Here is a 56,451-nt window from a genome sequence, read left to right as displayed (position 1 = left end):
CGGCCATCGTGCAGGATCTGGGCGTGGTGCGGCTCATCCAGCAGGTGTACCCGCAGCTCGAGGTACACGGCTCCACCCAGATGACGGTGCACGACGTGTCCGGTGCGCGGGTCATGCAGCAGCTGGGTGTGGAACGCGTGGTGCTGGCGCGCGAGAACACGCTCGAGGACATTCGCGCCATTCGCGAGCAGGTGCCGGAGCTGAGCCTCGAAACGTTCGTGCATGGCGCGCTGTGCATCTCGTACTCGGGACAGTGCTTCATGTCGGGGATGATCAGCGAACGCTCGGCCAATCGCGGGTCATGCGCGCAGTCGTGCCGCAAGGATTACACGCTCACCGACGAAGCCAGCGGCGCCACGCTCGACCGCGGCTACCTCATTTCCACGAAGGATCTGGCGGCACACGATCACCTCGAGGAGATCGCGCGACTCGGGGTGGGGTGCCTCAAGGTGGAAGGGCGCAAGAAGAAGCCGGAGTACGTGGCCACGGTCACCAAGGCGTACCGTGGCTGGCTCGATGGCATCGCGCGCGGGGAGTCAGGCCGTGCTCCCACGCCGGAGGAGGTGGAGCCGCTTGTGCAGATCTTCAGCCGCGGCAACACGGGCGGCATGTACGGTGGCCGACAGGGGCGCGAGTACATCACCCGCACTCAGCCGGACAACCGCGGGTTGCCCATTGGGGTGGTCACCGGGGCGGACGGCGCGGCGCTGCTCATCGACGTACAGCGGCCTGTGTCCGTTGGTGATGGCCTGGGCTTCGAAGCGCCCGCCGGTGACAGCGGCGCCTCGCTGGGCGGGACCGTGGCCGAAGCGCGTACGCTGTCGGTGCGCGCGGGCGTGCATCGTCAGGCAGTGCTGGTGAAGAGTGGGCCGCGGGTGACGCGCGTCCCCGAGGGGTGGCATGTGGTGCGGACCACCGATGCGCACCTCATGGACACGGCGCGCCAGTCATTCGCGTCGGTCGCGGTTCCCGAGCGGGTCGGCGTGCAGCGGCTCGACGTGCGCTGCTTCGGGCAATCGGGAAGTCCGCTCAAGACGGTGTGGCGCTGCGGCCACATCGAGGTGACGGTGCGGGGTGACGTGTCGTTGGCGCAGGCGAGCAAGCGCTCACTCGACATGACGCAGCTGCGCGAGCAGTTCGGACGGTTGGGGGGCACCCCGTTCAAGCTGGGCGCCGTGGATATCAGCGGTCTGGCCAGTGGGCTCTTTCTCCCGGTGAGTGAGCTCAACCGCCTGCGGCAGGAAGCCACCGAGCAGATCGAGCAGCAGCTGGGGTGGGCGCGCATGAGCGAGGAAGCGGTGCGCAGCGCGCGCATCGCCGAGTGCGTGTCGCGTGTTCCTGAGGCCACCGTGGCCGCGCGGGTGCCAACGCCCGGCCGGTTTGCCTTGCGTGCCGTGGTGTTCGACGTGGAGCAGGCGCGCGAGGCGGCGGCCGGTGGTGCCACGGAGATCGTGCTCGATCCCTTCCTGCGTCATCCGGCGCCGCCACTGGCGCGGGTGACGGCGCTGCGCGATGAGCTGGCCACCGAGGGCGTCGCGCTGCGTTTGCGCACCCCCAGCATTGTGCGTCCCGAGGAACGTGCCCGACTGGCCAAGTGGTTCGGTCTGGGGCTGCCACTGCTCACGGGCCATCTGGGGCTTGCGGCGGAGTTCGGCGCCGCCGGGCACGATGTGGTGGCCGACTACGCCGTGAACGTGTTCAACCAGCACACGGCCGCGCTGCTCTTCGAGCAGGGGGTACCGCGTATGGTGGCGAGCATCGAGCTCACCACCGACGAGCTGGGGCAGCTGGTGGCGCCGTGGGGCGGGCAGGGCTTCGATGTGCTGGTGTACGGCCGTCCGGAGGGGATGACGATCGAGCACTGCGTGCTGAGTGCGGCCTTCGACCGCGAACCCACGACCTGTCGCGACCTGTGTGTGCAGAAGCACACCAACGTGTCGCTCACCGATCCGGCGGGCTACACTTTCGCGGTGGCTACCGACAGCAATTGCCGCAACCGGCTGCTGCACTCGCGCCCCATCGAGGCCAGCGAGTTCTTCCCGGCGCTCTGGGCGCAGGGAATTCGCGGCTTCCACATGGTGTTCAACGTGCCGGGCGATCCGGTTCGGGAGTTGGCGCGTGCCCACCGTTCGGCGCTCGACGCGCTCGACGCGGGTGAACAGCCCGACGTCCACGCATCACGCCGCCTGCTCAACAACGCCTTTACGCGCGGCCATTTTGCCCGCGCCGTCTGAACGCATGAAGAAATCGATGATGCCGCTGGTCGCCCTGCTCATTGGGCTGTTTCACCTGTATGAGGCCGTCATGGCGGCCTTGGCGGGCGAGTACGGGCGCATGGCCTGGAAGGGTGTGCTCGCCGTGGTGCTGGTGGTGGTGGCGTGGCTCATGAACGATACGGGGAAGCGCTTCTCCGATTCCTGAACGCTGCCCCCCGTCGACGGGCTGCGTTGTGAGGATAGCGCGCACGGAGATTGGGTAACGGAGGCGAGCCGCCGGTGTGCTACGGTACGCCATGCTCTCGCACCTCCCCCCGTCGTACGGCTCACTCGCCGACGCCCGCGCCCTGCTGGCGGCGCGTTTCGGCTATTCCGATTTCCGGCCACCACAGATCCGCGCCGTCGAGGCGGTGCTCTCGGGGCGCGACGCGCTCGTGGTGCTCCCTACCGGGGGCGGCAAGTCGCTGTGCTATCAGGTGCCGGCGCTGGTGCGCGGTGGACTCTGTGTCGTCATCAGTCCGCTCATCTCGCTCATGAAGGATCAGGTGGAGGCACTCGAGCGTCGCGCCATCGCGGCGGCCTTCATCAACAGTACGCTGGGAGCGGCCGCGGTGGCCGAACGCATGGCCCGCGCCCGCGACGGCACGCTTTCGCTGCTGTATCTGTCACCGGAGCGACTCGAAGCGGGGAACACCAGTGCGCAACTGCGTGCCATCGGCGTACGCCTGCTGGCCGTCGATGAGGCACATTGCATCAGCGAATGGGGGCACGATTTCCGCCCCAGCTACCGTCGGTTGGGGCAGCTGCGGCAGGCGCTGGGGGCGCCGCAAACCGTGGCCCTCACCGCCACGGCCACACCGGAGGTGCGCCGAGATATCGTGCAGCAGCTCGCGCTCCATGCCCCCACCGTGGTGGTGGCCGGATTCGATCGTCCCAACCTGACCTACCGCGTACGCCGTGTGCAGCGGGCGCCCGAAAAGGACACCGTGGCCGTTGAGCTGCTGCAGCGGGAAACGGCGCCGGCCATCGTCTACACCCCCACGCGCAACGCGGTCGAACGCATCACCGCCATGCTGGTGCGTGCGCGCATTCGCGCCACCGCCTATCACGCAGGACTCGGGCACCAGATTCGACAACGCGCACAGGACGCCTTCATGGAGGAGCGCACGCGTGTCATCGTGGCCACCAGCGCCTTCGGCATGGGGATCGACAAGCCCGATGTGCGGCTGGTGGTGCACCATGCCATGCCGGGCTCCCTGGAGGCATACTATCAGGAGGCCGGTCGCGCCGGCCGCGACGGCCAGGCCAGCCGCTGCGAATTGCTGCATGCCCCCAATGACCGCGATACGCACGAGTACTTCCTGGCCGGCACGCACCCGTCGCGGCGCGACGTCGAGCAGGTCTGGCGCACACTGCTGCAACGGGCCGATGACGCGGGCGTGGTGCCGCTTTCGCCGCCGGCGCTGGCCAGGCAGGTGCCCGGGGTGAGTGAACGGTGCGCCGCGGCCGCCCTGCGCGTACTAATCGCTCATCACCTGTGCCAGGTGGTGCCACCGCGCCCGGGACAGGTGCATGCACGATTGCTGGCGACGCCCGAGCGCATTACCCGTGAGCTCAACGGTCCCCGCGACTTCGACCGCGAACTGCTCCGCGCCCTGTGGCGTGGAGTGGGTCCCGCACTGACGCACGGCGCCACCATCGATCTTGACGGTTTGCCACCCGGATTGGGCGGCGCCGCCACGCTCGTCCCTGTTCTGGAGCGTCTCGCGGCGGAACAGTTTGTTACATGGCATCGCAGCGAGGGCGGCACACGAGTGTCGCCATCACACCGCCGGCGCGCCTCGCCACCTGTGCGCTGGGACCAGCTCGAGCGCCGTAAGCGCACGGATGTGGCGCGCCTCGACGCCATGGAGGAATACACCTTTACCACCCATTGCCGAAGGGCGTACGTCCTGCGCTATTTCGGGGATCGCGAGGCGCGCGAGCAATGTGGCGCCTGTGATCGCTGTCTCGCCCGCTCCAACACGTCGGCTGGTCGACTCCATAATCCAGCCAGACGTGCGCGGTCCCGCCCGCGGTCCTGACCTACCCTCACTCCCCGACCGTTTCTGATGGACGACAGTCTGTATTTCTCCGAGCAGCACCTCGCCGTACGTGACATGGTGCGCGCCTTCGCCCGTGATGAAGTGGCGCCCGTGGCGGCGCAGCACGACGAAGCCTCCACGTTCCCGTGGGAGAACGTCAAGAAGATGGGAGAACTCGGACTTCTCGGTGTGCCGTGGTCCGAAGATGTCGGCGGGGCCGGTTTCGATACGATCAGCTTCATGATCGCCATTGAGGAGCTCGCCAAGGTCTGCGCGTCGCACTCCATCACCATCTCCGCCCACACCACGCTCGGCACGTCCCCCATCGTCAACTTCGGCACGCCGGCGCAGATCGCGCGCTATGTGCCGCTGCTGGCGAGCGGCAAAGTGCTCGGCGGATTCGGACTGACCGAGGAGGCGGCGGGAAGCGATGCCGGTGGAACCCGGACGACCGCGGTCAAGAAGGATGGCTACTACCTGCTGAACGGCAGCAAGCGGTTCATCACGCACGCCGGGGTAGGCGAAGTGTTCGTGGTGACGGCGGTGACCGACCCGTCGAAGGGAACCAAGGGCATCTCGAGCTTCATCCTCACCAAGGAGAGCGTGGATCTCGAGCAGTGCCGCGTGCTGGGCGTCGGCCACGACGATTCGCTGACCCCCATGCCGGGGTTCAAGGCGGGCAAGAAGGAGGACAAGCTCGGGTGGCGCGCCTCTGACACTCGCGAACTGCTCTTCGACAACGTGGAAGTGCCGGCAGAGAATCTGCTGGGTACCGAAGGGCTGGGCTTCATCAACTTCATGAAGACCCTCGATGCGGGGCGCATCGGCATCGCCGCCCTGTCGATCGGGATCGCCCAGGGCGCGCTTGAGGAGTCGCTCAAGTATGCGAGCGTGCGCAAGCAGTTCGGCGCCGCCATCGCCAGCTTTCAGGGCGTGCAGTTCCAGCTCAGCGACATAGCCACGGAAATCGAGGCCGGGCGTCACCTGGTGTATCACGCGGCGTGGTTGTCGCAGAATGGGAAGCCGTTCGGCAAGGAAGCGGCCATGGCCAAGCTGTTCTGCTCGGAGCTGGCCATGCGGGCCACGATCAAGGCCATCCAGATCCACGGCGGGTACGGCTACACCAAGGACTACCCGGTCGAGCGCTTCATGCGCGACGCGAAGATCTGCGAGATCGGTGAAGGGACGAGCGAAATTCAGCGGCTGGTCATCGCCCGGCACCTCTTGAAGGGGCTGGTGGCGTAGGAGCGGCGGCGATAGCTTCCCCCTGTTCCATTCCAGCCGTCGCTTGTGGCGCCGGCGGCCCGTGCGACTCACGGGCCGTTTGCGTTTGTGGGTCGGGTTTTCCGGGGCCAGCGTGCTGCCGGTCAACCCGTCCACACGTTCCACCGCCTGACACGCCTTGGTCGCGTCGATCGCGGGGGCCCGCGTTTCACTCCGAGGCCAGCGCCTCCTGCCGCCGTGACGCCTGTCGCGAGGCCGGGACGGTCCGCGACCCGGGGGCGTGAGGCACTCGATTCGATCTCGTCAGCCGGTGGGGAGCCGTGTGACGTTCGATCGTGCGCTGCCGTTGCCTCCCGTGTCCGGGACGCGACCGACGGGCGCGCTCGATTTCCCTGCAGGTCCACCGTTATGTGCTGTCGTTTCGGGTTAGCCGGAGTCGCCGCCGGCCTGAGGCAGGCAGTGGGTTGCAATGAAGCGAGAACTCCTGGTGAACGCGACGCCGCGCGAGACGCGCGTCGCCATCATCGAGGACGGCCAACTGGTGGAGCTGCTGGTCGATCGGCCCGATGCGCGTCGCATGGTAGGCGACGTCTATCTCGGCAAGGTCGAAGCCGTACTCCCGGGCATTCAGGCCGCCTTCGTGAACATCGGCACCGAGAAGTCGGCCTTCCTCCATGCAGCCGACGTGGTCGTCGAGGATGCGCAGGTCTCGGATGACGACGACGAGGACGAGGACGCCGCCGAGGAACAGGGCGGGGGAGGGGGCGGTCGCCGTGGGCGGCGCGAGGTGCGTCCCATCCAGGACCTGCTCAAGCGCGGGCAGGACATCCTCGTGCAGATCACCAAGGAACCCATCTCCACCAAGGGACCGCGCGTCACCGCCCAGGTGTCACTGGCGGGACGGTTCCTGGTGTACATGCCCTTTGCCTCGAAGGTCGGCGTCAGCCGCAAGATCGACGAGCGGGCCGAGCGGCAGCGATTGCGCAGCATGGTGGGCGAGATGCTCCCCGACGATTCAGGCGGCGTGATCGTGCGCACGGTCTCCGAGGATGCCACCAAGGAGACGTTCGAGCGTGAACTCAACACGCTCATGAACAACTGGAAGCGCATCAAGCGGAAAACGCAGTTCCTGCGCGCCCCTGCCATGGTGCACCGCGAGACCAATGTGACACGCGGTCTGGTTCGCGACCTCTTCAGCGCCAAGGTCGAGCGTGTATTGGTCGACAGCAAGCAGGTGTTCAACGAGATCACCGAATACCTGCAGGGCATCGCGCCGGATCTCGTGGAGCGGGTGAAGCTGTACGAGGAGCCGGTACCGCTCTTCGACAAGGAAGGGATCGAGACGGAGATCCGCGATCTCTTCAAGCGACGCTGCGACCTGCCAAGCGGTGGCTACATCATCATCGAGCAGACGGAAGCGCTGGTTTCCATCGATGTGAACTCGGGGCGCTACACCGGCAAGCGCGATCCAGAGAAGACCATCTTCAAGACCAACACCGAAGCCGCCCGAGAAATAGCGCGGCAGCTGCGGCTGCGCGATGTGGGCGGCATCATCGTGTGCGACTTCATCGACATGGAGACGCAGGGGAACCGCGATAAGGTGCTGCACGAGCTGCGCACGCATCTCGGTCGCGACCGCGCCCGGACCAAGGCGTTTGCCGTATCGGACCTCGGGTTGGTGGAGATGACCCGTCAGCGGGTGCGGCAAAGCCATTACCAGAGCATGACCGAGTCGTGCCCCACCTGCAGTGGTACGGGGCGCGTTTTTACCCCCGAAACCATCGTGCGCCGCACGGAACGCGCGGTCCGTCGCATGTCAGCCGAGGGGCGGAAGGAGCCCGTGGTGCTGCGCCTGCACCCCGAAGTGGCACTCCATGTTCTGGAACAGGAGCACGATTTCGTGAAGCGGCTGGAAAAGCTGGCCGGTTTTCCGCTCGAACTGCGCGACGATCCGCTCCTCAAGCCCGATGAGATCAAGCTGGTGGTGCGGGGCGCGCAGCGTGACGTGACGCAGCAGTACGCCCTAGCCTGACCCGTTCGAGGGGCGGCGCCTCGCCCCGTTGACAGCTAAAGCCAATCTGGATAAGCTTCTAGGCTACGTCTGGAACGCACATAACTGGAACCAACCATGAGCTACGCGATCATCCGCACCGGCGGCAAGCAGTTCCGCGCCGAGCCGGGCAAGACCCTTCGGATCCCTTCGTTGCTGGGTGAAGCCGGCACGGCCGTCGAATTCAACGACGTCCTCCTTGGCTCCGACGGCAAGCAGATCCAGGTGGGTGTGCCCACGCTTTCCGGCGCCAAGGTCACGGCGGAGATCGTGAAGCACGGACTCGACGACAAGATCATCGTCTTCAAGTTCAAGCGCCGGAAGAACTACGCCCGCAAGCAGGGTCACCGGCAGAAGTTCACCGAAGTACGCATCAAGGACATCACCCTCGGCTGAGCGCCGGCGGTGCGCCGCTCTCGGCGCGCTGCCTCACTGGAGTATTCGTCATGGCACATAAGAAGGGCGTCGGCTCCTCACGCAACGGCCGCGATTCCAACCCGAAGTACCGGGGAATCAAGAAGTACGGCGGTGAGTTCGTGACGGCTGGCAACATCATCCTCCGTCAGTGCGGCACCAAGTGGCATCCGGGCGCCAACGTGGGCATGGGCACCGATTACACCATCTACTCGCTCGTGGACGGCGTCGTGCAGTTCGCCCACAAGAGCAAGAAGGCGTACAAGGTGAACGTCGTCCCCGTCGAGTTCGTCGAGGAGACGGTCGAGGCCTGAGTCCGTCGGCCGCGTATCGAGGGGCAGGGCACCACACGGTGCGCTGCCCCTCGTGCGTTTGGGCCAGAGCTGCGTAACCTGGCGGCCAGGTTGCCCGTAGTGTGGCCGAAGGACACTCTCACCGAGGATACCATGGCACTCTGGGACAAGGTCAGGCAGGGGATCGACAAGGCCGGAAAGGCCGCACAGGACGTCTTCGACGAAGGCAAGCTGCGCCTCGAGGCGTACCGCGCGCGCGAGCAGGCCGACAAGGCTGCCGAGGCATTGGGCTATGCCCTCTTCCGGGCAATTGAAGCCGGCGGGGAGCTCGACGCCGATGCGCGCTCGCGGCTCCTCGAGGCCGTGAAGGACCGCGATGCCGAGGCGCGCCGCCACGAGAACGCCCTCGCCGAGGCCAAGGCGCGCATGGATGACCCACCGGAGGCCCCACCGCCGCCGCCGCCATCCGGCGCGCCGGACGCGCCGGCGCCAGCGCCCGCTACACCGCCCCCCGCTACGTCGGCGGCGGAGCCGCCACCGTCAGCGCCGTTCTGATCAGGTCGGGTACGTCGGTGCAGAGGGCATCAACGCCCCACACCGCCAGTTGGCGTGCGTGGGGCGCGCTGTTCACGGTCCAGGCAATGAGCCGTACACCCGCATCGTGACACGTCGCCACCAGCGCTTCGTCGATCAGCGGGGCATGTTGCCACCAGGCCGTGGCTCCGCTGTTGGCGAGGGCGGCCGGCAGGTCGAGCGGATAGGACGCGCTCAGCAATCCAATAGGCGTGTCCGCACGACGCGCCCGTACACCAACGGGAATGCGATGGTCGAAGGCGTGCACCTCCGCCGGTACCTCACGATGGGCCGAGAGAAAGTCCGCGACAAGCGACTCGACGTGGGGCGCCTTCACCTCCACGTACAGCGTCGTGCGTCCGTCAACCAGCGCGAACACCTCGGCCAGCGTAGGGACATGGTCGCCCCCAGGCAACCGGAAAGCGCCCACCTCGGCGGCCGTGAGATCGGCGATGGGTACCTCGCCGTCTGGTCGCTTGAGGGTGGGATCGTGATGGACCACCAGCACGCCGTCGCGCGTGCCGTGCACGTCCAGTTCAATACCATCCACCCCGAGATCGAGCGCCCGCTGAAAGGCGGGCAGGGTATTTTCAAGGAATGCGCGGGAGGCGCCGCGGTGGGCAATGAGCGCCGGCTGGCGGCTCGCGGGCGCCTGCGTCGGGATTGGCATACCGCGAAGCTCGCCCCGCGTTCGGCGGCGGTCAACGGGACGGGCGCCGGAGTGCGTCTTAACGCTTCATCCCACGGGCCGTCAAACAGGCCGAACGTATGATTGACGCCACCCCGCAGGAGGATGCCCAGCTCGATGGGCGCCTCATCGAACAGTGGAAGGCAGGCGACCAGCGGGCTGCGACGGCCATCGTCGAGCGGCACGCCGAGGCGCTGGCGCGTTTCGCGGGACGGCTCGGGGTGTCGGACGACGTGGATGAGCTCGTGCAGGATACCTTCATCCGCGCCTTCTCGGCAATCAACACGTTCCGGTCCGAGAGTTCGTTGCGTACGTGGCTGTTCACGATCGAGCGGCGGCTCGTCATCGACCGCCGGCGCGCGCGGGCACGTCGCGGTCACGATATCGACATCGACGATGGGCACGCGGCAAGCGGATTCGATGCACTCGATCTGCTGGTCGCCGACGAAGCGGCGCAGCGGGTTGCTCGTGCCATGGCGCGGCTGACCCGGATGCAGCGTGAGGTGTTCACGCTCCGTGTGCAGGAAGGGCGGAGCTACAAGGAAATCGCCGACATCCTCGGATCTACCGAGGGAGCGGCGCGGGTGCATTATCACAACGCCATGCGCGCGGTGAAGGAGTTTCTCCATGACTGAGTGTCGCAGCCTCGAGCTGCAGGACCTGCTGCCGGACTTTGCGGCTGGTGTTCTCGACGACGTGACGACGGCGCGGGTGTCCGCGCACGTGGCCGAGTGCACGGCGTGCGCGGATGACCTGGCGGTGCTGGAACTCGTTCGCCGTGCACGTCCGCGGGTCACCGTCCCCGATGTGGCACGGATTGTGGTGGCGCTGCCGCCGGCGACTGCGGTGGGGGCTGTCGAGGTGCCTCCGATGGCATCCCCTGGTCCCCGTCTGGTCACTGAATCGCTCCCGGGCGCGGGCGCACCGCGCGCGGTGTCGGCGGCGCGCCCGCGCCCACGCACGGTGGTGTTCGGTCAGTCGATCTGGCGGTTGGCGGCCACGCTCGGTGTCGTCATTGCCGGCGGCGCATCGATGCTGGTTGCGCGGCGCGGCATCACCTCGGTACAGGCTCCGGTGGGCGCCGGTGCGCTCGTGGTGGGCGAAACTGCCGGCACGATGCGTCCGCAGCTGGCCGAAACCGTGGCGGTGAGTTCGCCCGGTGCGACGGCTCACTCGGTGTCGGTCTCGTATGGCGACCTTGGGGACTACAGCGAGGACGAACTGCAGCGCATGCTCGACCGACTCGACGAGTGGGATGGCGCCACGAGCACGGAGCCGTTGCCCGGCGTCCCCATTCTGCCCAACTCCGAAGGGGGTACCCAGTGATCACCTCATTCACGCGTCACCTGCGGTGGACACGAACGGTTACCGTCGCGGCCCTCGCGCTGCATGCCGGAGCGGCCGGCGTGTTGGCCCCGCTGGGGGCGCAGACCGTGCCGCCAATCACTGCCACACGTGGCCAGCGTGATGACCCGCGCCGCGCCGAGTTGGAGCGGCGCTTCCAGCAGCGCGTGGAGGTTACGGTACGCCAGCGGCTGCAGTTGAGTGACGATCAGGCGGCCCGCCTGCGCGAGGTCGCGAGCCGTACCGAGGGCGCACGCCGCGCGCTGCGGCGTGACGAAATGGAAGCCCGCAAGGCCATGCGAACCGAATTGCTGGCCGGCGATAACGCCAACGAAACGCGCGTCTCGGAGCTGCTGGACCAGCTGCCGAAGCTCGAGCGGCGCCGCATCGAGTTGCTCGAGCAGGAGCAGCGGGAGCTGGCGCGATTCCTCACTCCGTTGCAGCGCGCCCGCTACTTCGCCCTGCAGGACGAATTGCGGCGGGGCATGCAGGAGTTGCAGCGGCGCCGGCTTGGCGATGGAGATACGGTGCGAAATGGTCCCCCCGGCGCGGAGCAGCGCATGCGGCGGCGCCCCCCGGGCGGCGGCTGGTAAGCGGCCCGCTCTCAACTTCGCGGTAGCGGCTGCGCGCGGCCGGGTGTACACTGTGGAGGTTCGAGCGGGCGTCCAGGCGGCGCCCGTTCGTGCGCCCAGATGGCGGAATCGGCAGACGCAACGGACTCAAAATCCGTCGCCCGCAAGGGCATGTGGGTTCGACCCCCACTCTGGGCATCCCCTCTTCCCATTTGCCCGGGATTTGGCGAGCGTATCAGTCAGAGCTGGTCACGAGCGGGTGCACAGCAACCGGTTCGGGCGAGCCTGCGGTCCCGATGGGGTGTAGCTCAATGGCAGAGCATCCGACTGTTAATCGGACGGTTGGTGGTTCGAGTCCACCCGCCCCAGTTGCACGAAGCCCGGTCCAATCGGATCGGGCTTCGTCTTTTTGGGTACATTGGTGCACGTGTTGCTGCCCGTTGGGCGCGGTGCGCCTCCACTCCATCACGTCTTCACCGACGTCCCGTCGACGTCCCTCCTTTCGTTCCCATGCCGCTTTCGTTCTCGCTGTCCCATGCTGCTCCCGCGGCCGTCGACACGCCGCTGCTGGTCGTGGTGCTGTCGCCCGCTTCAGCGGTTCCCGATGCGCTGCTCGACCTTGACCGGCAGTTTGGCGGCGCCATGTCGCGCTCCGTATTGCGGCGCGACTTCCGCGGCGGGCGCGACGAAACGCTGTTGCTCGTGGGTGGCGATACTGGTGTGCAGCGTGTCCTGCTGGTCGGTCGTGGAGCCACGCCGCTCACTCGGACCGCGGCGCGTCGGGCGGCCGCCGTGGCGGCACGCCAGGCCAGCAAGCTTGGTGTGGCGGCCATGCACCTCATGCTGGAGGGGGGCAGCGCCGACGCGAATGCCGTGGAAGGGTTGGTGATCGGTGCGGCGGCGGGCAGCTGGAGCTACCTCGACCTGCAGACGCCGCCGCCGGAGAAGGATCGCCGGGCGCGGCTCGAAGCGGTGACCGTGCTGGCCGCGGACAGCGAAGACGTCCGTGCGGCGTTCACCGCGGGCGTGGCGGTGGCAGAGGGGCAGGCCATTGCCAAGCGGCTGGGACAGATGCCGGGCAATTACTGCACCCCCGACACCTTCGTCGAGGTCGGGCGTGACATCGCCGAACGCCACGGCATGACCCTCACCGTACTTGGTCGCGCGGAAATGACCGCGCGTGGCATGGGCAGTTTCCTGTGCGTCGCTCAGGGCACGTCGCAGGAGCCGCGTCTGGTCGCCCTCGAGCACCGCGGCGGTCCCGAGGGACAGCAGCCGGTCGTGCTCATCGGCAAGGGACTGTGCTTCGACACTGGGGGCATTTCCATCAAGCCGGCACCGGAGATGGAGTGGATGAAATTCGACATGTCGGGGGCCGGCGGGGTCTTGGGCGCCATGGAAGCCATTGGCCGACTGCGGTTGCCCATCAACGTCGTCGGGATCATCGGCTCGACCACGAACATGCCGTCGGGTGAGGCGGTGAAGCCGGGCGATGTCGTGCGCGCATCCAACGGCAAGACGATCGAAATCATCAATACTGACGCCGAAGGGCGACTGGTGCTGGCCGACCTGCTGGTGTACGCGAAGCAGTTCAACCCGGCCATTGCCATCGATGCCGCGACACTGACCGGTGCCATCGTCATTGGCCTTGGGCACAATGCCGTGGGTGTCTTCAGCACCGATCAGGGCGCGGCGAACGAAGTGCTGGCCGCGGGGCAGGCAGCTGGTGAGCCCGGCTGGAGCATGCCGATGTGGGAGGACTATCGCGAGCAGATCAAGAGCGATGTGGCCGACATGAAGAATACGGGTGGCCGCGCGGCTGGCTCCATCACCGCGGCGCTCTTCCTGCAGGAGTTCGTGGACGGCTTCCCGTTCGTGCATCTCGACGTGGCGGGGACCGCCTACTCGCAGAGCGACCTCGGGTGGATTCCGAAGGGCCCCACCGGGACGCCCGTGGGGACGTTCGTGGAATTCGTACGGGCGCGCGCGCGGCAGTGACCGGTGTGACCTCCGGGGCGTGGCGCTGGCTGGCGCTGTTGCTGGTGGTCGTCGCGGGCCACGCTCACGCCGTGGGCGCTCAGGTACGCCCAGACAGCACCAAGCGGGCCGACAGCGTCAAGGTGGCGGTGCCGGCGCCCGCGCCGGCTCAGCCCTTGGCTGCGCAGCCACCGGCGCGTCGTGACAGCGTGGTCCGCGACAGCATCGTGCAGGACTCGCTCATGCGCGCGCGCATTCTGGCGCGCTCCGACAGTGTGCGGCGCGCCATCGAAGGCGATACGATCAAGTCACCGCTCGCGCACTTCGATGCTCCGCCTGCTCTCGAGATCACCGATCGGCTGCGCTGGCGTCGCGACTCCATCCTGGCGACCGGCGCGCTTAACCTGGCGGATCTGCTCGATCGCGTGCCGGGGGTAACCACCTATCGCAGCGGCTGGCTTGCCGGCATCCATGCCGCAACGTTCAATGGGGATGGCTCGCGCATACGGGTGTTCCTCGACGGTGTTGAGCTCGACCCGGTCGAGCCACGCAACGGGGGCATGCTCGACCTCACGGACATCCCCCTGTGGAACCTCGATGAACTCCTCATCGAGCGGGCGCCGGGTGAGGTGCGGGTATGGTTGCGCTCCATGACGACCACGAGCACCACGCCGGCGACGCGCGTGGACATCTTCACGGGCGATCTCAATACGAATGCGTTTCGCGGCTTCCTCTCGCGACGCTGGCGCAACGGATTCGCCTTCCAGTTTGGCGGGCAACAGATTGCCACCCAGACCGGGCGGGTATCGGCGTTCGGTGCCGAGGGAGCGCGGCGTCTGCGCAGCGACGGTGAGTCGCAGGCCTTTTACCTCCGCATGGGGTGGGCGCGCGGGAAGCTGAGCGTCGATGCGTTCGCCAACGCCATCAGCCGCGAGCGTGATGCCCACACGCCTCGATCCGGCTTCCTTGCGCTTCCCGCCTTCAAGGGGCAGCGGCGCGATGCGTATGTGCGTGTTGGCTATGGTGACACGAGCAGCGGGCTGTGGTCGCAGGCCATCGTGAGCGCGCTCCGCACGCGCCAGGATGGCACCGACTCCACGACCATCATGGGCCGGGACACGATCACCATCGAAGGCGACACGATTCGCGGGCAGACCCAGCATCTGGTGGCGGTGGGCTACCGGGCCCCGTGGTGGTCGGCCTCGCTCACCAACCGTGTGCGCCCGCGGGAGGGCGTGGCGGAACACGCGCCGGTGGCACGCGCCAATGCGACGTGGAAGTGGCTCGACGCCGGCGGCTGGATCGAACGCAACGGGCGTGACTCCACCGATCGCACCGATCTCTTCGCGCGAGTGCGTCCCTTTTCCTGGCTGTCCATGGTGGCTGGGCGGAGCAGTCGCTCGCCGGCGGACACCACTGGGCGGCCGGCGTCGAGTACCCTGCGCGCCGAGGTGGCGGTACGCTTCAAGGGGCTCTGGGTGGGTGGTGGCATCCTGCGCGATGATGCCAGCTTTCAGGGAACGCTGCCGCTGCTGGGCATGCCGGCAACGGCGTTCGGGACCGCAGCGGCCACTGGCGTGTCGGCGACGGTACACGGCCGGCTGTACAAGGACCTGCGGCTCGACGTGATCGCCGTCAATTGGAACGCCGCGCAGTTCAACCGCCCCAAGACGCAGGTGCGCACCGAGCTTGCCCTCGTCTCGCAGTGGTTGCGCAAGTTTCCCAAGGGGCAGTTCGGCTTCAACGCGCGACTCATTCTCGACAGCCGGTCGGGAGTGCCGTTCTTCTACGGTGCCGACGAGGAACCCACCAAGTGGATCACCGAGCCGGCGATCGTAGCCACCGGGTTGCTCGAGATCCGCATCCAGCGAGGCACGCTCTTTTACCAGTATCGGAATCTCACCGGCGGGCAGTACGAACAGATCCGCGGCATCACCATGCCGCCGGCCGTCCAGATGTATGGCGTGCGCTGGGAGTTCTTCAACTGACCGTACCATCCCGTCGTCGCGCCGCCGACGTTATCATTCGCCGATGATTCGCTCCATGACGGGGTACGGGCAGGCCGAGGGTACGGTCGGCGCACTTCGCGTCGTCGTGGATGTGCGCACGGTCAACCATCGGTTCTTTTCGCCCAGCATCAAGCTGCCCACCGCCTTTGCGCGCTGGGAAACCGAAGTGCGTGAGGCCATGCGACTGAAGGTCGCGCGCGGTCATGTGACGCTGACGGCGCGCAGCGAGCGGCTGGCCGAGACAAGCCTGGCCATAGACGAAGCCCGCTTTGCCGCCGTTGCCGCCCAGTTGCAGGAGCTGACCGCGCGCCATGGCCTGGCCGGCGGCGTGGATCTGGCCAGTGTCCTGCGCATGCCGGATGTTCTGGCGTCGCCTCGCGAGGATGACGCGACGGGCACTGCGGCCGAGTTGGTAGCCATTGTCGACGTCGCCCTCGAGGCGCTGCAGCGCTCACGGGCTGAGGAGGGGGAGCGCCTCGCCGCCGTACTGCGTCAGCGGCTCGAGCTCATTGCCGGAGCGCTCGACCGGATCGGTGCCCGCGCCCCGGAGCGCGTGGTGGCCTATCGGGACCGCCTTCGCGAATCGGTGCGGGAGCTGGCCGACGGGGTGGCCGTTGACGACGCGCGCCTCGCCCAGGAGATCGCCATCCTGGCCGATCGCATGGACGTGGCCGAGGAGCTGGACCGGTTCCGCTCACATCTGGTGGCCTTCCGCGCCACCCTCGATGACGCCGGCGGGGAACCCGTCGGGAAGCGATTGGGCTTTCTCCTGCAGGAGATGCTGCGGGAGGCGAATACCACCGGCAGCAAGGCGGCCGATGCCGCCATCCTTCACGACGTGGTTGGCGTGAAGGAGGAGTTGGAGCGTATCCGGGAGCAGGTCGAGAACCTCGAGTGAGCGCCTTTCCGGTCATCCTGTCCGCCCCGTCGGGGGGTGGAAAAACCACGATTGCCCGTCGGCTGCTGGAGCGGCGGCTCGATCTGGGTTATTCTGTCAGTTGTACCACGCGGCCCCCCCGGGAGGGGGAGGTCGACGGTCGCGACTATCGCTTCCTGACCCGGGAGGCGTTCGAAGCGGCGGTCGCGCGCGGCGAGTTCGCCGAGTGGGCGGAGGTGCACGGCAACCTGTACGGCACGCTGCGTACCGAGGTGGAGCGGGTGCTGACGGCGGGGCGACACGTGCTGATGGACATCGATGTGCAAGGGGCGCGACAGTTTCATCTCGCGTTTCCGGACACGGTGCTCATCTTCGTACTCCCCCCCTCCGGCGAGGTACTCAAGACGCGGCTCTCGGCGCGCAAGAGCGAGGACCAGGCGAAGTTGCTGGTGCGGTTGCGGAATGCACGGGCGGAGTTGGGGGAAGTCGGGCGATACCACTACGTGGTGGTCAACGACCACCTCGAGCGCGCCGTGGATCAGGTCAGTTCAATCATCGATGCCGAGGGGCTGCGGCACGATCGGGTGCACGAACTCGAAGCACAGGTCGAGGGGCTCATCGAGCAACTCGAGCAGGAAATTCACGTTTTCAGCAAGGGCGACTGATGCAGGTATTCACTCCGACGGATGTGGCCAAGCATGCGGCCAACAAGTACCTGAGCGTGCTCATTGCAGCCAAGTTCGCGCGCGTGCTGAACGAATTCCCGCGCGATCGCTCGCTGCACGAGAAGAAGCTCACCACCCGGGCGCTCGAAGAGCTCACGCACGGTGAGATCGACTACAAGGTGGTACCGCGCCGCCGCTCCCCCTGATCGCGCACGGAGCTGCAGGATAAGGCGCCGCGCCGTGACTCCGGTCCCGGCGCGGCGCCCTGTTTGGCCCCTGTCGTACTGCGCGGCCGCTCGGTTGCGCTCCCCATTCTCCCCACCCGCTCGCCTCCAACGTGGACGCCAGGGATCGGCTGCGCCGCTACCTCGAACAACGGCGCGACCTCGGTGAATCCGAGTTCGTGCTCGACGGCCTGTCCGTTGATGAGGTGCTGAAGGTGGTGGGCGCCGCCGGCCCGCGGCGGCGTGGCGGCGCGGGCGAACGCAGTACCGGCGAACGCAGTACCGGCGCCATGTCCCCGCCGCACCCCGAGACCGAGGTGGCGCCACCGGCACCCGAGCTGCCGCCACCACCCATCCCGGCGCGTCGCTTCGCCGCCGGGGCCACCACCGACTGGCGGGAGGCATTGCGTGGTGCCGGTGCCCCGGTGCCTCCCCACGCGCCCGTCGCCGACGGGCCCGTTTCGGGGTCGCCGCCGCCGGCTGCTGCGGGTGCCGACAGCAAGGCCCCGTTGCCGCCATGGCTCGCTGCCCTGGACGTGCCGGCCGGATTGGCCGCCGGACGGGTACGCGTGGCCGACATGGCGCCGGAAGTCGCCGCACTCCCCACGCTCGACGACGTGGCGGCGCACGTGACGCGCTGCACGGCGTGTTCGCTGCACAACAGCGCCCGTCACCCGGTACCGGGGGAAGGGCACCCACGGGCCGAGCTGCTGTGCGTGGGCGAAGCCCCGGGCGCCAACGAGGATGACCAGGGACGCCCATTCGTGGGCGATGCCGGCCAGTTGCTGACGAAGATCCTCGGCGCCATTCAGCTCACGCGCGAGGAGGTGTTCATCTGCAACGTGCTCAAGCACCGTCCCCCGGGGAATCGCGATCCGCTTCCCGATGAGGTCACGGCATGCCAGCCATACCTGCTGCGGCAGATCGAGCTCGTGCAGCCGCGGGTCATCCTGGCGTTGGGGCGCTTTGCGGCGCAATCCCTGTTGCAGACCACGGCCGCCATTGGCGCCTTGCGCGGGAAACTGCATCAGTACCAGGGCGTCCCGCTCATCGTGACCTATCACCCGGCGGCGCTGCTGCGCAACGAGGCGTGGAAGCGTCCGACCTGGGACGACGTCAAACTCGCTCGACGCGTGCTCGATGCCGCGCGGGCTCACCATGCCGTGGAGTAACTGCAGATGACCAGCCTTGCCGTGACGACCGGCAGCAACGGCGGCGTCCAGGCGGCCACCGCGTCGCGCGATCCGTACAAGGAGCGGCGACCGCCCTGGTCGGAAGAGGCCGAGCAGGCCGTCCTGGGGGCCATGCTGCTCGACGCGGACGCGATCCTCCGCGCCGGCGAGCACGTGGACGACACCATGTTCTACCGCGAGGGGCATCGCCGGCTGTTCCGGGCCATGCTGGCAATTACCGAACGCGGCAGTGTCGTCGATCCGCTCACACTGGCTGACGAACTGGAACGGCGCGGGGAGCTGGAACACGCCGGCGGCCGCGAGTATCTGGCCTTCCTGCTCGACGCCGTGCCCACGGTCGCCAACGTGGAGTATCACGCGAAGATCGTGAAGGAAAAGGCGTTGCTGCGCCGGCTCATCGAAGTGAGCACCGAGATTGTGCAGGAGGCGTTCGAAGGGCGCATCACCGCCGGTGATCTGCTCGACAACGCCGAGTCGCGCATCTTCTCTCTTGGCCAGAGCAAGGAAAAGGGGGGCTTCGCCCGCATCAAGGAGCTGCTCTGGCCCGCCATGGAGAAGCTCGAACTGCTCGCACAACGCGATCAGGCGGTCACCGGCGTACCCACGGGGTTCGTGGAACTCGACCACATGACCTCGGGGCTCCAGCCAGCCGATCTCGTGATCGTGGCCGCCCGTCCGTCCATGGGCAAGACGGCCTTCACGCTCAACATTGCGCAGCACGCCGCGATCACCGCCAAGGTCCCGGTGGCGTTCTTTTCGCTCGAAATGAGCAAGGAGTCGCTGGTCCAGCGTATGCTGGCGGCGGAGGCACTCATTGACGCCCAGGCGCTGCGTAAAGGTGGGAGGGCGCTCGACGAATCGATGCCACGTCTGGCTCAGGCTGCGGGTATCCTGAGTCATGCGCCCATCTACATCGACGACACCCCCGGCATTACCCTGCTCGACATGCGCGCCAAGGCGCGCCGGCTCAAGGCCGAGCACGATCTCGGCCTCATCATCGTGGACTACCTGCAGCTCATGACGGGGCCGGCGGGCGTGGAGAACCGGCAGCAGGAAGTGTCGCAGATCTCGCGCGGCCTCAAGGCGCTCGCGAAGGAGCTCAGCGTACCGGTGGTGGCGCTGTCCCAGCTCTCGCGTGCCCCCGAACAGCGCACCGGCGACGACAAGGGACGCCCGCAGCTCTCCGACCTGCGTGAGTCGGGCGCCATCGAACAGGACGCCGACGTGATCATGTTCATCTTCCGGCAGGAAGTGTATGCCGAGCGAGACGAGAATGGTCGCCTCAAGGATCCGAGCATCGAGGGACGCGCGGAGATCATCATCGGCAAGCAGCGCAATGGTCCGATCGGGAGCGCCCGGCTGTTCTACCATAAGCAATACACCCGGTTCGACAACTTCTCACCCCGACAGCCGCCGCCGGAATACGGGGGCGGCGGGTATGGTGGCGGAGGCTTCGGTGGGCCCAAGCTGGTGAAGGGCGGCGACGACGACTTCGGGGGTACGCCGTTCTGATGGCGAAGGCGAAGACCGTGTACGCCTGCACCGAGTGCGGGGCGCAGTTCCCCAAGTGGGCGGGGCGTTGCGACTCGTGCGGGGCATGGAACACGCTGGCCGAGGAAGTCGTGGCCACGGTCCCCACGAGCAAGCGGACACAGGCCCGCCAATCGGCGGGCGTCGCCGGCAGCACGGTGGCGCTCGGTCGGGTCACGACGGCGGACACACCGCGGTATCGTACGGGGCTCGACGAATTCGACTTCGTGCTGGGTGGCGGCATCGTGCCCGGCAGCATGGTGCTCGTGGGCGGGGAACCGGGCATCGGCAAGAGCACGCTGCTGCTGCAGGTGGCGGCCCGGTTGCAGGGCGCGGGGCATCCCACGTTGTACGTCTCCGGAGAAGAGAGCGCGCTGCAGGTGCGGCTCCGCGCCGATCGCCTGGCGGAGGATGCGAGCAGTGTCTCGTTGCTGACGGAAACGTCGTTGGAAACCATCCTGGCGACGGCCGCGCAGCCGGCTGCCGATGGACGCGCGGTGCGCTGCGTGATCGTGGACTCCATTCAGACGGTGCACACCGAACTGCTGGAAGGTGCACCGGGCAACGTGGGGCAGGTGCGCGAATGCGCGGCGCGACTCATGCGGTTCGCCAAGGACACCAACACCACGGTGTTCGTCATCGGGCACGTGACGAAGGGTGGCGGCATTGCCGGGCCGAAAACGCTCGAGCACATCGTGGATACGGTGCTGTACTTCGAGGGCGACGGCACGCTCGATCATCGCGTCCTGCGCGCCACGAAGAACCGCTTCGGCAGTGTCGACGAAATCGGCGTCTTCCGCATGGTGGGCAGCGGGCTCGTGCCGGTGGAGAATCCGTCGGCCCTGTTCCTGGGGGATCGTCGTGACGTGGCCAGCGGCAGTGCCGTCTGCGCCCTCATGGAAGGCACGCGCCCCGTGCTCGTGGAGGTGCAGGCACTGGCCGCGCGCGCCGGCTTCGGCACGCCGCAGCGCGTGGCCAACGGTATCGATTCACGACGCCTCGCGCTGCTGCTGGCGGTGCTCGACAAACGCGGCGGCATCTCCTGCGCACAGCTCGATGTCTTCTGCAACATCGTGGGCGGCATGCGGGTGCAGGAGCCCGGCGTGGACCTGGCCATCGCAGCGGCGCTCGCGTCCAGCGTCGTGGACCGGCCACTGCCCGCGCAGGCCATCTTTCTCGGCGAGCTGGGGCTGGGGGGCGAGGTACGCCCCGTGTCGCAGGCCGAACGCCGCCTCACCGAGGCCGCCAAGCTGGGGATGACCACGGCATACCTGTCGGACCGTGCCGTGCCGCGCCGTGCACCGGGCGACATGCAGCTCATTGGCGTGCGCACGCTCTCCGACGTGCTGCAACGCACGGTGGGCAAGGACGCGGCATGACCCCCACGCGCTTGCGGCCGTACCCGATCCTTCACCGCCTTTCCCTCGGTCCTGCATGAGCGATACCGAACTGCCGCCACCGCGTCGCGTCATTCCGCCGCCGGTCATCGCCTCGCGCGGTGAAGTGACGACCAAGGATAGGGGAGTGGCGCGCGATGTCGGCGTGGTCATTGTCGCGGGCGGATCCGGTTCGCGAACCGGCAGCACCGAACTCAAGCAGTTCCGGTGGGTGTCGGGCAAGCCAGCGCTGCTGCACAGTGTACAGGCATTCATGGCGCGCCCGGACGTGGGCGTGGTGGTGGTCGTCCTCCCGAAAGCGTACGCTGCCGATCCGCCGCCCTGGCTGTTTCAGTGCGATGTGGACCGGCTGCTGGTCTCGGTGGGCGGGCGCGAGCGGCACGAGAGCGTCGTGAACGGTCTCGAGGATCTCCCTGAGGAGATCGCCATTGCGGTCGTGCACGATGCGGCCCGTCCCTTGATCACCGATGCCACGATCGACCGCGTCATTGCCGAGGCGCGGCTCGGGCGCGGGGCCATCGCGGCGCTCCCCGTGGTGGACACGCTCAAGGAAGTGGACGAGCAGGGGCGCATTGTGCGCACCGTCGATCGGGCGCGCCTCTGGCGGGCCCAGACACCGCAGGCCTTTCCCCGGGAGATGCTGGAGCAGGCACATGTCGCCGCGCGGCGTGATGGCATTGGCGCGACCGATGACGCGGCGCTCTGCGAGCGGCTCGGCTTCGAGGTGGTGGTGGTGCGGGGGAGCGAACGGGGCATGAAGATCACGGAAGAGGCCGACTTCGCTCGCGCCGACGCGCTCAGCCTGCTCGCGGACGAACCGTGATGTCGTGGACCGATCGCAGCGAGATGACCGTGCCGTTCTGGTCTCCGGCCGAGATCGACGGCGCGCTGCGTGGCATCGTTGCGCACCTCGCCGAGCAGCGTGTGCTGGCGTATCCCACGGAAACGGTCTACGGGTTCGGGACGGCGGTCGATCAGGGCTCCATCGACGCGCTCGTTCGCATGAAGGGGCGTCCGCCTGGAAAGCCGTTTCTGCTGCTCATTGGCGATCCCCAGCAGGTGAATCGGCTCGACCTCCACCTGCCACCGTATGCGGCGCACCTTGCCGCGCGCTTCTGGCCCGGTCCGCTCACCCTGGTACTCCCTGGTGGCGATGGCAGGGTTCCGCCGCGTCTGCGCGGTCCCGAAGGCGGCGTCGCAGTCCGCTTCACGCCGCATGTCGGTCTGCAGCGTCTGCTGCGTTTCTATGGTGAACCGATCACCAGTACGAGTGCCAACCGACCGGGGGTCCCGCCGGCCATGGCAGCGTCCGAGATCACCGCGCAGTGGCCCGAGGAGATTCGGGCGGGACTGCTGCATGTGCTGGACGGTGGTCGGCTGGTCCCGTCCGCGCCGTCCACGGTCGTGGACTGCACCGGACGGCGGCCACGTGTCATTCGACCCGGTGTCCTGTCGGCACCGGTGCTGCGCGCCATCGTCCCCGATCTGGTGGGAGATACCTGATGCATCTGCTCTTCGTGTGCACCGGCAATACCTGTCGCAGCCCCATGGCCGAAGTCATCGCGCGGCGCCTGTTTGCCGCGCGCAACGTGCCGGACGTGACGATCGGCAGTGCAGGTACGAGCGCCTGGCCCGGTTCGCCGGCATCCGACGGGGCCCTGCTGGTGGCGCTCGAGCATGGTATCACCCTCGGTGAGCACCGGGCGCGCCAGCTGTCGCCGGAGCTGGTGGCATCGGCCGACCTCATCCTGACCATGGGGCCGCACCATCTCGAGCGGGCGGAAGCGCTGGGGGGTACGGGGCGATCGTACCTGCTCACCGGCTATGTGGCCGGCAATGGCCACCCTGTGAGCGACCCCTTCGGTGGCGATCTCGCGGTGTACCGCGCGACCTACGAGGAACTGGAGCGGGAGATCGCGGCCATCGTGGAGAAGGTGGCCGAACAGCGTCCCTCGTGAACCGGCGCGGCTAACGATGCGCGAGGTCGTCGAGCCGCGAGCACGGGAGGCGCCGTCCGCACTGGTCATCGTGGGGCAACCGGTGGCGCAGTCGCTGTCGCCGACGTTGCAGAATGCGGCCTTGCGCCACGCCGGGCGCGCGGTCGTGTATACCCGTTGCGACGTGGCCTCCACGGCGCTGGGGCCAGCGGTGGATGATCTGCGGCGCGCCCGCACGGGCGGCAATGTCACGATGCCGCACAAGGAGGCCATGTTCACGCTCGCCGCGCACACCACGGCGGCCGCGGAGCGCACGCGCGCGGTGAATACCTTCTGGTGGGACGGTGACACGCTGGTGGGACATAACACCGACGTCGATGGGGTCATGGCCACGGTTGCCGCCCTGTGCAGCGGCGGCGTACACGGAGACGTGGTGGTGCTGGGAGCAGGCGGGGCAGCGGCGGCGGTGCTGGTGGCGCTGGCACTGTCGCCATTGACGCGCGACGCGCGGGTGCTCGTCGCGTCGCGTACCCGCTCTCGCGCCGAACGGTTGGTGGCGCTGGCCGGCGGCCGGACCACGGCTTTGGCGCACATGACCGACGTGCCTTGGGCCCAGGCGGGGCTGGTGGTGAATGCCACGCCAGCGGGGATGCGCGACAGCGACGACGTGCCGGTGCCGGTGGAGTCCCTCCCCGCGCACACGGCGGTCTTCGATCTGGTCTACCGCCGTGAGGGGACCGCGTGGGTCCGTGATGCCAAGGCGCGGGGACTGCCCGCCGAAGACGGGCTGCGCATGCTGGTGGAGCAGGGCGCCGCCGCGTTTGCCTGCTGGTTCGGCGAGCCGCCGTCGCGTGACGTGATGTGGCACGCGTTGGGCGTGCCACGCCCGGACGCGCGCGCGCCACGACCGTGAGCCGCCCTCGGGTGTCGAGTGCTGCGGGAAGTCGACCGGTGACCCAGGTCGAGGGAGCGTCCTCGTGGTGGCAGACGCTGGCAACCGGTGCATTCGATCTCCTCCTGCCAGGCGCGTGCGTCTGCTGCCGACGTGCGCACCGCCCCGACGGTAACGGCATCGTGTGCGGCCTCTGCCTGGCTCAGCTGGTGCCGTTGACGCTGCCGCAGTGCGCGCGATGTGGCCATCCGCGCCTTTCCCTCGCGGTGCCAATGCCTCCGGGCCCCATGGCGAGCGCGGCCCCCCCGGCAGCGCTGCCCGCCTGCCGTTGGTGCTCTCGCCTCGCCCCCGCGCTTCGCGCCGTCCGGTCGGTCACCCGCATGGACACGGGCACCGGTGCCGATCTCGTGCATGCGCTCAAGTACGGGGGCTGGACACGGGTGGCCCAGCCCATGGCCGCCCGCATGGCCCGCCTCGATTGGCCGCGTGATGTGGTGGACGAGCGCGCGGCCCTGATTCCCATCCCGCTCGGCCGTGACCGCCTGCGCGAGCGCGGGTACAACCAGGCGGCGTGTCTGGCAATGGCCCTCGCCGCGCATTGGCGCGTGCCCGTCTGGGCGGACACACTCGTGCGTACGCGCGACACGCAGTCGCAAGTGCGGTTGACACCTTCCGACCGCGCGCGCAACGTTTCCGGGGCGTTCGTGGTGCCCGATCACCATCGGGCATCGCTTCACGATCGGCATGTGGTGCTGGTCGACGACGTCATCACGACCGCCGCGACGGTCAACGCCGCCGTGGAAGCGCTGCAAGAAGGCGGCGCCCGCATCATCAGCTGTGTGACCTTCGGACGGGCGCCCGATCCTGGCGACCGTGCCGCTCCCGACTCTGACTTCATCCGGAACTGACACGAATGGTTCTTCGCGTTGGCATCAACGGCTTCGGCCGCATCGGCCGCCAGGTGCTGCGTGCCGCCAAGCAGCAGGGCGTCGCCGACATCGACTTCGTTGCCATCAACGACCTCACCGACACCAAGACCCTCGCGCACCTCTTCAAGTACGACTCGGTGCACGGCAAGTACGACGGGCAGGTGAGCGCCGATGCCGATGGCATCACCATCGACGGCGACAAGGTCAAGATTCTCGCCGAGCGTGATCCGGCGAAGCTCCCCTGGAAGGACCTGGGCGTCGACATCGTGCTCGAGTCCACGGGCCGATTCACCGACGCGAAGGACGCGGTGAAGCACATCGAAGGCGGTGCGAAGAAGGTGATCATTTCGGCGCCGGCAACGAACGAGGACATCACGGTCGTGATGGGGGTGAACAGCGACAAGTACGATCCGTCGGCGCACCACATCATCTCCAACGCTTCGTGCACCACCAACTGCCTCGCGCCCATGGTCAAGGTGATTCGTGAGGCGTTCGGCTTCGTGCACGGCTCGATGGTCACCATTCACAGCTACACCAACGACCAGAGCATCCTCGACCTGCCGCACAAGGATTTGCGTCGCGCGCGCGCGGCGGCCGTGAGCATGATCCCCACCACCACCGGCGCTGCCAAGGCCACCTCGCTCGTGATCCCCGAAGTGAAGGGGAAGATCGACGGTGTGGCCGTGCGGGTGCCCACCCCGGACGTGTCGCTCACGGACCTCACGTGCATCGTGGACCGTGCCGTCACGAAGGACGAGGTGAATGCGGCCTTCAAGGCGGCATCGGAAAGCGGCGCGCTCGAAGGCATTCTTGGCTATAGCACCGAACCGCTCGTCTCGGTCGACTACATCGGCAATCCCTTCTCCTGCACGCTCGACGCGGGCAGCACCATCGTCATCAACGGCACGATGGTGAAGGTGTCGGGCTGGTATGACAACGAGTGGGGCTATTCGTCGCGCTGCGTCGACCTGCTGCGCTACGTCGGTTCGCGACTCTGATTCCAGTATCGCGTCCTCTGCGTCAGCGCTGGCGCGGAGGACGCGGAGTCACGGAGGCCGCAGAGTTTACCCGATGGGCACTCTGCGGCCTCCGTGCCGTTGTCCTCCTTTCGACTTCCGATGAGCACCAAGACCATTCGTGACCTGTCGCCGGCCGAGCTCCACGGGAAGCGCGCGCTCGTGCGCGTGGACTTCAACGTGCCGCTCGACGAGGCCGGCACCGTCGCCGACGACACGCGCATCGTGGCCGCCCTGCCGACGATCACCACGCTGCTCGATGGTGGGGCCCGTGTTGTTCTGATGGCGCACTTCGGCCGCCCCAAGGGGGCGCCCGACCCCCGCTATACGCTGGCGCCAGTGGCCACGCGGCTGGCCGAGCTGCTGCCGCGTCCCGTGCACTTCCTCGACGTGACCGTCGGTGAGCGTGCCGTGAAAGCCACGCAGAATCTGGCGGCCGGCGAAGTGCTGCTGCTCGAGAACACGCGGTTCCTCGTCGGCGAGGAGCAGAACGACGAAGCGTTGTCGTACCAGCTGGCCCAGCTGGGCGATTTCTATGTGAACGACGCCTTTGGCGCGGCACACCGCGCCCATGCGAGCACGGCGGGAGTGGCCAAGTTCTGTCGTCCGGCCGTGGCAGGGCTGCTGATGGAGAAGGAGCTGGCCTATCTGGGGGGGGCGCTGGCGGCGCCACAGCGTCCGTTCGTTGCCATCCTCGGCGGCTCCAAGATCAGCGGAAAGATCGACGTGGTGGAGGCGCTGTTGCCCAAGGTGGACAAGCTGCTCATTGGCGGTGCCATGGCCTGCACCTTCTTCCGGGCCATGGGTTTCGAAACGGGGAACTCGCTGGTGGAACCCGATCGCCTCGAGATGGCCAAGGAGCTGCTGGCGCGCGCCGGCGACAAGCTGGTGCTGCCGGAGGACGCCACGATTGCGCCGTCCATGGACGCGGGCGCGCAGGCCAGCGCCGTAGATCGTGACGCCATCCCCGTCGGTCAGGCCATGTTCGATATCGGCCCGAAGAGCGTGGCCCAGTACTGTGCGCTCGTGGAAGGGGCGCGCACCGTGCTCTGGAACGGCCCCATGGGGGTCTTCGAGAAGCCACCATTCGATGCCGGAACCCGGGCCGTTGCCGAAGCCATGGCCAGGGCCACGGCGCAGGGGGCCACCACGATCATTGGCGGCGGCGATAGCGCGGCGGCGGTGGCGGACGCGGGTTTGGACTCGCAAATGAGCCACGTTTCAACCGGCGGCGGTGCGTCGCTGGAATTCCTCGAAGGCAAGGACCTTCCCGGTGTCAGCGCGCTCGACGCGCGCTGACCGCCGTTCTTTCTCCCGGATTCATTCATGCATCGCAAGCCGGTCCTCGCGGCCAACTGGAAGCTCAATCACACCCCCAACGACGCCCGCGCCTTCCTGCAACGGTTTCTCGCGCAGGTGCCCAAGCTCAACGAGCGAACGCTGGTCTTCTTCCCGTCGGCCTTGACCGTGGGCACCGTCATCGAGGGGCTGAAGGACCGCCCTGAGATCTGGGTCGGGGTGCAGAACGTGCACGGCGAGGCGCAGGGGGCCTTCACCGGAGAGAATTCCGTCCTGATGGCGCGCGACATCGGCGCGCGAGTCGTACTGGTCGGGCATTCCGAACGCCGGCACGTGTTCGGCGAGAGCGATGCGCACACCACCAAGAAGATGGCACTGGTCGCCCAGGCTCGCCTTACCCCGATGCTGTGCGTGGGGGAGACGCTTGAGGAACGCGAGGCGGGGCGCACCGGCGAGGTGGTGGAGCGGCAGTTGGCGGCTGGCCTGGCTGGGTTGGAAGACGGGCAGGTTGCGGGCATCATGCTGGCCTACGAGCCCGTCTGGGCCATCGGCACGGGACGTACTGCGACGCCTGCCGACGCGTCCGAGATTCACGGGGTGCTACGTCGAGCACTCGTCTCTCGTGTCGGCGACAAGGCTGCGGCAGGGATCCCCATTCTCTACGGCGGGTCGGTCAACCGCGGCAATGCCTCCCAGCTGCTCGCGGCCCCCGATGTGGACGGCTTGCTGGTGGGCGGTGCCTCGCTCGACGCTGACAGCTGGGCGAGCATCGTGCGCGCCTGAGGGGGCTCCGGTGCGCATCGCGTGAGCGGCAGGGCAAGCGCTGACGGCGAAAGCACTTGCCCCGGCCGCGCGACTCGGCGATTTTACGAGGCTGCAGCGGATTCCCCGCTGCTCCATCTCTCGGTCATTCGTACCGGAACTCCGGCTCCGCGACATGTACACGTTTCTGCTGATCCTGCTCATCCTCGACGCCGTCGTGCTCGCCGTGGCGGTCCTCCTCCAGTCGGGCAAGGGGGGCGGTCTGGCTGCCAGCTTTGGTGGAGCGAGCTCCTCGTCGGATTCGCTCATCGGGACACGTCAGGCGGGCAACCTGCTCACCAAGGCGTCGTGGTGGTGCGGGGGCATCTTCCTTGGCCTCGCGTTCATCCTGCAGATCATGTCGAGCCGCTCGGCGGCACCCAAGTCGGTGCTCGACAAGCTCGCCGCGCCGGCGGCGGCGCCCGCTGCGCCAGCGGGTGGCAATCGCACCGCCGCACCAGCAGCGCCGCTGACCCAGCAGGCGGCACCGGCCACACCGGCCGCGCCCGCCTCGCCTGACAGCAGCAAGTAAGCCGAGGTGGCTACGCTGTCGCAGAAGGGGTTCCTCCTCCTCGAGGACGGAACCCTTTTTCACGGCCGACTCGTGGGGCCCGCCGAGCCGACGGTTGCGGAGGTCGTCTTCACGACCAACATGACCGGCTATCAGGAGACGTTCTCCGATCCGTCCTTCCGGGGGCAGATCGTCGTCATGACCGCGCCGCAGATTGGGAACTACGGTATCAATACCGAAGACCCCGAGTCGGCGCGTCCGCAGGTTGCCGGCGTGATCTGCCGTGAGTTGTCGCCCACGTACTCCAACTGGCGCGCTACCGGCAGCCTGCCTGAGTGGCTGGGCGCCGCTGCGGTGCCCGTGCTGACCGAAGTCGACACGCGTCGGCTGACCAAGCATCTGCGCAGCGTTGGCGTGATGCGCGGGGTGATCGGCGCCGGGGAGACACCCGGCAAGGACGCACTGGCTGCGCTCGACGCGTGTCCAAGCATGGCCGGACTCGATCTCGCCTCGGTGGTGTCCACGCGCGAGCCGTACGAATGGGGCCAGGCGGACGCGCCGTACCACGTCGTGGCGTACGACTACGGTATCAAGCGCAACATCCTGCGCCTCTTCGATGCGCACGGCATTCGGGTGACCGTCGTGCCCTCGGACATGCCGGCCAACGATGTGCTCGCCATGAACCCCGACGGGGTCTTCCTTTCCAATGGTCCCGGCGACCCGGAGGCGGTGACCTACGCCCCCGCGGCGATCAGGGAGATCGCGGACCAGCGCGTCCCCATGTTCGGCATTTGCCTGGGCCATCAGCTGCTCGGCATCAGCTTTGGCGGGCGTACCGCCAAAATGCCGTTCGGACATCGGGGTGGGAATCAGCCGGTCAAGGATCTGGAAACCGGTCAGGTGCTCATCACCTCCCAGAACCACGGGTTTGCCGTGGTCGGCTCCCCCGACGGGGTCGAAGGGGCTCCGGATCTGGCGGTCACGCATATCAACCTGAATGACGGGACGGTGGAGGGGCTCAAGCATCGGCGCCTTCCCGTGTTCGCCGTCCAGTATCACCCCGAGGCAGCGCCGGGGCCTCACGATGCGGTTCCGCTGTTCGACCAGTTTCTCACGGCGCTGAGAAATCGTCGAGGGTGAGATGGCCCAAACGCTTGACTGATAAGCACTAAGGCCATACGTTCGCTGTCGCAATGCTTCGCGGGCACCGAGCCGTTGCTTGGTGCCCGTGGTGTTTCTGCCCTGAATCTCTCCGCCCGCAACATGACCAAAGCCGATCTGGTCGAGAACGTCACGGCTCGTATCGCCCGAACCGCCGGTCCGACCATCTCCAAGAAGGACTGTGCGCGCGTCGTGGATGCGTTCCTCGATGCCATCAAGGAAGCGCTTCAGGAGCAGAAGAACATCGAGGTTCGCGGCTTCGGGACCTTCAAGATCCGCCAGCGCAAGACCCGCATGGCGCGCAACCCGCGTACGGGGTCTCCCGTCGAAGTGTCGGCGCGCCCCGTGCCGGTGTTCAAGCCCAGCAAGGAGCTGCGCGCCATGGTCGCCGGTATCGAGGCCCATCTGCTCGACGACGACGGCGACGACGACATGCACGACAGCTGAGCCGTGCGTGTCGCGGCCCCAGCGGTTCCGGGTCCCCGATCCTTGATCGGGGGCCCTTTTGCATCGGGGGTGCGCCTCGGCGGGCGTGGCGTGGAACGAAGCGCCCCTCCACGTACTATCTTGCGATTGACATGACCGTCCCCGTCCTGCTCTTCGCATCGTATGCCGACGCGTTCGGCGCCCGGAAGCTGCTCGTGCCCGTAGAGGCACCGTGCGCTGTCGCCGAACTCGTGGCCGCCCTGCGGACCATGCCGGGGGGAGACCGACTGCCGGCATCACCGCTGGTGGCGGTGAACCAGGCGTTCGCCGCCCCCGATCGGATTGTCGGGGCAGCCGACGAGGTCGCGCTGATTCCCCCCGTTGCCGGCGGGTGAGCGGATGCCTTCGCGCATGGACACGGGCGTGCTGCACGCGGCAATCGTCACGGCCCCCATCGACGTGGGGCACCTCGTCGCGAAAGCGCAGGCGGCGGGGGTCGGTGCGCTCTCGGTGTTTCTCGGTACCGTGCGCGACCTCAACGACGGGCGCCCGGTCACCGGCATGGACTACGAAGCCTACGAGTCCATGGCGGCCAGCGAGCTCGCGGCTGTGGCGCGCGAGGTCTGCGAGGCGACGCCTGGGCTCCGGGTCACCATCGAGCATCGTATCGGCCCCCTGAGCGTGGGCGAAGTGAGCGTGGCGATCGTCGCCGCGCACGCGCACCGCGGCCCGGCGCTCGATGGCGCGCGGGCGATCATCGAGTCGCTCAAGCAGCGCGTGCCCATCTGGAAGCGCGAGCATTATGTCGATGGGGAACGCGCATGGGTCGACCCGACTCGTGCCACCGGCCCCCTGGCATCCGGAGGGAGCTGATGCGCGATCAGTTCGGGCGCAGCATCGAGTATCTGCGTATTTCGGTCACCGACCGCTGCAACTTCCGCTGCCAGTACTGCATGCCGGTCGAGGGGCTGCCGTGGCTTCCCAAGCAGGAGATACTGCGCTACGAAGAGATCGTGGAGGTCGTGCGGCAGCTGGCGCCGCTCGGTTTGCGCCGACTGCGCATTACGGGCGGGGAACCCACCATCCGCCCGGATCTCGTCACACTGGTGGCGCAGCTCAAGGCCATTGCTGGGGTCGAGGACATCGCCCTCTCCACCAACGGCGTGAAGTTGCCGGTCATGGCCCGGGATCTGGCCCGTGCGGGGCTCGACCGTGTGAACATCAGCGCTGACTCGCTGCGCCCGGAGCGGGTGGTCGAGATTGCGCGCCGCGACCTGGGCTTCGACCTGGTCACGGCGGCCCTCGCGGCGCAGGAGGCCGGGCTCGCGCCCATCAAGATCAACATGGTGGTCATGCGCGGCATCAACGACGATGAGGTCGTGGAGTTCGCCGCGCTTACACGGCAGCACCCGTGGCATGTACGCTTCATCGAGCTGATGCCCGTGGGTGAGCTCCGGGAGCTGACCTGGGATCACGTGGTGCCGAGCGCCGAGATCCTGGCGCGCATTCGGTCCCTGGGGGCATTGCACGAGGATGCCGGTCCGCCGCGCGGGAATGGGCCGGCCGTCTACCATCGTTTTGACGGGGCGCCGGGCACCGTGGGGGTAATCACCCCCATGACCCACACGTATTGCTCCACCTGCAACCGTGTGCGCCTGACCGCCGACGGCCGGCTCCGTACCTGTCTGTTCGGCGACCATGAGGTGCCGCTGCGCGACGCGTTGCGGCGCGGCGAACCGCTGCGTCCTCTCTTTGAAAAGGCGCTCGCGGAGAAGCCCAAGGAGCACGCCCTGCTGCAAATGCAGGTGGGTGGCCTGCGTGCGTTGAGCCAGGTCGGCGGTTGATTCCCGAGGCGGATTGGACCGTTTCGTCCGCATTGCTCGGCCGTGTGCACCGCTCTATGTTGCGAAAACGACACTCCCTGAACGCCGCGCACGCAGTAACCAGCTAACCTGGTTTTCACTGGCGCTCGGCGATTCCCATCTCACAACGCAGCAGTTTTTCGCTTCGCAAGCCGTTCGGAGATCCGGCACAACATGGTCAACAAGATCACGGTCGTTGGTGCGGGCAACGTTGGCGCCACCACGGCGCAGCGCATTGCCGAGAAGTCGCTCGGGCGCACGGTGGTGATGGTCGACGTGGTCGAAGGCATTCCGCAAGGGAAGGGCCTCGACCAGTGGGAATCGGCCCCGGTCGAGGGCTTCGACACGCGCGTCATCGGCACGAACGGATACGAGGAGACGGCCGGCTCGGATATCGTCGTCATCACGGCCGGCATTGCGCGCAAGCCGGGGATGACGCGCGACGACCTGCTCAACACCAACGCCGGCATCGTCAAGTCGGTGGCGGAGCAGATCAAGGCGACCTCCCCCAATGCCATCATCATCGTCGTGTCGAATCCGCTCGACGTGATGTGCTACGTGGCCAAGCAGGTCACGGGATTCCCGCGTGAGCGCGTGATCGGCATGGCCGGCGTACTTGACACCGCGCGGTATCGCTCCTTCATCGCCGAAGCGCTCGACGTGTCGGTGCGCGACATCCAGGCGATGGTGCTCGGTGGACACGGCGACACCATGGTCCCACTCGTGTCGTACACGACCATCAGCGGCATTCCCATCCGCCAGCTCATGGGCGAGGAGCAGCTGCAGGGCATCGTGCAGCGCGCACGCGATGGCGGTGCCGAGATCGTGAAGTACCTCAAGACCGGGTCTGCCTACTACGCGCCGTCGTCGGGCGCCGTGGAGATGGTGGACGCCATCGTGCACGATCGCAAGCGCATCCTTCCGTGTGCGGCGTGGCTCGAGGGGGAGTACGGCATGTCCGGGCTTTTCCTGGGCGTGCCCTGCAAGCTTGGCAAGAACGGCCTCGAAAAGGTGCTCGAGATCGAGCTGACGGCCGACGAGCGCACCGCGCTCGAGAAGTCGGCGCAAGCCGTGCGCGAACCGATGTCGGTACTCTCCCTCTGATCCGGCGAAACCGGTGCACCCTGCGGTGCGCCGGTTTCTTCTTCCACCCCGCTTATGTACGCTCTCTCGCGATTCTGGCAGAGCACGATCGGCAAGAAGATCGTCATGGCGGTGACGGGGATCATCGGGATCCTGTTCGTCATCGGCCACATGTCCGGCAACTTCCTGATGTTCAAGGGGCAGGGCGCCATGCACGACTACGCGCTCCTGCTTCGGACGAGCATGCCCCTGTTGTGGGCCATTCGGCTCGGACTCCTGGCCGCCGTGGTGTTGCATGCCGTGGCCGCCTATCAGCTCACGATGATGTCCCGGGCCGCGCGTCCCGACGCGTATGCCGTGCGGCGCCCGCAGGTAACCACCCTGGCGGCGAAGACGATTCGCTGGGGGGGCGTGCTGCTGCTGGTGTTCATTGTCTTTCACATCCTGCACATGACGATCGGGTCGGTGCATCCGCAGTTCACCCATCTCGACCCGTACAACAACGTGCGGATCGGGCTGTCGAATCCCGCGGTCGCGGCGTTCTACATCCTCGCGATGGGCGCCCTCGGTCTACACCTCTATCACGGTGGCTGGGCCGTGGTGCGCACCCTCGGGGTGGCACGCCCATCGGCGCAACCGCTCAAGCGCACCCTGTCGCTGGTGATTGCGATCATCGTGGCGGGCGGCTTCATCGCCATTCCGGTGGCCTCGATGGCGGGGCTGTTCCCCGAAGCGCCGGCGCTGCAGGAACGCGCCGCGGAATCCACCACGGCCGCGGCGGAGACGCACTGACATGCTCGACCTGAATTCCAAGACACCAAGCGGTCCCCTCGAGCAGAAGTGGGACAAGCACCGCTTCGAAATGAAGCTGGTGAACCCCGCCAACAAGCGGAAGCACCACGTGATCGTGGTGGGGGCCGGTCTCGCCGGCGCCTCGGCGGCCGCCACCATGGCGGAGCTGGGCTACAACGTCTCCTGCTTCGTGTTCCACGACTCGCCGCGGCGTGCGCATTCCATCGCGGCGCAGGGGGGCATCAACGCCGCCAAGAATTACCAGAACGACGGTGACTCGGTCAAGCGCCTCTTCTACGACACGATCAAGGGCGGTGACTTCCGCGCCCGCGAGGCGAACGTCTATCGCCTGGCGCAGGTGTCGGTCAACATTATCGATCAGTGTGTGGCGCAGGGCGTGCCCTTCGCGCGTGAGTATGGCGGCCTGCTGGCCAACCGGTCGTTCGGCGGTGCACAGGTGTCGCGCACCTTCTACGCCCGCGGCCAGACCGGGCAGCAACTGCTGCTTGGCGCGTACCAGGCGCTGGAGCGGCAGACCGCGCTCAAGAAGGTGCAAATGCACACCTTCGAGGAGATGCTCGAGCTCGTGGTGGTGAACGGGTATGCGCGCGGCATCGTGACGCGCAACCTGCTCACCGGCAAGATCACGTCGCATGCGGCCGACGCGGTGGTGCTCGCCACGGGCGGCTACGGCAACGTGTTCTATCTGAGCACGAACGCCATGTACTCGAATGTCACCGCCACCTGGCGCGCCCACAAGAAGGGCGCGGCGTTCGCCAACCCGTGCTACACGCAGATCCACCCCACCTGCATTCCGGTGAGCGGGGATCATCAGTCGAAGCTCACGCTCATGTCGGAGTCGCTCCGCAACGACGGGCGCATCTGGGTGCCGCTCAAGCGCGGCGACCAGCGGGCGCCGTCGCAGATTCCCGATGCGGAGCGCGACTACTTCCTGGAGCGCAAGTACCCGAGCTTCGGCAACCTCGCCCCGCGAGACATTGCCTCGCGAGCCGCCAAGGAGGCGTGCGACGACGGGCGCGGCGTGGGTCCGGGCGGCCTCGGGGTGTACCTCGACTTTGCCGACAGCATCAAGCGGCTGGGCAAGCCCACCATCGCCGAGCGCTACGGCAACCTGTTCGACATGTACCAGCGCATCACGGATGAGAATCCGTACGAACAGCCCATGCGCATCTACCCGGCCGTGCACTACACCATGGGCGGCCTCTGGGTGGACTACAACCTCATGAGTACGATTCCCGGGCTGCACGTGGCCGGCGAGGCGAACTTCTCCGACCATGGCGCCAATCGCCTCGGCGCCTCGGCGCTCATGCAGGGGCTGGCCGACGGCTACTTCGTGTTGCCGTACACGATTGGCGACTATCTGGCGAGCACCAAGCTGGAGAGGGTGGACACGTCGCACGCCGAGTTCCGCGCGGCGGAGCAGGCGGTACGCGACCGCCAGGGCACGTTCCTGAGCATCAAGGGCAAGCGCACCGTCGACTCCTTCCACAAGGAGCTCGGCAAGATCATGTGGGACTACTGCGGCATGGCGCGCGACCGTGAGGGGCTCACGAAGGCCATCGGGCTCATCCAGACGCTCAAGCAGGAGTACTGGCAGAACGTGAACGTGCCGGGCAGCGGCGACTCACTCAATCAGTCGCTGGAGAAGGCGGGGCGCGTGGCAGATTTCATCGAGCTGGGCGAGCTCATGTGCCGCGATGCGCTGAACCGCGAAGAGTCGTGCGGCGGGCACTTCCGCACGGAGTACCAGGAAGAGGGCGAGGCCAAGCGCAACGACGATGAGTACGCCTACGTTGCCGCCTGGGAGTACGCCGGCGAGGGGAAGGACCCGATCCTCAACAAGGAACCGCTGGAGTACGAGAACGTGAAGCTTTCCACGCGGAGCTACAAGTAATGAAGATCACGCTCAACGTGTGGCGCCAGCCGGCGTCGCAGGCTCCGGGCAAGCTGGAGACGTACGATCTCGACGGCGTGAGTGCCGACATGTCGTTCCTCGAGATGTTCGACATGCTCAACGAGAAGCTCACCCTCGAAGGAAAGGAACCCGTGGCCTTCGCGCACGACTGCCGCGAGGGGATCTGCGGCTCGTGCGCCATGATGATCAACGGGCAGGCGCATGGTCCCTGGAAGGGCACGGCCACCTGCCAGTTGCACATGCGGGCGTTCAAGGACGGGGACATTATCACCGTCGAGCCGTGGCGTGCGTCGCCGTTTCCCATCGTGAAGGATCTCGTGGTGAACCGAGGGGCGTTCGATCGCATCATCCAGGCGGGCGGCTACGTGTCGGTGAACACCGGCGGCGCCCGGGATGCCAATGAGATTCTCATTGGCAAGGACGTGCTGGAAGAGTCGATGGATGCGGCCGCGTGCATCGGCTGCGGCGCCTGCGTCGCCGCCTGTCCCAATGCGTCGGCCTCGCTGTTCACCGGCGCGAAGATCACGCACCTCGGGCTCTTGCCGCAGGGACAGCCGGAGCGTGACAAGCGCGCGCTGGCCATGGTGGAGCAGATGGATCTCGAGGGCTTCGGTCATTGCACCCTGGCCGGCGAGTGTCAGGAGGCGTGTCCCAAGGAGATCAGCATCGACGTGATCAAGCGCATGAACCGCGACTACCTGCTGGCCACCGCCAAGCGTCAGGAACCGCGGGCGACGGTCGGGTCGGGCTGACGGATCAGGCGCCGGCCTCTGCCATCACGACGGGCGGGACTCCTTCGAGTTCCGCCCGTCGTGCGTCCGGGGCCCCTGCGGCGTGGCGCGTTGTACCGCATATTGGCGACATGCGACGATTCCTCCGGTGGGTATGGTTGGCCGTGATTTGCCCGGTGGCGCTTGGCGCGCAGCCACGCTCCGGCGATCCGGTGCGTGGACTGGCGCTGCTCTCGGCGTTTCGCGACTCGCTCCCGGCCTACAGCGGAAATGGGCTGCGCTGCGTGAGCTGCCATCTGGAGAACGGCACGCGCGGGCGGGCGATGCCGTGGACGGCGACGCTGTCGCGCTACCCGCGCTATCGCAGCCGTCCCGGATATGAGGAAACGATCGAGCGGCGCATCAACGAGTGCATTGCGCGCAGCCTCGCCGGAAAGATGCTGCACGAGGACTCCCGCGAGATGCGCGACATGGTGGCGTACATCGCCACGCTCAACGGGCGGCCTCGCCACGACCGGGTGGACACCGTGAAGCTTGCCGGCAGCGTGACACGTGGCCGGCAAGGGTACGCCGCCAGCTGCGCCCGGTGCCACGGGGGCGAAGGGCAGGGGATGCCCGCTCTCAATGCACCGGCCGTATGGGGGCGCGGCAGCTACTCCATTGGCGCCGGTATGGCGCGCCAGTTCACGCTGGCCACCTTTCTCAAGCACAACATGCCGTTCGACGGCGTCGACACGTTGAGTGCGCAGCGAGCGGCGGACATTGCGGCCTTCGTGCTCAGCAAGGCCCGTCAGGATCACCCCGGCAAAGAGCGCGACTGGCCGCGTGGCGATCCTCCCGCCGATGTCGCCTATGCCACCACTGCCGCCCGTCGCGCCGGCAAGCCCCTGCCTCCTCCGCGCCCGTTGCTCACGCGGCGCGTTTCCCCAGACTCGCTCCCCCGATGATGGCCAACACTCCCCGCCGTGATTTCCTCGGCCGTCTGGCCGCTTTCGGAGCGACGATTGGTGTGCTCCCCAGCCAGGCGCTCAACGCCGCGCCGGCACCCGCCGCTGACGAGGCGAGCGCGGCCACCGTGGAAGATCCGTGGATGAAGCGGGTGGCGGGCACCCAGCGGGTCGTATTTCACTCGCACATGCCCACCGATGGGCTCGCGCTGCGCTGGGCACAGACATTTCTCGACACGCAGAAGACCGTGTACGGGATCCGCGAGCAGGATTGCACCGTCATGGTCGGGCTCAACGGTCGCTCCATTGGCTGGTTCTTCAACGATGCGATGTGGGCCAAGTATCCGAGCGTCGGCGAGGTCATGGGTATGCCCGGGACCCGGAACCCGATGACCGAATCCGTCGCCATTCTTGCCCGCCGCAACGTCCTCCTGCTGGCGTGCGGCAACTCCATTCGCGCGTCGGGGGGGCGGTTTCTCCCCCCCGAGCAGCGCACCGATCGGGAACGCACGACCATGTTCGCCGAAGAGGCGCGGAAGAGCCTGCTCCCCGGCGTGGAAGTGGTGCCGGCGATGATCGTGACGCTGCAGCAGGCGCAAGACCGCGGTCTGCGCTACGTCTACGCCGGCGGCTGAGGGCGGCGGAGCCTAAATGCGGGGCAGGGTCACGCCGTGCTGGCCCTGGTACTTCCCCCGCTTGTCGCCATAGCTGACCTCCGGCTCTTCGTCCCCGGTGAAGAACACCACCTGTGCGATTCCCTCGTTCGAGTAGATCTTCGCGGGCAGCGGCGTGGTGTTGGAGATCTCGAGCGTCACGTAGCCTTCCCACTCGGGTTCGAAGGGCGTGACGTTGGTGATGATGCCGCACCGCGCATAGGTGCTCTTGCCCACGGTGAGCGTGAGCACGTTGCGCGGAATGCGGAAGTACTCCACGCTTCGCGCCAGCGCGAAGGAGTTGGGTGGCACGATGCAGACATCGCCTTCGAACTCGACGAAGCTCTTCGGGTCGAACTGCTTGGGATCGACGATCGAGCTGAGCACATTCGTGAAGATCCGGTATTCCGACGCCACACGCATGTCGTAGCCATACGAGCTGACGCCGTACGACACGACCCCCTGGCGAACCTGGCGGTCTTCAAACGGTTCGATCATGCCGTGCTCGCGCGCCATGCGCGTGATCCAGCGGTCTGAGCAGAGCCCCATGTGATGAGCAAGCGGAAGGTGGACTCGCATTAGGACCAGGTGGTCCATATGCCCTCGCGCGCGACGCGTCGAGAATATGCGGAAGGTACTCGCACCCGGCTGACCCTGCCAAACGGCCTTCGCCGGTTACTTGCAGCAAAAAGCATTACGCACGCTGTTGAGGGATTCTGGTCCCCTTGGTACTGTTCTCGCACATGGTTTGTGAATTCTTTCACGAAGTCCACTCCCCCTTCGTGATCTGTCGGATCCTTGCTGCACCGCGATGCTACGCACCTATCTGCCGGTCCTGCTGCTTCTTGGCTTCGTGATCCTCAACGCGGTGCTGATCCTTGGCATCGCACACCTCACGACGAAGGCCCAGCCCACCGCGGTCAAGTCCCAGCCGTACGAGTCCGGCATCAATCCGCTGGGCGATGCCCGCGATCGATTCTCAGTGAAGTTCTACCTGGTCGCGATGCTGTTCATCGTCTTCGACATCGAGACGGTGTTCATGATCCCGTGGGGCGTGCACTACCGCCAGCTGTCGTGCTCGGTGCCCCTCGTGGCGAAGAGCTGCCCCGCCGGTCAGCTGTCGTTCTTCGGCCTGGGTGAGATGCTGGTGTTCGTGCTCATTCTTGTGGTCGGCTTCATCTACGTCTGGAAGAAGGGAGCGCTCACGTGGGACTGACCCCCGCCACCGACTCGCGCCTCGTACAGGTTGATCCCGGCTCGCAGGACGGCTGGGTGACCACGCGCCTCGATTTTCTGGTGAACTGGGCGCGTGCCGGTTCGCTGTGGCCCATGCCCTTCGGCACCGCCTGCTGCGCCATCGAATTCATGTCCACGGCGGCCAGTCGCTTCGATCTGGCGCGCTTCGGGATGGAGCGGCTGAGCTACTCTCCGCGACAGGCCGACGTGCTGCTCTGTGCCGGCCGCGTGCCGCTCAAGCTGGCGCCGGTGTTGCGCCGCATCTACCAACAGATGCCGCAGCCCAAGTGGGTCATCTCCATGGGCGCATGCGCCTCAACGGGCGGCATGTTCGACAATTACGCCGTGGTGCAGGGGATCGACACCATCATCCCGGTCGATGTGTACGTCCCCGGATGCCCACCGCGTCCGGAGGCGCTCATGCACGGTATCATCATGCTGCAGAAGAAGGTCATGCGCGAGCGCCTCAACGATGCCGGGCGTCACGTCGAGATCGAGCCCGACCCGACCAGCCAGCTGTACATCCCGCCCTCGCGCATCGACGAATTGTCGGAGCCGTTCGGCAACTCAGTGCACCAGACCCGCTCGGCGCCATGACCACACCGGTCCCAGTCCCGCAGTCGCCATCGGTGGTGCCGCAGGTCATGGCCGCCGTGGCGGCCGACGAAAACGGCGCGCCCATCACGCCCGTCAACGTGCCGCGTACCGGGGCGCCGGCCAACCCCACGGCCGCCGTGCTCGCGGCGCGTTTCGGTGCCGACGTGCTGCGCGCCGAGGTCATTTGGGGAGAAACGACCGTGTTCGTCACGCGTGATCGCGTGCACGACATCGTGCGCTTCCTGCACGACGAGCCGTCTGAGCGCTACGACTATCTCGTGGACGTCACGGCGGTGGAGTATCGCGATGGCGGGCGCCCGCTCGAGGTGGTGTGGCACCTGCGCGCACTCGGACACCGTCGCTTCCTGCGACTCAAGGTGGAGTTGCCCAAGCGCGGCCCGCTCTGGGTGCCGAGTGTCATCGACATCTACAGTGGGGCGGATTGGCTCGAGCGGGAGTGCTTTGACATGTTCGGCATTCGCTTCGAGGGGCATCCCGACCTGCGGCGTCTGCTCATGTGGGAGCAGTACAAGGAAGGCCATCCGCTGCGGAAAGATTTCCCGTTGCGCGGTCGATTCTCGCGTGCCGAACAGCTCAAGCAGGCGCTCGCCGCCGACCCGGAGGCGCGCTATTCCATGGAGGAGTTGAGCATTGCCGACGCCTTCGAATCGTTGCCGGCCGATATGAAGCAACGGATCGCCGAGCGGGCTGCGCTGGGTGACCCCGAGGAATCGGCATGAGCGCGCGTCGCACCATCGAGGTGGCGTTGGGCACAAGTGGGCTCGACGCTCAGGGACAGCCCCTGCGGGCACCGCTGGTAAACCGGGGCGGCAGTGCTGTGGCCCTTGAGCGGTTGCCGGGCCGTGAGGAGCCTGAGCTCGAGGCCGATCACATGCTGATCAACATTGGTCCGCAGCACCCGGCAACACACGGGGTGCTGCGCCTCGTGCTGGAGCTCGATGGCGAAACCGTGGTGCGGTGCATCCCGCACATCGGCTATCTGCACTGCGGCTTCGAGAAGATCGGGGAGTACCGCCAGTACAACCAGATCATTCCGTGGACCGACCGCGAGGATTATCTCAACTCCCCCGGCAACAACGTGGCGTTCGCGCTCGGCGCCGAGCGCCTGTTCGGCGTGGGCATGACCGAGCGCACCAAGGTGCTGCGCGTCATCCTCATGGAGCTCTCGCGCATCATTTCGCATCTGGTGTGGCTTGGCACCACGTCGGTGGATATCGGGGCATTCACGCCGTTCCTGTGGCTGTATCAGGAGCGCGAGAACGTGTACAACCTGCTCGAAGGGTGGGTCGGAGCACGTCTCACGGTCACCACCACGCGTGTCGGGGGCATGGCCGCCGACCTCCCTGATGGATGGCTGGATGGCCTGCGCGCCTTCCTCAAGGGGTTTCCAAAGACCCTCGAGGAATCGGTGCGCATGCTGGAGACGAACGCCATCTGGGCCGGGCGCACGGTGGGGCTGGGGGCCATGAACGCGCAGGAAGCGGTGAACGCCGGGCTGTCGGGCCCCATGCTGCGGGCGTCCGGCGTGGCGTACGACGTGCGCAAGGACTTCCCGTACCTTGACTACGAGACCTACGACTTCGACGTGCCGGTGGGCACGGCGGGCGATGTGTACGATCGCTTCCTGGTGCGTGTCGAGGAGATGCGCCAGAGTGTGCGCATTCTCGAGCAGGCGATTCGACGGCTGCCCGACGGTCCGGTCAACATCGACGACCCGCGTCTCATTCTGCCGCCAAAGCACAAGGCCACCAGCGAGATGGAAAGCATGATCCATCACTTCAAGCTGGTCATGGAGGGCCCCCGTCCGCCGGCCGGCGAATGCTATGTGCCGGTCGAAAGTCCCAAGGGGGAGAAGGGGTACTACTTCGTGAGCGACGGCAGTTCCAAGCCGGTACGGTGGCGCATCCGCCCCCCCTCGTTCGTGAACCTGTCGGCGATTCCGAAGATGGTGGAGGGGCATCTGCTCTCCGACGTGATCGCCATCAACGCCAGCATCGACATCGTGATGGGAGAGATCGACCGGTGAGTCACGGCCCTTCTGCCAGCGGCGGCGCGCTCGTGGCCGCCCCACCGCATGGCCACCATCATGATGAACCGCACGAACCCGTGTTCGTGGGGGCGGCGCGAACCGAGCTCGACACCATTCTCTCCCGTTATCCCACCAAGCAGGCGGCGCTGCTTCCGGCGCTGTGGATGTTGCAGGATGCTCGCGGCTGGGTGAGCGAAAAGGGGATCGAGGAGGTGGCGCAGGTCCTCTCACTCACGCCGGCCTACATCAAGGGCGTGGTGAGCTTTTACACCATGTACCACCAGCACCCGGTAGGGCGCCACTTCGTGCAAGTGTGCACCACCACCCCCTGCAACGTGTGCGGTGCCGAAGATGTGGTGCGCAGCTTTCTCGAACACACCGGCTGCGGTGAGCTGGGCCTTACCAGTGCCGACGGCCGGTTCACCGTGATCGAAGTCGAGTGCCTCGGCGCCTGTGGCTTCGCCACGCCGGTGATGATCAATAACGCGTTCATCGAGTCGGTGACACCGGAGTCGGTGCCGCGGATTCTGTCGGAGCTGACGTAATGGGGTACCCGCATCCTTCGCACCCGCGCGAAACACCGGTGCTTTCGAAGTACTTTGGCGACGCCGAGGCGCGCACGCTGGCGGGATGGCGCGCTCGCGGAGGCTACGAGGCGCTGCAGAAGGCCGTCACTATGGAGCCGCAGGAGATCCAGGGTATCGTGAAGGACTCGGGGCTGCGTGGCCGCGGTGGCGCGGGCTTTCCCACGGGCATGAAGTGGTCGTTCATGAAGCCCGACGGGAAGACCCACTATCTCTGCTGCAACGCCGACGAGTCGGAGCCTGGCACGTTCAAGGATCGCGAGATCATGCGCTGGACACCGCATGGTCTCGTGGAGGGCGTCGCGCTCGGCGCGTACACCATTTACGCCGAGACCGCCTACATCTACATCCGTGGCGAGTTCACCGAGCCGTACGCGCGGGTGACGCAGGCGGTGGCCGAGGCGTACGCGGCGGGCATTCTCGGGGCCAACGCCATGGGGTCGGGAAAGCGCATCGACGTGCACGTGCACCGCGGTGCGGGCGCTTACATCTGCGGTGAAGAAACCGCATTGATGAACTCGCTGGAAGGACGGCGCGGTAACCCGCGCATCAAGCCGCCCTTTCCCGCCGTAGCGGGGCTATTCGGCAAGCCCACCACGATCAACAACGTGGAGACGCTCACCGCGGTCCCGTACATCGTGAAGAACGGGGCCGAGTGGTACAAGCAGTTCGGCCGTCCGGACAATCCCAAGAGCATCGGCACCAAGCTGTTCTCGGTCTGCGGCAACATCACGCGGCCGGGCAATTACGAGGTTGCGCTGGGCTTTCCCTTCGGCGAGTTCCTCAACGACCTGTGCGGTGGTCCGCTTCCCGGTCGGGAGATCAAGGCGGTCATTCCCGGCGGATCGTCGGTGCCCATTCTCACGCGTGAGGAAGCCGAGGGCGCCATCATGGATTATGAGGGCATGGTCGCTGCGGGGACCATGCTAGGGTCCGGCGGTGTCATCGTCTTCGATGATCGTCAGTGCATGGTGCGACAGATCGCACGGCTGACGCGTTTCTATGCCCACGAGAGCTGCGCGCAGTGCTCGCAGTGTCGGGAAGGGACGGCATGGATCACCCGCATCATGGAGCGTATCCGCGACGGGCAGGGAACCAGCGAAGATCTCGACACGCTGCTGTCGATCGCCGACAACATGAGCGGGAAGACGATTTGCGTGCTGAGCGATTCGTGTGCCACGCCGGTGGTGTCGGGACTCAAGAAGTTCCGTCACGAGTTCGAGGCCAAGATCGCCGCGAACCCGTCGCGGGTCACCGTCCCCGGGGCGCTCCGCGCCTCGGCCGCGTGAGGGCATCATGGCTGACGTGAAGATGGTGAACCTCACGATCGAAGGGCGGCCGGTCACGGTACCCGACGGGATGTCCATTCTGGAGGCGGCGAAGACGGCGGGCGTACTCATTCCGCACTACTGCTACCATCCCGGCCTTCCGGTGGCGGGCGTGTGCCGCATGTGCCTGGTGGAGGTGGAGAAGTTCCCCAAGCTGGCTCCGGCGTGCGCCACTACGGTCATGGAAGGGCAGGTGGTGCACGTGCACTCGCCCAAGGCGCTGGAAGCGCGCAAGGGCGTGCTCGAGTTCCTTCTCATCAATCACCCGCTCGATTGTCCCATCTGCGACCAGGCGGGCGAGTGTGAATTGCAGGACTACACGTTCGCCGAAGGGCGTGCGGACTCGCGATATCGCGAGCCCAAGCGCTTCAATCCCGTGGAAGACTTCGGCGGCGACGTGCTGTACGTGGCCAATCGGTGCATCCTGTGCACGCGCTGTGTGCGCTTCATGGACGATGTGGCGCACGAACCCGTGCTGAATGTCTCCGAGCGCGGCGACCGCGCGTTCATCGGCAAGGCCGAGGGACACGATCTCACGAACGTGTGGGCGGGGAACGTGGTCGACCTGTGCCCGGTGGGCGCGCTGCTCAGCAAGGATTTCCTCAACAAGGCGCGCGCCTGGGAGCTCGACCGCGCGGCAACCGTCTGCACCGGATGCAGCCAGGGGTGCAACGCCGTGGCCGAGACGCGCGATAATGTGCCGGTGCGCCTGCGGCCGCGTCCCAACGACGCCGTGAATCAGTACTACATGTGCGAGGTGGGACGGCAGACCTACCGCGAGTTCGCGCGCCGCGACCGTGCCGATCAGCCACTGGTGCGCACGGCGGGTGCCCTCAGCGTGGTGGAATGGGACGAGGCCATCGCCGCGGCCGTGCGTGTGCTCGCGGGACACCGCGTCGTGGTCGTCGCGTCCCCGAATGCGTCCAACGAGGCGCTGTTCCTGCTCGACCGACTGGTGGCCGGGCAGGACCACGACAAGCGCTTCCGGGTGGAGAAGGGGATCGCGGTGCCGTTGCCTGGCGCCACCGACCTCGCCCTGCGCGAAGAGCGCGCCGCCAATGCCACCGGTGCGCGCCTCCTGGGGTTCACGGAACACGACGCGCTGCTCGCCGACGTGCGGGCCGATGACGCGCTGCTGATCCTTGGGGATGATCTCACCGGCGTGGACGGCGCGGCGCTTCCCTCCGCCGGGCCCATCGTGTATCTCGGCACCACCATACCGGCGGTGATCGCGCAACGTGCCACGGTGGTCCTGCCGATTGCCAACACGCTGGAGGAAGAAGGCACCTTTACCAACCTGCGTGGCCGCGTGCAGCGGTATCTGCAGGCGCGATCGGCGCCCGGGGTGGCGCGTCCCGCCTGGTACGTGCTTGCCGATCTGGTAGCCGCCGCGGGCGGCTCAGGCGCGTTCTTCATCCCGGACGAGGTGTTCACGGCACTCGCGGCGTCGCTGCCGGCTTTTGCGGGGCTCGACTACACCGCGCTCGGCCTGCGCGGACTGCCGGTCACTGACGGGCAGGCCGCGGGCGTGAGCGCTGAGGTGTCCGCATGAGCGGAGCGTCCGTGCTCGCGGCCCTCGATCTTGCCGCGCTGTTCCCGCGTGCCAATCCGCAGGTGGCACCGGACGCGATCGGAACGTTCGTCGCGGCGAGTGTGATCAAGATTCTGCTCTTCTTCGGGGTGTATCTCGTCACCGTGGCGCTCCTCACGCTCCTGGAGCGCAAGCTAGCGGCGTGGTTTCAGGATCGCCGCGGGCCGAACCGGACCGGGCCCGGTGGCATCCTTCAGCCGGTGGCGGACGGGATCAAGAACTTCATGAAGGAAGAGACAAACCCGGAGTTTGCCGACCGGTGGCTCTTCATCATTGCGCCGGCACTCGCCTTCATCCCGGCCATGATGACGTGGGCCGTGCTCCCCTTCGCGGCACCGCTGCCCACCCCGTGGGGGCTGGTCGACATGGCCATCGCGCCGCTCCCGGTGGGTTTTCTCTTCACGCTGGCCATCTCGTCGCTCGGTGTGTACGGCATCGTGCTCGCGGGCTGGTCGTCGAACAACAAGTACGCGCTGCTCGGTGGGTTGCGTTCGAGCGCCCAGATGGTGTCGTACGAAATTGCGATGGGGATGTCCACCATTCCGGTCCTGCTGTTGGCCGGCAATGTGTCGCTGGGTGCCATCGTGCAGCAGCAGTCGAGTATGGGGTGGAATGTCCTGTCGCTCACGATCGCCTGGTTCACCTTTCTGGTGGCGGCCTTTGCCGAGACCAATCGGTTACCGTTCGACCTGCCGGAAGCGGAGTCGGAGCTGGTGGCCGGGTATCACACCGAGTACAGCGGCATGAAGTTCTCCATGTTCTTCATCGCCGAGTACGCCAACATGCTCACGGTGAGCGGGCTCACAGCGGTGCTGTTCTTCGGTGGCTGGGATATCCCGTTCACGCAATGGGACAACAGCGGGCCGTACTCGGTGGTAAAGACGCTCGCCACGCTGGCCATGATGCTCGGCAAGGTGGGGTTCTTCATCTTTGTGTTCATGTGGGTGCGCTGGACGCTGCCGCGCTTCCGTTATGACCAGCTGATGAGTCTTGGTTGGAGCGTCATGCTGCCGCTCGCGCTGGCGTACATCGTTATCATCGCCACGGCCACGTTGGCGCTGGACATGGTCGGGGTGAGCCGGGGTCCGCTCTTCTCGCTGGCACTGCTGGCGCTGAACGCCGTACTGATCGCCGTGCTGCTGGCGTGGCTCGATCGCGGAAAGCTCATCAGTCCCGCCAGCGCCCGCGTGGGCCCCACCGATCTCGAACGCCTGCGTGCGCGCGGACTCGACCTGTCGCGCCGTCAGCTGGCCGCCCAGCGTCGCGTCGAACGTAGTCCCAACGATGACGTCCCGGTGCTCGCGGCGAGTGCCGCCCCGGGCATCCTTGCCGAGGGAGGACACTGATGGCCATCGGTGTGAAGGTCATGAATCGGCCGCTTGAGCAGGTGAGCTACGTGCGCGCCACGCTCAAGGGCATGGCGACGACGCTGAAGCACCTCGTCGATCCGCACAAGGTCACGATGGAGTACCCGGAGACCAAGTGGGATCTCTCCCCGCGGTGGCGGGGCACGCACCGCATGCTCACCACCGAGGACGGGAAGGCCAAGTGCGTGGCGTGCGGTCTTTGCCCGACGGTGTGCCCCGCCAACTGCATCAAGCTCACCCCGGGGGAAGACGAGCAGGGCAACCGCTACCCGCTCGTGTTCGAAATCGACGAGTTCCGGTGCATCTTCTGTGGTTACTGTCAGGAAGTGTGCCCGGAGGAGGCGATCCACCTGGGCCGCCACTACGAGAACGCCGAGTACGACCGCGCCGCGTTCGTGTACGATCTGGAACGGCTCATGGCGCAGACGCACCCCGTGAGCGAGCTCTGGGACCCTGCCGACCCGAAGGGCGAATGACCGGGTTCTTCGAGTTCCAGTTCTATCTCTTCGCGCTGCTGGCCGTCGTGTCGGCGCTGCTCTTCGTGACGCGCAAGAATGCGGTTCCGGCGGCGCTGTGGCTCGTGAACGTGATGTTCGCGCTCGCGGGGCTGTACGTGATGCTGGATGCACCGTTCGTGGGGGCCATCCAGGTACTGGTGTACGCCGGGGCCATCATGGTGGTGTTCGTCTTCGTGGTCATGCTCCTCAATCTCGGTCGGCATGAGATCTCCGACCTGCGCTCACTCGGCGCGCGGTTGGGGGCCGGCTTCATGGGACTCGCGCTGCTGGCCAATCTGCTGGTGGCCCAGCGCCACCGACTGCCGCGCGTTGCGCCGGCGCCCATGTCGGACAACGTGGTTGAACCGGTCGCCGCGGCGCTCTTCACCGACTACCTGGTGGCCTTCGAGCTCACGAGCATCGTGCTGCTCGTGGCGGTGGTTGGCGCGGTGCTCCTGGCCAAGAAGCGAGCCTCGGCATGATCACCGAAGCGCTCATCGTATCCGCCATTCTCTTCGTGATCGGCGTGGTCGGCGTGCTGACCCGGCGCAATGCGATCATCCTGTTCATGTGCGCCGAGCTCATGCTCAACGCCGTGAACCTCAGCTTCGTGGCGTTCGCCAAGCTCCATAACATCACCGGGCAGGTGTTCGTGATCATGGTCATGTCCGTCGCTGCGGCGGAAGCCGCCATCGGGCTGGCCATCATCATCGCGATCTTCCGGCACTTCGGCACGGTGGACCTTTCGAAAATCCGGAGCCTCCGCGGATGATTGCTGCCCTGTTGCCGCTCCTCATTCTGCTGCCGGTGCTCGGGTTCCTCGTGAACGGCGCGATTGCCCTCACCCGGCGGCCGACCACCGGCGCCTCCGAGTCATCCACGGCCCGGCACCCGCTCGTAACCATCGTTGGTCCCGGCGTCGTCATCGCTGCGTTCGCGCTGGCCGTTGCGCTGTTCATGCGCGTGCGGGTGGGGTTGCCAGCCCCCGCGGTGCTGTCGCTGGGTCAGTGGATGCCGGTCGGCAATCTCGTGGTCGACTGGACGCTGCAGCTGGACCAGCTCTCGATGCTGATGGTGCTCGTCATCACCGGTGTGGGGTCGCTCATCCATGTGTTTTCGATTGGCTACATGCGCGATGACGCCAGCTACGCCCGGTACTTCGCGTATCTCAATCTGTTCGTGGCGTTCATGCTGGTGCTGGTGCTGGGGGGCAGCTACCCGGTGATGTTCGTTGGTTGGGAGGGGGTGGGCCTTGCCTCCTACCTGCTCATCGGCTTCTGGTTCAGCGACAAGGCCAACGCCGATGCCGGCAAGAAGGCGTTCGTGGTCAACCGGGTTGGTGACTTCGGCTTCCTCGTCGCGATGTTCCTCATCTGGACGACGACCCAGAAGCTCGACTTCGTGGGCGCTCACGCCACGCTCGGGGCGATGGGTGGCACCCCGGTGGTCCTGGCCATCGCGCTGTTCCTGTTCGTCGGCTGTGCCGGCAAGAGCGCGCAGCTGCCGCTCTACATCTGGCTGCCGGACGCCATGGCCGGCCCCACGCCGGTCTCGGCGCTCATCCATGCCGCCACCATGGTCACGGCAGGGGTGTACCTCGTGGCGCGCGCGGCCCCCATCTTTGCGGGTGCACCCGAGGCCTCTCTCCTGGTGAGCACCATCGGCGCCCTCACGGCGCTGTTCGCCGCCACGATTGCCCTGCGGCAGTGGGACATCAAGAAGGTGCTGGCGTATTCGACGGTCTCCCAGCTCGGGTACATGTTCGTGGGCGTCGGCGCCGGCGCGTACACGGCGGGTGTCTTCCATCTGGTCACCCACGCCTTCTTCAAGGCGCTCCTGTTTCTCGGAGCCGGTTCGGTGATTCACGCCATGCATCACGCCTATCACCAGACCCACCGTCACGACGACCCGCAGGACATGCGCAACATGGGCGGGCTGGCGAGGTTCATGCCAGCCACGGCGACGGCCATGACGCTGGCGACGCTGGCAATTGCCGGCATCCCACCACTTGCAGGCTTCTTCTCGAAGGACGAGATCCTCGCTGCCGTGTTCAGCCGCGCTCATGGCTCGCCGTTGGCATCAGCCACGTTGCTCGGCATCCCCGGCAGTATGGTGCTGTACACCGTGTACGGCGTGGGCATACTCACGGCGCTGCTCACGGCGATCTACATGACCCGCATGCTGCTCTTCACCTTCTACGGTAGCAACCGCACAGGTGAGGCCGAGCAGGGGGCGTTGCACGAGGCCCCCGCGGTCATGACGGCGCCTGTCCTGGTCCTCGCGTTGCTGACCGTGGCGGGGGGATGGCTGAACTTGCCGGCGCTCATCCCCATGGGCCCGGTGGGGGTACTCGAGAAGTGGCTGGAGCCGGTGACCGGCGCCAGTTCCCGGGCGTTGTCGGGGGCGGGACATCTCGACCACGCCACCGAGCTGGTGCTGGTGGGGGTGGCCATTGGGGTCGCGTTGCTGGGCATGGCCACTGCCGCGGTGCGCTATCGCCAACCCGGTGCGGAGCAGTCGGCCGCCACCAAGGACACCAGCCTGCTCGCCCGCGCCTACGGCGTGGATGCGTTGGTGGACGCGCTGATCGTGCGTCCCGTTCAGGCCTTCGCACGTGTGGTGCTGGACCGGGGCATCGATCGGACCGTAGACCGGGGCTTCAGCGCTGGCGGCTCGCTGTTGAGTCGCACGGCCTCCCTGATGGGAACCCGCCTGCAGGACGGGGATATGGGCAAATACGCCTGGATGCTCGCCGCCGGTGCGCTGGCGCTCATCGCCGCCCTGACGCTGACCTGATATGCGCGACGTGATACTCTCCATGAATGTCGATCGGTGGATCCTGCCGGCCATGTTGCTGTGGCCGCTCGTCGCCGCCCTGCTGGTGCGTCTTTGGGGGCGCGATGTCGATGCCGATGCGACCGGTAGCGCCGCCCCGGCAGGTGGCCCGGATGCCCGTGTGCTGACGCTCGCGGCCATGGTGGTGGAGGCGCTGCTCGCCCTGCTGCTCTGGCTGTCGTTCGACCCCGCGCAGCGGGGCTGGCAGGCCGGGGTGGAACTGCCCTGGCTGACAGACCTTGGCGCCACGATCAGCCTCGGAGTGGATGGGCTGTCGTTGCCCATGGTCGTGCTCACGGCGTGTGTGGTGCCGCTGGCGCTGCTGGGGTCGTGGGACAACGTGCGCGTGCGTACGCCGGCGTTCGGTGCATTGGCGCTGCTGCTGCTGTGTGGCCTGATTGGCGTATTCGTCACGCGCGATCTGCTGCTCTTCTATCTGGCGTGGGAGCTGATGCTCATCCCCACCTATCTGCTGGTCGGGGTGTGGGGACGCGAGGGGACCTCGCGGGCCAGCTTGCGCTACGTGCTCTTCACGTTGGTCGGCTCGCTGCTCATGCTGGTCGCCATCATTGCGCTGTGGAATCTGGGTGGCGGTACCACGCTCGACGTCGATGCCCTGCGCGCCGTGGCGCTGTCGCCGCGCGCGCAGCTGTTCCTCTTTGCCGCCTTCTTCTCGGCGTTTGCCGTGAAGTCGGCGCTGGTGCCCTTCCACACCTGGCTTCCCGATGCGCAAAGCGCCGCCCCGACCTTCGCGGCCGTCACGCTCGGGCTCAAGGTGGGCGCCTACGGCATCCTGCGCTTCGCGATTCCGCTGTTTCCTGCGGCGGCCACGCACGAACTGGTGCGTGGCACGATTCTCGTGCTGTCGGTCATCGCCGTCGTGTACGGCGCCCTGCTGGCCATGACGCAGCGCGACCTCAAGCGCGTGAACTCGTACAGCTCCATCAGTCATCTCGGCTTTATCATGCTGGGGAGCTTCGCCCTGACGCAGCAAAGCGTGCAGGGAGCGGTGATGAGCATCGTTGCCAGCGGCATCAGCACGAGCGCCCTGTTCCTGCTTGCCGGCATGCTGGAGGATCGCACCGGCACCACCGACCTTGCCGCGTTCGGCGGCATCGCGCGGGTGGTACCCTGGTTCTCGGTCATGCTGACACTGGTGATGCTGTCCACGGTCGCGCTTCCGGGGACCAACGGGTTCGTGGGGGAGTTCCTCGTGCTGCTCGGTAGCTATGCCGAGTTCCCCGCTTTGGCGGTTGTCGCTACCACCGGCGTGATCTTCGCCGCGGCGTACGGGTTGCGCGCCCTCCAGTTGCTGCTCTTTGGCGCGATGGACGCCCCCCGACAGGCCCACGTGGCCGACCTGAGCCCGCGTGAGAAGTTCGTGATGGGGGTCTTCGCCGTGGCGATCATCTACCTCGGCCTCGTACCCGGTGCGGTTCTGCGTCGTAGCGACCGCCCGTCGCGCGATCTGGTGGAAATCGTGCGCTTCGGCCCCAACGCGCCGGCGGCGCTTCCTCCCGTGTCACTGAACCGATGAGTGAGTACATGTCAGGTGGCGCGCTGCTGCGCGCCCTCGCCCCGGAACTGCTGCTCACGAGCGGCGCACTCGCGATGCTGGTGGGCACCGTATGGTCGCCGCAGTCGCAACGCGCCGGTGCAGCCGAGGGAGCAGAGCGGACGTCCACCATGTCACGGTTTGCGGTGGTGCTCTGCCTTCTGGTCGGGCTGGTCGTCGTCATTGCCTGGGGCGACGGCGCGACCGGCACGGCCGATCAGCGATTGGCGGGTGACGGCTTCCGTTGGGCGATCGACCTGGTGATTCTTCTGGGCACGGGGATGTCGCTGATGCTGATTGATGCCGAACAGCACCGCAGCGGTGCATTCAGCCCGGAAGTACCCGTGCTGGTGCTGTTCGCGGCCGTGGGCATGATGATTCTTGCGGCGGCACGAGACCTCATGTTCGTGTTTCTGGGCGTCGAGCTGATGTCGCTTGCCGTGTATGTTCTGGCCGGCGTCAACCGCCGGAGCGGACGTGGCGCCGAGGCGGCCGTGAAGTACTTCCTGCTTGGTGCCGTAAGCACGGGGTTCCTGCTGTACGGCATCGCACTCCTGTACGGGGCAACCGGCAGCACACGACTGGTGGACATCGGGCAGTGGGTGTCCGCGCATCCGCCCCTCTCCCCCTTGTTCATCGTGGGGGCCGCCTTGCTGCTCGTGGGCCTCGCCTTCAAGGTGGCCGCAGCCCCGTTTCACTTGTGGACGCCCGACGTCTACGATGGCGCCCCGCTGCCGATCACGGCGTTCATGTCGGCTACGGTCAAGACCGCGGCGTTTGCCGTCTTTGCCCGCGTCATGGTCGAGGCGCTCGGGCGTGCCTCGGCCCAATGGCACACCGGCCTGTGGTGGCTCGCCGTGGCGACGATGGTCGTGGGCAACGTGTTCGCGCTTTCGCAGCGCAATCTCGTGCGCATGCTCGCCTATTCGAGCATCGCGCATGCCGGCTATCTGCTCGTGACCCTCGTGGTGGGCGGAGCGGCCGCCACGACGGCGCTGGTGTTCTACATGGTGTCCTACACGCTGGCCACGATGGGTACGTTCGGCGTGCTGATCGCGGTGAATGCCGGTCGTGATGTGGCGCCCACCATCGACGACATCGCAGGTCTCTGGCTTGTGCGCCCGTGGTTGGCCAGCGCCATGGCGGTGTTCCTTCTGGCGTTTCTCGGCATGCCGCTGGTGGGAGGCATGGGGTTCTTCGCCAAGTGGTATGTCCTGCAGGCCGCTCTGCAGGCCAACGCCCCCCAGACCATTCTGGCGGTTGTGCTGGTGCTGACCAGCGCGGTCTCGGCGGCGTACTACCTCAATGTGGTGGGTGCCATGTTCATGCGTCCGCGCACCGAGGGACAGCCGACACCGCAGTTGCTCCCCATGGGCCAGTCGCTCGTGGCATTTGCAGCCGCGGTGCTGCTGGTGTTGGGAGTGTATCCGACGCCCGTCGTCCGCATGGCCAAGCGTGCGCTCACCAGTCCCATCACCCGCAGCGCCCCCATCGAGCCGGCCCCGCGCGGTCCACGTCTGCAGGCGGCCGTCCTCACGGTCCCGTCGACGGACGCGGGTGTGGCGATGTCACGTCAGCCAACGACGCCCCGATGATGGGGCCGACCCCGCCCGCGATCGGTGCGTGATAGCTTACTTCCTCCCCTTGGCGACCCCTCCGCACGGTCTGGCATGAGCATCAATCGAGCGATCTTCCGGCAGTATGACGTCCGCGGTGTGGTGGGGACCGATCTTACCGAGGAGGTCGCGTACGGAATCGGACGCGGGTACGCCTCCCTGCTGGCCGAGCGGGGGATTGTCGGGGCAGTGGCAGTGGGACGGGACAACCGGCCGAGCGGGACGGCGCTGCGCGACGCGCTCGTGCGAGGGCTGACGGAAAGCGGCGTGGATGTCGTGGATATCGGCATCGTGCCGACGCCGCTCCTCTATTGGGCGCTGCACCACGAGGCTGTGGGGGGGGGCATCCAGATCACCGGATCGCACAATCCGCCCGAGTACAACGGCTTCAAGATGTGCCTCGGTACGGCGTCGCTGCACGGTGCCGACATTCAGGCGCTCTACGCGCGCATCGTGGCGGGGCACTTCCCAAGCGGGCAGGGGGCAGTACGTCACGCGGCAGTCATTGATCGCTACGTGCACGACATCGCCACGCGGGTGGGGCCCATCGCTCGTGCCGATGGGAGCCGGCTGCGCGTGGTGTACGACTGCGGGAACGGCGCGGCCGCCCTCGTGGCTCCCCAGCTCTTCGACGCGTTGGGCGTCGACGCCATCGGGCTCTTCACGGAAAGCGATGGCACCTTCCCGAATCACCACCCTGATCCCACCGTCCCCGAGAATCTTGCCGACTGCATTGCCGCCGTGCGGGCCCACGGGGCGGAGCTGGGCGTCGCGTTCGATGGCGATGCCGATCGAATCGGCGTGGTCGATGCCCACGGCCGCATCATCTGGGGCGACCATCTGCTCATCCTCTACGCGCGTGACGTGCTGGCGCGCACCGGACGTGGTCAGCCCATCATCTTCGACGTGAAGTGCTCGCAGGCACTCACCGACGGGATCGAAGCGGCTGGCGGCACGCCTGTGATGTGGAAGACCGGCCATTCGCTCATCAAGGAGAAAATGAGGAGCCTCCACGCGCCGCTCGCCGGCGAGATGTCGGGGCACATGTTCTTCTCGGAGGGGTTTTACGGCCATGACGATGCGCTGTACGCCGCGGCGCGGCTCCTGCGCATCGTGGCCGACAGCGGCAAGCGTATCGACGAGCTGCTGGCCGACGTGCCACTGTTCGTATCGACACCGGAGATCCGCATTGACACGGATGACGAGACGAAGTTCGCCATCATGGCGAAGGCCGTGCCGCACTTTGCCGCCCGGTACGATGTCATCGATGTCGATGGCGTGCGGGTGCTCTTCGGCGATGGCTGGGGGCTGCTGCGCGCCTCCAATACTCAACCGGTGATCGTTGCACGGTACGAAGCACGCACCGAGCAGCGTCTGCACGAGATCCGCACCATCATGGAGACATGGGTGCGCGAACAGGGTGTAACGCTCTGACCTCCGTCCGCGCACACTGACGTGGGCACCCGGAGCTGGCTCCTCCTCCTGGTGGCCGTGGCTGCCGTGGTGCTCCTCGTGGGGCGCACCGCGACGGCGTTGTTCGTGGATCACGCGTGGTACGACGCCATGGGCGTGCCCGCCCTGTTCTGGGAACGGGTCCTCGACACGATGCTGCTGCAGGGCGGCGCATGGATCGTCGGCTCCCTCTTCGCATTTGCCAATCTGCACGCGGTTCGGCGCACCATTCTCGCCGTGGCGGTCCCGTCGCGCGTGGCCAACATCGAGCTCACGGCCATGGTGCCGGGACGGCGGTTGCTGTCTGCCACGATCATTCTCGCCCTGCTGGTGGGGGGCGTGCTGGCCGTCCCGCTCACCAACTGGGAAACCCTCGCCCTCGCGCGGCACGGCATCCCGTTCGGTGAAATCGAAGGCATCTTCGATCGCGACCTTGGCCACTACGTGTATTGGTTGCCCTTCGAGGAGACGATGTACCTCTGGGCCTTGGTCAGTGTCGTAGCGCTGACGGCCATGGTTTTGGTCCTCTACGCCCTCACCCGTTCGCTCCGGCTCGAGGGTCGACGCATCGCGGCGAGTACCCATGTCCGGCGGCACCTGAGCGTGCTGGGGGCACTGGTGCTGCTGCTGCTGGCCTGGAGTTATCGACTCGATGCGTTCGACCTGCTGCGTGCGGGCAGCGGTCCCGACGGGCTGTTCCTACGAGTCGATCATCGGGTCACCCTGAGGATGGATGCGGTGCTGGCATACGGCGCGGCAATGGCCGCCCTGATCGTCCTGCGTACGGGCTGGGCCGGACAGCTGCGGGCCGCCTTCATCACCCTTACCCTAATCCTGGTTGCAGCCGTCGGGCTGCGGCATGTCGTCCCCGCTGTGGCAGCGCGGGGGGATACGATGGGTGACCGGGCACGCCGCGATGCCGACTACGTGGCAGCACGTGCGCTGTTCAGCCGGCGCGCCTTCGACGCCGATGCGGTGCGCCCGCTTCCGCGTGTCAGCGCGGATCGTGCTGATGGCGCCGCCATGCTCCCCCTGCCCATACCGACCGCCACACTTGGTACCCGGGCCAGTCTCTGGGACGCCGTGACGCTCGCCGAGGGGCTGCACCCGGGGGGTGCTGCGCCGGTCTCCTCCAATCGAGGCGATGACCGGGCGACGACCGGGAGTGAGCCACGGCCCGCAGCGACTGACGCGTCGGGGTACATGGCGGTGGCTGCCCCTGGCTGGTTCCTGCTCGACGGTCGCGTGACCGCGCTGCGCGTCGAGCGCCCGGTGTCGGGGGCCGGCGCGTGGCGGCTGTCGCTGGTGGATGCCTCGCGGGCTAGGCTGACCGACAGTCTCGTGCCGTTGCCGGGATTGAGTACCGATGGAAGTTACGGCGGAAATGCGCCACTGGTGGCTCCGGGTGCCAGCGGTGCCCGCCTGCTGGATGGTGCC

General features: G+C 67.0%; 56 protein-coding genes, 2 tRNA genes and 1 pseudogene (2 of these 59 cut by a window edge). 57 read left to right on the top strand and 2 right to left on the bottom strand.

Annotated features, from left to right (window positions below):
• The 8 genes from O9271_RS13115 to O9271_RS13080 form a co-directional block, all read left to right on the top strand.
• Positions 1–2,234, top strand: partial view of a U32 family peptidase gene (locus tag O9271_RS13115; protein WP_298270463.1) — the 3' portion only. The gene continues 283 nt to the left of window position 1, outside the view; only the last 2,234 of its 2,517 coding nucleotides appear in the window; the start codon falls outside the window, past its left edge; it ends in the stop codon at positions 2,232–2,234.
• A 4-nt stretch (positions 2,235–2,238) separates the two neighbouring features.
• Positions 2,239–2,421 (top strand): hypothetical protein, encoded by a 183-nt coding sequence (locus O9271_RS13110; protein WP_291260945.1) that lies wholly within the window; start codon positions 2,239–2,241, stop codon positions 2,419–2,421.
• 91 nt (positions 2,422–2,512) lie between these two features.
• A complete protein-coding gene (locus O9271_RS13105; RefSeq protein ID WP_298270461.1) occupies positions 2,513–4,300 on the top strand; it encodes an ATP-dependent DNA helicase RecQ in 1,788 nt (595 codons plus the stop codon).
• Between the two features lie 27 nt (positions 4,301–4,327).
• Positions 4,328–5,545, top strand: coding sequence for an acyl-CoA dehydrogenase family protein (locus tag O9271_RS13100; protein WP_298270459.1), 1,218 nt, complete (start codon positions 4,328–4,330; stop codon positions 5,543–5,545).
• Between the two features lie 448 nt (positions 5,546–5,993).
• Complete coding sequence (locus O9271_RS13095; protein WP_298270456.1) at positions 5,994–7,556, top strand: Rne/Rng family ribonuclease; 1,563 nt, start codon at positions 5,994–5,996, stop codon at positions 7,554–7,556.
• 96 nt (positions 7,557–7,652) lie between these two features.
• Complete coding sequence (gene rplU, locus O9271_RS13090; RefSeq protein WP_291260941.1) at positions 7,653–7,970, top strand: 50S ribosomal protein L21; 318 nt, start codon at positions 7,653–7,655, stop codon at positions 7,968–7,970.
• A 50-nt stretch (positions 7,971–8,020) separates the two neighbouring features.
• Positions 8,021–8,302, top strand: coding sequence for a 50S ribosomal protein L27 (gene rpmA, locus O9271_RS13085; protein WP_291260940.1), 282 nt, complete (start codon positions 8,021–8,023; stop codon positions 8,300–8,302).
• A gap of 132 nt (positions 8,303–8,434) precedes the next feature.
• A complete protein-coding gene (locus tag O9271_RS13080) occupies positions 8,435–8,836 on the top strand; it encodes a hypothetical protein (protein WP_298270453.1) in 402 nt (133 codons plus the stop codon).
• Here O9271_RS13080 and O9271_RS13075 read toward each other — a convergent pair.
• The gene (locus tag O9271_RS13075) at positions 8,796–9,524 is read right to left on the bottom strand and encodes a glycerophosphodiester phosphodiesterase (protein WP_298270451.1); all 729 of its coding nucleotides are present in this window, start codon (positions 9,522–9,524) and stop codon (positions 8,796–8,798) included. The genes O9271_RS13080 and O9271_RS13075 overlap by 41 nt on opposite strands.
• A gap of 98 nt (positions 9,525–9,622) precedes the next feature.
• Between O9271_RS13075 and O9271_RS13070 the strand changes: the two genes are divergently transcribed.
• The 33 genes from O9271_RS13070 (at position 9,623) to O9271_RS12910 (ending at position 38,288) form a co-directional block, all read left to right on the top strand.
• Positions 9,623–10,177, top strand: a complete 555-nt coding sequence (locus O9271_RS13070; protein ID WP_298270448.1) for an RNA polymerase sigma factor — start codon at positions 9,623–9,625, stop codon at positions 10,175–10,177.
• Positions 10,170–10,868 (top strand): zf-HC2 domain-containing protein, encoded by a 699-nt coding sequence (locus tag O9271_RS13065; protein ID WP_298270446.1) that lies wholly within the window; start codon positions 10,170–10,172, stop codon positions 10,866–10,868. Before O9271_RS13070 ends, O9271_RS13065 begins: the two co-directional genes overlap by 8 nt.
• Positions 10,865–11,479: a hypothetical protein gene (locus O9271_RS13060; protein ID WP_298270444.1), complete on the top strand. Its 615-nt coding sequence runs from the start codon at positions 10,865–10,867 to the stop codon at positions 11,477–11,479. Before O9271_RS13065 ends, O9271_RS13060 begins: the two co-directional genes overlap by 4 nt.
• A gap of 93 nt (positions 11,480–11,572) precedes the next feature.
• Positions 11,573–11,656 (top strand) — tRNA-Leu (locus O9271_RS13055).
• Positions 11,657–11,755: 99 nt separating this feature from the next.
• Positions 11,756–11,827 (top strand) — tRNA-Asn (locus O9271_RS13050).
• Positions 11,828–11,968: 141 nt separating this feature from the next.
• Entirely contained in the window at positions 11,969–13,456 is a 1,488-nt protein-coding gene (locus O9271_RS13045; protein WP_298270441.1) for a leucyl aminopeptidase, read from the top strand.
• 5 nt (positions 13,457–13,461) lie between these two features.
• On the top strand, positions 13,462–15,423 hold the full coding sequence (locus O9271_RS13040) for a Plug domain-containing protein (protein WP_298270438.1): 1,962 nt from the start codon (positions 13,462–13,464) through the stop codon (positions 15,421–15,423).
• Positions 15,424–15,466: 43 nt separating this feature from the next.
• Complete coding sequence (locus tag O9271_RS13035) at positions 15,467–16,342, top strand: YicC/YloC family endoribonuclease (protein ID WP_298270435.1); 876 nt, start codon at positions 15,467–15,469, stop codon at positions 16,340–16,342.
• Entirely contained in the window at positions 16,339–16,986 is a 648-nt protein-coding gene (gmk, locus tag O9271_RS13030) for a guanylate kinase (RefSeq protein ID WP_298270432.1), read from the top strand. The genes O9271_RS13035 and gmk overlap by 4 nt, the downstream gene beginning before the upstream one ends.
• Positions 16,986–17,192, top strand: coding sequence for a DNA-directed RNA polymerase subunit omega (locus tag O9271_RS13025; RefSeq protein ID WP_291267811.1), 207 nt, complete (start codon positions 16,986–16,988; stop codon positions 17,190–17,192). The genes gmk and O9271_RS13025 overlap by 1 nt, the downstream gene beginning before the upstream one ends.
• A gap of 131 nt (positions 17,193–17,323) precedes the next feature.
• Positions 17,324–18,382, top strand: a complete 1,059-nt coding sequence (locus tag O9271_RS13020; protein ID WP_298270429.1) for a uracil-DNA glycosylase family protein — start codon at positions 17,324–17,326, stop codon at positions 18,380–18,382.
• A gap of 6 nt (positions 18,383–18,388) precedes the next feature.
• Entirely contained in the window at positions 18,389–19,915 is a 1,527-nt protein-coding gene (dnaB, locus tag O9271_RS13015) for a replicative DNA helicase (RefSeq protein ID WP_298270427.1), read from the top strand.
• Positions 19,915–21,312, top strand: a complete 1,398-nt coding sequence (gene radA / locus O9271_RS13010; RefSeq protein WP_298270425.1) for a DNA repair protein RadA — start codon at positions 19,915–19,917, stop codon at positions 21,310–21,312. Before dnaB ends, radA begins: the two co-directional genes overlap by 1 nt.
• Before the next feature lie 55 nt (positions 21,313–21,367).
• A complete protein-coding gene (ispD, locus tag O9271_RS13005; RefSeq protein ID WP_298270423.1) occupies positions 21,368–22,153 on the top strand; it encodes a 2-C-methyl-D-erythritol 4-phosphate cytidylyltransferase in 786 nt (261 codons plus the stop codon).
• Entirely contained in the window at positions 22,153–22,833 is a 681-nt protein-coding gene (locus tag O9271_RS13000; protein ID WP_298270420.1) for an L-threonylcarbamoyladenylate synthase, read from the top strand. Before ispD ends, O9271_RS13000 begins: the two co-directional genes overlap by 1 nt.
• On the top strand, positions 22,833–23,288 hold the full coding sequence (locus tag O9271_RS12995; RefSeq protein ID WP_298270417.1) for a low molecular weight protein arginine phosphatase: 456 nt from the start codon (positions 22,833–22,835) through the stop codon (positions 23,286–23,288). Before O9271_RS13000 ends, O9271_RS12995 begins: the two co-directional genes overlap by 1 nt.
• A gap of 16 nt (positions 23,289–23,304) precedes the next feature.
• Positions 23,305–24,180: a hypothetical protein gene (locus O9271_RS12990; RefSeq protein ID WP_298270415.1), complete on the top strand. Its 876-nt coding sequence runs from the start codon at positions 23,305–23,307 to the stop codon at positions 24,178–24,180.
• Positions 24,181–24,539: 359 nt separating this feature from the next.
• Positions 24,540–25,067 carry a phosphoribosyltransferase family protein gene (locus O9271_RS12985; RefSeq protein ID WP_298270414.1) on the top strand — a complete coding sequence of 176 codons (528 nt, stop codon included), beginning with the start codon at positions 24,540–24,542 and terminating at the stop codon, positions 25,065–25,067.
• A gap of 5 nt (positions 25,068–25,072) precedes the next feature.
• Entirely contained in the window at positions 25,073–26,086 is a 1,014-nt protein-coding gene (gap, locus tag O9271_RS12980; protein ID WP_298270412.1) for a type I glyceraldehyde-3-phosphate dehydrogenase, read from the top strand.
• A gap of 120 nt (positions 26,087–26,206) precedes the next feature.
• The gene (locus O9271_RS12975; protein WP_298270410.1) at positions 26,207–27,403 is read left to right on the top strand and encodes a phosphoglycerate kinase; all 1,197 of its coding nucleotides are present in this window, start codon (positions 26,207–26,209) and stop codon (positions 27,401–27,403) included.
• 27 nt (positions 27,404–27,430) lie between these two features.
• The gene (gene tpiA, locus O9271_RS12970) at positions 27,431–28,186 is read left to right on the top strand and encodes a triose-phosphate isomerase (protein ID WP_298270407.1); all 756 of its coding nucleotides are present in this window, start codon (positions 27,431–27,433) and stop codon (positions 28,184–28,186) included.
• A gap of 154 nt (positions 28,187–28,340) precedes the next feature.
• Positions 28,341–28,736: a preprotein translocase subunit SecG gene (secG, locus tag O9271_RS12965; RefSeq protein ID WP_291263418.1), complete on the top strand. Its 396-nt coding sequence runs from the start codon at positions 28,341–28,343 to the stop codon at positions 28,734–28,736.
• A gap of 6 nt (positions 28,737–28,742) precedes the next feature.
• Complete coding sequence (gene carA, locus O9271_RS12960; protein WP_298270403.1) at positions 28,743–29,855, top strand: glutamine-hydrolyzing carbamoyl-phosphate synthase small subunit; 1,113 nt, start codon at positions 28,743–28,745, stop codon at positions 29,853–29,855.
• 123 nt (positions 29,856–29,978) lie between these two features.
• Positions 29,979–30,323 (top strand): HU family DNA-binding protein, encoded by a 345-nt coding sequence (locus O9271_RS12955; protein WP_298270400.1) that lies wholly within the window; start codon positions 29,979–29,981, stop codon positions 30,321–30,323.
• Between the two features lie 131 nt (positions 30,324–30,454).
• Positions 30,455–30,697, top strand: a complete 243-nt coding sequence (locus O9271_RS12950) for a MoaD/ThiS family protein (RefSeq protein ID WP_298270398.1) — start codon at positions 30,455–30,457, stop codon at positions 30,695–30,697.
• Positions 30,698–30,701: 4 nt separating this feature from the next.
• Positions 30,702–31,175 (top strand): molybdenum cofactor biosynthesis protein MoaE, encoded by a 474-nt coding sequence (locus O9271_RS12945; RefSeq protein ID WP_298270395.1) that lies wholly within the window; start codon positions 30,702–30,704, stop codon positions 31,173–31,175.
• On the top strand, positions 31,175–32,146 hold the full coding sequence (gene moaA / locus O9271_RS12940; RefSeq protein ID WP_298270393.1) for a GTP 3',8-cyclase MoaA: 972 nt from the start codon (positions 31,175–31,177) through the stop codon (positions 32,144–32,146). The genes O9271_RS12945 and moaA overlap by 1 nt, the downstream gene beginning before the upstream one ends.
• Before the next feature lie 192 nt (positions 32,147–32,338).
• Positions 32,339–33,268, top strand: coding sequence for a malate dehydrogenase (gene mdh, locus O9271_RS12935; protein ID WP_298270390.1), 930 nt, complete (start codon positions 32,339–32,341; stop codon positions 33,266–33,268).
• Positions 33,269–33,322: 54 nt separating this feature from the next.
• The gene (locus O9271_RS12930) at positions 33,323–34,039 is read left to right on the top strand and encodes a succinate dehydrogenase cytochrome b subunit (RefSeq protein ID WP_298270387.1); all 717 of its coding nucleotides are present in this window, start codon (positions 33,323–33,325) and stop codon (positions 34,037–34,039) included.
• Between the two features lies 1 nt (position 34,040).
• Positions 34,041–35,954: a fumarate reductase/succinate dehydrogenase flavoprotein subunit gene (locus tag O9271_RS12925; RefSeq protein ID WP_298270384.1), complete on the top strand. Its 1,914-nt coding sequence runs from the start codon at positions 34,041–34,043 to the stop codon at positions 35,952–35,954.
• Positions 35,954–36,727: a succinate dehydrogenase/fumarate reductase iron-sulfur subunit gene (locus O9271_RS12920; protein WP_298270381.1), complete on the top strand. Its 774-nt coding sequence runs from the start codon at positions 35,954–35,956 to the stop codon at positions 36,725–36,727. Before O9271_RS12925 ends, O9271_RS12920 begins: the two co-directional genes overlap by 1 nt.
• A gap of 110 nt (positions 36,728–36,837) precedes the next feature.
• Positions 36,838–37,653, top strand: coding sequence for a c-type cytochrome (locus O9271_RS12915; RefSeq protein ID WP_298270378.1), 816 nt, complete (start codon positions 36,838–36,840; stop codon positions 37,651–37,653).
• Positions 37,650–38,288 (top strand): twin-arginine translocation signal domain-containing protein, encoded by a 639-nt coding sequence (locus O9271_RS12910; protein ID WP_298270374.1) that lies wholly within the window; start codon positions 37,650–37,652, stop codon positions 38,286–38,288. The genes O9271_RS12915 and O9271_RS12910 overlap by 4 nt, the downstream gene beginning before the upstream one ends.
• Before the next feature lie 12 nt (positions 38,289–38,300).
• On the opposite strand, the gene dcd is transcribed toward O9271_RS12910, so the two are convergent.
• On the bottom strand, positions 38,301–38,855 hold the full coding sequence (dcd, locus tag O9271_RS12905) for a dCTP deaminase (protein WP_298270371.1): 555 nt from the start codon (positions 38,853–38,855) through the stop codon (positions 38,301–38,303).
• A gap of 262 nt (positions 38,856–39,117) precedes the next feature.
• Here dcd and ndhC point away from each other — a divergent pair, with 262 nt between their 5' ends.
• The 16 genes and pseudogenes from ndhC to O9271_RS12825 form a co-directional block, all read left to right on the top strand.
• Entirely contained in the window at positions 39,118–39,522 is a 405-nt protein-coding gene (gene ndhC / locus O9271_RS12900; protein ID WP_298270368.1) for an NADH-quinone oxidoreductase subunit A, read from the top strand.
• Between the two features lie 56 nt (positions 39,523–39,578).
• Positions 39,579–40,139, top strand: coding sequence for an NADH-quinone oxidoreductase subunit B family protein (locus tag O9271_RS12895; protein WP_343213913.1), 561 nt, complete (start codon positions 39,579–39,581; stop codon positions 40,137–40,139).
• Entirely contained in the window at positions 40,136–40,879 is a 744-nt protein-coding gene (locus O9271_RS12890) for an NADH-quinone oxidoreductase subunit C (RefSeq protein WP_298270366.1), read from the top strand. The genes O9271_RS12895 and O9271_RS12890 overlap by 4 nt, the downstream gene beginning before the upstream one ends.
• Positions 40,880–41,031: 152 nt before the next feature.
• Entirely contained in the window at positions 41,032–42,186 is a 1,155-nt protein-coding gene (gene nuoD / locus O9271_RS12885; protein ID WP_343213912.1) for an NADH dehydrogenase (quinone) subunit D, read from the top strand.
• Entirely contained in the window at positions 42,183–42,734 is a 552-nt protein-coding gene (locus O9271_RS12880) for an NAD(P)H-dependent oxidoreductase subunit E (protein WP_298270361.1), read from the top strand. The genes nuoD and O9271_RS12880 overlap by 4 nt, the downstream gene beginning before the upstream one ends.
• Positions 42,734–44,062 (top strand): NADH-quinone oxidoreductase subunit NuoF, encoded by a 1,329-nt coding sequence (nuoF, locus tag O9271_RS12875; protein ID WP_298270359.1) that lies wholly within the window; start codon positions 42,734–42,736, stop codon positions 44,060–44,062. Before O9271_RS12880 ends, nuoF begins: the two co-directional genes overlap by 1 nt.
• Before the next feature lie 7 nt (positions 44,063–44,069).
• Positions 44,070–45,653 carry a 2Fe-2S iron-sulfur cluster-binding protein gene (locus tag O9271_RS12870; RefSeq protein ID WP_298270357.1) on the top strand — a complete coding sequence of 528 codons (1,584 nt, stop codon included), beginning with the start codon at positions 44,070–44,072 and terminating at the stop codon, positions 45,651–45,653.
• Positions 45,654–45,730: 77 nt separating this feature from the next.
• Positions 45,731–46,738: pseudogene (gene nuoH, locus O9271_RS12865) on the top strand (NADH-quinone oxidoreductase subunit NuoH); the annotation flags it as partial.
• A gap of 299 nt (positions 46,739–47,037) precedes the next feature.
• On the top strand, positions 47,038–47,535 hold the full coding sequence (locus tag O9271_RS12860; protein WP_291263337.1) for an NADH-quinone oxidoreductase subunit I: 498 nt from the start codon (positions 47,038–47,040) through the stop codon (positions 47,533–47,535).
• Positions 47,532–48,038, top strand: a complete 507-nt coding sequence (locus O9271_RS12855; protein WP_298270351.1) for an NADH-quinone oxidoreductase subunit J — start codon at positions 47,532–47,534, stop codon at positions 48,036–48,038. Before O9271_RS12860 ends, O9271_RS12855 begins: the two co-directional genes overlap by 4 nt.
• Positions 48,035–48,328, top strand: a complete 294-nt coding sequence (gene nuoK, locus O9271_RS12850; RefSeq protein WP_298270349.1) for an NADH-quinone oxidoreductase subunit NuoK — start codon at positions 48,035–48,037, stop codon at positions 48,326–48,328. Before O9271_RS12855 ends, nuoK begins: the two co-directional genes overlap by 4 nt.
• Positions 48,325–50,352 (top strand): NADH-quinone oxidoreductase subunit L, encoded by a 2,028-nt coding sequence (gene nuoL, locus O9271_RS12845; RefSeq protein ID WP_298270346.1) that lies wholly within the window; start codon positions 48,325–48,327, stop codon positions 50,350–50,352. The genes nuoK and nuoL overlap by 4 nt, the downstream gene beginning before the upstream one ends.
• A 1-nt stretch (position 50,353) precedes the next feature.
• On the top strand, positions 50,354–51,928 hold the full coding sequence (locus O9271_RS12840) for an NADH-quinone oxidoreductase subunit M (protein WP_298270343.1): 1,575 nt from the start codon (positions 50,354–50,356) through the stop codon (positions 51,926–51,928).
• Positions 51,925–53,541 (top strand): NADH-quinone oxidoreductase subunit N, encoded by a 1,617-nt coding sequence (locus O9271_RS12835; protein ID WP_298270340.1) that lies wholly within the window; start codon positions 51,925–51,927, stop codon positions 53,539–53,541. The genes O9271_RS12840 and O9271_RS12835 overlap by 4 nt, the downstream gene beginning before the upstream one ends.
• 75 nt (positions 53,542–53,616) lie before the next feature.
• A complete protein-coding gene (locus O9271_RS12830; RefSeq protein ID WP_298270338.1) occupies positions 53,617–54,996 on the top strand; it encodes a phosphomannomutase/phosphoglucomutase in 1,380 nt (459 codons plus the stop codon).
• A gap of 21 nt (positions 54,997–55,017) precedes the next feature.
• Positions 55,018–56,451, top strand: the 5' portion of a protein-coding gene (locus tag O9271_RS12825) for a UPF0182 family protein (RefSeq protein WP_298270335.1). It continues 1,164 nt past the right edge of the window; the window shows 1,434 of its 2,598 coding nt (coding positions 1–1,434); the start codon lies at positions 55,018–55,020; its stop codon lies off the right edge, out of view.

Origin of the sequence: Gemmatimonas sp., assembly GCF_027531815.1 — a bacterium.
In the GTDB taxonomy this organism is placed as follows: Bacteria; Gemmatimonadota; Gemmatimonadetes; order Gemmatimonadales; family Gemmatimonadaceae; genus Gemmatimonas.
The sequence above is the reverse complement of the archived record's forward strand: the minus strand, read 5'-3'. Positions and strand labels throughout refer to the sequence as shown.

Coding starts and splice junctions, on each gene's coding strand:
- O9271_RS13110 (WP_291260945.1), top strand. CDS start 2,239: ATGAAGAAATCGATGATGCCGCTGGTCGCCCTGCTCATTGGGCTGTTT.
- O9271_RS13105 (WP_298270461.1), top strand. CDS start 2,513: ATGCTCTCGCACCTCCCCCCGTCGTACGGCTCACTCGCCGACGCCCGC.
- O9271_RS13100 (WP_298270459.1), top strand. CDS start 4,328: ATGGACGACAGTCTGTATTTCTCCGAGCAGCACCTCGCCGTACGTGAC.
- O9271_RS13095 (WP_298270456.1), top strand. CDS start 5,994: ATGAAGCGAGAACTCCTGGTGAACGCGACGCCGCGCGAGACGCGCGTC.
- rplU (WP_291260941.1), top strand. CDS start 7,653: ATGAGCTACGCGATCATCCGCACCGGCGGCAAGCAGTTCCGCGCCGAG.
- rpmA (WP_291260940.1), top strand. CDS start 8,021: ATGGCACATAAGAAGGGCGTCGGCTCCTCACGCAACGGCCGCGATTCC.
- O9271_RS13080 (WP_298270453.1), top strand. CDS start 8,435: ATGGCACTCTGGGACAAGGTCAGGCAGGGGATCGACAAGGCCGGAAAG.
- O9271_RS13075 (WP_298270451.1), bottom strand. CDS start 9,524: ATGCCAATCCCGACGCAGGCGCCCGCGAGCCGCCAGCCGGCGCTCATT.
- O9271_RS13070 (WP_298270448.1), top strand. CDS start 9,623: ATGATTGACGCCACCCCGCAGGAGGATGCCCAGCTCGATGGGCGCCTC.
- O9271_RS13065 (WP_298270446.1), top strand. CDS start 10,170: ATGACTGAGTGTCGCAGCCTCGAGCTGCAGGACCTGCTGCCGGACTTT.
- O9271_RS13045 (WP_298270441.1), top strand. CDS start 11,969: ATGCCGCTTTCGTTCTCGCTGTCCCATGCTGCTCCCGCGGCCGTCGAC.
- O9271_RS13035 (WP_298270435.1), top strand. CDS start 15,467: ATGATTCGCTCCATGACGGGGTACGGGCAGGCCGAGGGTACGGTCGGC.
- O9271_RS13025 (WP_291267811.1), top strand. CDS start 16,986: ATGCAGGTATTCACTCCGACGGATGTGGCCAAGCATGCGGCCAACAAG.
- dnaB (WP_298270427.1), top strand. CDS start 18,389: ATGACCAGCCTTGCCGTGACGACCGGCAGCAACGGCGGCGTCCAGGCG.
- radA (WP_298270425.1), top strand. CDS start 19,915: ATGGCGAAGGCGAAGACCGTGTACGCCTGCACCGAGTGCGGGGCGCAG.
- ispD (WP_298270423.1), top strand. CDS start 21,368: ATGAGCGATACCGAACTGCCGCCACCGCGTCGCGTCATTCCGCCGCCG.
- O9271_RS13000 (WP_298270420.1), top strand. CDS start 22,153: ATGTCGTGGACCGATCGCAGCGAGATGACCGTGCCGTTCTGGTCTCCG.
- O9271_RS12995 (WP_298270417.1), top strand. CDS start 22,833: ATGCATCTGCTCTTCGTGTGCACCGGCAATACCTGTCGCAGCCCCATG.
- O9271_RS12990 (WP_298270415.1), top strand. CDS start 23,305: ATGCGCGAGGTCGTCGAGCCGCGAGCACGGGAGGCGCCGTCCGCACTG.
- O9271_RS12985 (WP_298270414.1), top strand. CDS start 24,540: ATGGACACGGGCACCGGTGCCGATCTCGTGCATGCGCTCAAGTACGGG.
- gap (WP_298270412.1), top strand. CDS start 25,073: ATGGTTCTTCGCGTTGGCATCAACGGCTTCGGCCGCATCGGCCGCCAG.
- O9271_RS12975 (WP_298270410.1), top strand. CDS start 26,207: ATGAGCACCAAGACCATTCGTGACCTGTCGCCGGCCGAGCTCCACGGG.
- tpiA (WP_298270407.1), top strand. CDS start 27,431: ATGCATCGCAAGCCGGTCCTCGCGGCCAACTGGAAGCTCAATCACACC.
- secG (WP_291263418.1), top strand. CDS start 28,341: ATGTACACGTTTCTGCTGATCCTGCTCATCCTCGACGCCGTCGTGCTC.
- O9271_RS12955 (WP_298270400.1), top strand. CDS start 29,979: ATGACCAAAGCCGATCTGGTCGAGAACGTCACGGCTCGTATCGCCCGA.
- O9271_RS12950 (WP_298270398.1), top strand. CDS start 30,455: ATGACCGTCCCCGTCCTGCTCTTCGCATCGTATGCCGACGCGTTCGGC.
- O9271_RS12945 (WP_298270395.1), top strand. CDS start 30,702: ATGCCTTCGCGCATGGACACGGGCGTGCTGCACGCGGCAATCGTCACG.
- moaA (WP_298270393.1), top strand. CDS start 31,175: ATGCGCGATCAGTTCGGGCGCAGCATCGAGTATCTGCGTATTTCGGTC.
- mdh (WP_298270390.1), top strand. CDS start 32,339: ATGGTCAACAAGATCACGGTCGTTGGTGCGGGCAACGTTGGCGCCACC.
- O9271_RS12930 (WP_298270387.1), top strand. CDS start 33,323: ATGTACGCTCTCTCGCGATTCTGGCAGAGCACGATCGGCAAGAAGATC.
- O9271_RS12925 (WP_298270384.1), top strand. CDS start 34,041: ATGCTCGACCTGAATTCCAAGACACCAAGCGGTCCCCTCGAGCAGAAG.
- O9271_RS12920 (WP_298270381.1), top strand. CDS start 35,954: ATGAAGATCACGCTCAACGTGTGGCGCCAGCCGGCGTCGCAGGCTCCG.
- O9271_RS12915 (WP_298270378.1), top strand. CDS start 36,838: ATGCGACGATTCCTCCGGTGGGTATGGTTGGCCGTGATTTGCCCGGTG.
- O9271_RS12910 (WP_298270374.1), top strand. CDS start 37,650: ATGATGGCCAACACTCCCCGCCGTGATTTCCTCGGCCGTCTGGCCGCT.
- dcd (WP_298270371.1), bottom strand. CDS start 38,855: ATGGGGCTCTGCTCAGACCGCTGGATCACGCGCATGGCGCGCGAGCAC.
- ndhC (WP_298270368.1), top strand. CDS start 39,118: ATGCTACGCACCTATCTGCCGGTCCTGCTGCTTCTTGGCTTCGTGATC.
- O9271_RS12890 (WP_298270366.1), top strand. CDS start 40,136: ATGACCACACCGGTCCCAGTCCCGCAGTCGCCATCGGTGGTGCCGCAG.
- nuoD (WP_343213912.1), top strand. CDS start 41,032: ATGCTGATCAACATTGGTCCGCAGCACCCGGCAACACACGGGGTGCTG.
- nuoF (WP_298270359.1), top strand. CDS start 42,734: ATGGGGTACCCGCATCCTTCGCACCCGCGCGAAACACCGGTGCTTTCG.
- O9271_RS12870 (WP_298270357.1), top strand. CDS start 44,070: ATGGCTGACGTGAAGATGGTGAACCTCACGATCGAAGGGCGGCCGGTC.
- O9271_RS12860 (WP_291263337.1), top strand. CDS start 47,038: ATGGCCATCGGTGTGAAGGTCATGAATCGGCCGCTTGAGCAGGTGAGC.
- O9271_RS12855 (WP_298270351.1), top strand. CDS start 47,532: ATGACCGGGTTCTTCGAGTTCCAGTTCTATCTCTTCGCGCTGCTGGCC.
- nuoK (WP_298270349.1), top strand. CDS start 48,035: ATGATCACCGAAGCGCTCATCGTATCCGCCATTCTCTTCGTGATCGGC.
- nuoL (WP_298270346.1), top strand. CDS start 48,325: ATGATTGCTGCCCTGTTGCCGCTCCTCATTCTGCTGCCGGTGCTCGGG.
- O9271_RS12840 (WP_298270343.1), top strand. CDS start 50,354: ATGCGCGACGTGATACTCTCCATGAATGTCGATCGGTGGATCCTGCCG.
- O9271_RS12835 (WP_298270340.1), top strand. CDS start 51,925: ATGAGTGAGTACATGTCAGGTGGCGCGCTGCTGCGCGCCCTCGCCCCG.
- O9271_RS12830 (WP_298270338.1), top strand. CDS start 53,617: ATGAGCATCAATCGAGCGATCTTCCGGCAGTATGACGTCCGCGGTGTG.